Origin of the sequence: Bacillus sp. ISL-45 (assembly GCF_018613195.1) — a bacterium.
GTDB lineage: Bacteria > Bacillota > Bacilli > Bacillales > Cytobacillaceae > Mesobacillus.
In genome coordinates this window covers 317,950-374,396 of record NZ_JAGGQQ010000005.1, presented here as the reverse complement: position 1 = coordinate 374,396, position 56,447 = coordinate 317,950, and the positions used below count along the sequence as shown (strand labels likewise).

Annotated in this window: 62 protein-coding genes, 1 tRNA gene, 3 pseudogenes and 1 riboswitch (2 of these 67 only partly in view); of the genes and pseudogenes, 14 read left to right on the top strand and 52 right to left on the bottom strand. The window is 43.1% G+C overall.

Annotated features, from left to right (window positions below; genetic code table 11):
* From xseA to accB, 6 genes are all read right to left on the bottom strand, one after another.
* Positions 1-757: the 5' portion of an exodeoxyribonuclease VII large subunit gene (xseA, locus tag J7E35_RS07350; protein ID WP_214778421.1), read on the bottom strand. Its footprint begins 602 nt before the window's first position; only the first 757 of its 1,359 coding nucleotides appear in the window; it begins with the start codon at positions 755-757; its stop codon lies beyond the left edge, outside the window.
* Positions 758-1,228: 471 nt separating this feature from the next.
* Positions 1,229-2,101: a bifunctional methylenetetrahydrofolate dehydrogenase/methenyltetrahydrofolate cyclohydrolase FolD gene (folD, locus tag J7E35_RS07345; RefSeq protein WP_214778419.1), complete on the bottom strand. Its 873-nt coding sequence runs from the start codon at positions 2,099-2,101 to the stop codon at positions 1,229-1,231.
* A gap of 53 nt (positions 2,102-2,154) precedes the next feature.
* Positions 2,155-2,547 carry a transcription antitermination factor NusB gene (nusB, locus tag J7E35_RS07340; RefSeq protein WP_214778417.1) on the bottom strand — a complete coding sequence of 131 codons (393 nt, stop codon included), beginning with the start codon at positions 2,545-2,547 and terminating at the stop codon, positions 2,155-2,157.
* 637 nt (positions 2,548-3,184) lie between these two features.
* Complete coding sequence (locus J7E35_RS07335; protein WP_192470733.1) at positions 3,185-3,595, bottom strand: Asp23/Gls24 family envelope stress response protein; 411 nt, start codon at positions 3,593-3,595, stop codon at positions 3,185-3,187.
* 15 nt (positions 3,596-3,610) lie between these two features.
* Positions 3,611-4,966, bottom strand: a complete 1,356-nt coding sequence (gene accC, locus J7E35_RS07330) for an acetyl-CoA carboxylase biotin carboxylase subunit (RefSeq protein ID WP_214778415.1) — start codon at positions 4,964-4,966, stop codon at positions 3,611-3,613.
* Positions 4,967-4,978: 12 nt separating this feature from the next.
* Positions 4,979-5,491, bottom strand: coding sequence for an acetyl-CoA carboxylase biotin carboxyl carrier protein (gene accB / locus J7E35_RS07325; protein WP_214778413.1), 513 nt, complete (start codon positions 5,489-5,491; stop codon positions 4,979-4,981).
* Between the two features lie 189 nt (positions 5,492-5,680).
* Here accB and J7E35_RS07320 point away from each other — a divergent pair, with 189 nt between their 5' ends.
* Positions 5,681-7,180, top strand: coding sequence for a methyl-accepting chemotaxis protein (locus tag J7E35_RS07320; protein ID WP_483297652.1), 1,500 nt, complete (start codon positions 5,681-5,683; stop codon positions 7,178-7,180).
* Between the two features lie 36 nt (positions 7,181-7,216).
* Here J7E35_RS07320 and J7E35_RS07315 read toward each other — a convergent pair whose 3' ends face one another.
* The 8 genes from J7E35_RS07315 to spoIIIAA all read right to left on the bottom strand — a co-directional run bounded on the left by J7E35_RS07315 (position 7,217) and on the right by spoIIIAA (position 12,585).
* Complete coding sequence (locus J7E35_RS07315; protein ID WP_214778409.1) at positions 7,217-7,762, bottom strand: SpoIIIAH-like family protein; 546 nt, start codon at positions 7,760-7,762, stop codon at positions 7,217-7,219.
* Positions 7,763-7,765: 3 nt separating this feature from the next.
* Positions 7,766-8,425, bottom strand: a complete 660-nt coding sequence (spoIIIAG, locus tag J7E35_RS07310) for a stage III sporulation protein AG (protein ID WP_214778407.1) — start codon at positions 8,423-8,425, stop codon at positions 7,766-7,768.
* Positions 8,415-9,044, bottom strand: coding sequence for a stage III sporulation protein AF (gene spoIIIAF, locus J7E35_RS07305; protein WP_214778405.1), 630 nt, complete (start codon positions 9,042-9,044; stop codon positions 8,415-8,417). Before spoIIIAF ends, spoIIIAG begins: the two co-directional genes overlap by 11 nt.
* A gap of 11 nt (positions 9,045-9,055) precedes the next feature.
* A complete protein-coding gene (spoIIIAE, locus tag J7E35_RS07300) occupies positions 9,056-10,255 on the bottom strand; it encodes a stage III sporulation protein AE (RefSeq protein WP_214778403.1) in 1,200 nt (399 codons plus the stop codon).
* A gap of 260 nt (positions 10,256-10,515) precedes the next feature.
* A complete protein-coding gene (gene spoIIIAD / locus J7E35_RS07295; RefSeq protein WP_173401223.1) occupies positions 10,516-10,905 on the bottom strand; it encodes a stage III sporulation protein AD in 390 nt (129 codons plus the stop codon).
* Between the two features lie 14 nt (positions 10,906-10,919).
* Positions 10,920-11,126: a stage III sporulation protein AC gene (gene spoIIIAC / locus J7E35_RS07290; RefSeq protein ID WP_009794945.1), complete on the bottom strand. Its 207-nt coding sequence runs from the start codon at positions 11,124-11,126 to the stop codon at positions 10,920-10,922.
* Between the two features lie 19 nt (positions 11,127-11,145).
* Complete coding sequence (gene spoIIIAB / locus J7E35_RS07285; protein WP_214778401.1) at positions 11,146-11,661, bottom strand: stage III sporulation protein SpoIIIAB; 516 nt, start codon at positions 11,659-11,661, stop codon at positions 11,146-11,148.
* Positions 11,662-12,585 carry a stage III sporulation protein AA gene (gene spoIIIAA, locus J7E35_RS07280; protein ID WP_214778399.1) on the bottom strand — a complete coding sequence of 308 codons (924 nt, stop codon included), beginning with the start codon at positions 12,583-12,585 and terminating at the stop codon, positions 11,662-11,664. It abuts the gene before it with no gap.
* A 211-nt stretch (positions 12,586-12,796) separates the two neighbouring features.
* On the opposite strand from spoIIIAA, the gene J7E35_RS07275 reads away from it, so the two are divergent.
* From J7E35_RS07275 to J7E35_RS07265, 3 genes are all read left to right on the top strand, one after another.
* Positions 12,797-12,949, top strand: a complete 153-nt coding sequence (locus tag J7E35_RS07275) for a hypothetical protein (RefSeq protein WP_214778397.1) — start codon at positions 12,797-12,799, stop codon at positions 12,947-12,949.
* A 115-nt stretch (positions 12,950-13,064) separates the two neighbouring features.
* Positions 13,065-13,733, top strand: coding sequence for an SIMPL domain-containing protein (locus J7E35_RS07270; protein WP_214778395.1), 669 nt, complete (start codon positions 13,065-13,067; stop codon positions 13,731-13,733).
* 160 nt (positions 13,734-13,893) lie between these two features.
* A complete protein-coding gene (locus tag J7E35_RS07265; RefSeq protein ID WP_214778393.1) occupies positions 13,894-14,259 on the top strand; it encodes a rhodanese-like domain-containing protein in 366 nt (121 codons plus the stop codon).
* 296 nt (positions 14,260-14,555) lie between these two features.
* Here J7E35_RS07265 and efp read toward each other — a convergent pair whose 3' ends face one another.
* From efp to J7E35_RS07245, 4 genes are all read right to left on the bottom strand, one after another.
* Entirely contained in the window at positions 14,556-15,113 is a 558-nt protein-coding gene (efp, locus tag J7E35_RS07260) for an elongation factor P (RefSeq protein WP_214778391.1), read from the bottom strand.
* 21 nt (positions 15,114-15,134) lie between these two features.
* Positions 15,135-16,196: a M24 family metallopeptidase gene (locus tag J7E35_RS07255; protein ID WP_214778389.1), complete on the bottom strand. Its 1,062-nt coding sequence runs from the start codon at positions 16,194-16,196 to the stop codon at positions 15,135-15,137.
* A 4-nt stretch (positions 16,197-16,200) separates the two neighbouring features.
* On the bottom strand, positions 16,201-16,647 hold the full coding sequence (gene aroQ, locus J7E35_RS07250) for a type II 3-dehydroquinate dehydratase (protein WP_214778387.1): 447 nt from the start codon (positions 16,645-16,647) through the stop codon (positions 16,201-16,203).
* Positions 16,648-16,725: 78 nt separating this feature from the next.
* Positions 16,726-17,241 carry a YqhR family membrane protein gene (locus J7E35_RS07245; RefSeq protein WP_214778385.1) on the bottom strand — a complete coding sequence of 172 codons (516 nt, stop codon included), beginning with the start codon at positions 17,239-17,241 and terminating at the stop codon, positions 16,726-16,728.
* Positions 17,242-17,536: 295 nt separating this feature from the next.
* On the opposite strand from J7E35_RS07245, the gene J7E35_RS07240 reads away from it, so the two are divergent.
* Entirely contained in the window at positions 17,537-17,905 is a 369-nt protein-coding gene (locus tag J7E35_RS07240; RefSeq protein WP_251040807.1) for an SA1362 family protein, read from the top strand.
* Positions 17,906-17,949: 44 nt separating this feature from the next.
* On the opposite strand, the gene J7E35_RS07235 is transcribed toward J7E35_RS07240, so the two are convergent.
* The 7 genes and pseudogenes from J7E35_RS07235 to J7E35_RS07205 form a co-directional block, all read right to left on the bottom strand.
* Positions 17,950-18,834 (bottom strand): patatin-like phospholipase family protein, encoded by an 885-nt coding sequence (locus J7E35_RS07235; protein ID WP_214778383.1) that lies wholly within the window; start codon positions 18,832-18,834, stop codon positions 17,950-17,952.
* Between the two features lie 91 nt (positions 18,835-18,925).
* Positions 18,926-19,954, bottom strand: a complete 1,029-nt coding sequence (splB, locus tag J7E35_RS07230) for a spore photoproduct lyase (RefSeq protein ID WP_214778381.1) — start codon at positions 19,952-19,954, stop codon at positions 18,926-18,928.
* Positions 19,955-20,271: 317 nt separating this feature from the next.
* A pseudogene (locus tag J7E35_RS07225) lies at positions 20,272-21,390 on the bottom strand (vitamin B12-dependent ribonucleotide reductase); the annotation flags it as partial.
* Between the two features lie 252 nt (positions 21,391-21,642).
* A pseudogene (locus J7E35_RS07220) lies at positions 21,643-22,260 on the bottom strand (vitamin B12-dependent ribonucleotide reductase); the annotation flags it as partial.
* A gap of 275 nt (positions 22,261-22,535) precedes the next feature.
* Positions 22,536-23,318 (bottom strand): HNH endonuclease, encoded by a 783-nt coding sequence (locus J7E35_RS07215; RefSeq protein WP_214778374.1) that lies wholly within the window; start codon positions 23,316-23,318, stop codon positions 22,536-22,538.
* A 75-nt stretch (positions 23,319-23,393) separates the two neighbouring features.
* Positions 23,394-24,212, bottom strand: a pseudogene (locus J7E35_RS07210) (ribonucleotide reductase N-terminal alpha domain-containing protein); the annotation flags it as partial.
* 355 nt (positions 24,213-24,567) lie between these two features.
* On the bottom strand, positions 24,568-25,404 hold the full coding sequence (locus tag J7E35_RS07205; protein WP_214778372.1) for a lipoate--protein ligase family protein: 837 nt from the start codon (positions 25,402-25,404) through the stop codon (positions 24,568-24,570).
* Between the two features lie 237 nt (positions 25,405-25,641).
* Between J7E35_RS07205 and J7E35_RS07200 the strand changes: the two genes are divergently transcribed.
* Positions 25,642-25,962: a rhodanese-like domain-containing protein gene (locus J7E35_RS07200; protein ID WP_214778715.1), complete on the top strand. Its 321-nt coding sequence runs from the start codon at positions 25,642-25,644 to the stop codon at positions 25,960-25,962.
* 461 nt (positions 25,963-26,423) lie between these two features.
* Here J7E35_RS07200 and gcvPB read toward each other — a convergent pair whose 3' ends face one another.
* Genes gcvPB through gcvT form a run of 3 tightly spaced genes read right to left on the bottom strand, consistent with a single transcriptional unit; the run spans position 26,424 to position 30,355 of the window.
* Positions 26,424-27,887: an aminomethyl-transferring glycine dehydrogenase subunit GcvPB gene (gene gcvPB / locus J7E35_RS07195; protein WP_214778370.1), complete on the bottom strand. Its 1,464-nt coding sequence runs from the start codon at positions 27,885-27,887 to the stop codon at positions 26,424-26,426.
* Positions 27,880-29,226 (bottom strand): aminomethyl-transferring glycine dehydrogenase subunit GcvPA, encoded by a 1,347-nt coding sequence (gcvPA, locus tag J7E35_RS07190; RefSeq protein ID WP_214778368.1) that lies wholly within the window; start codon positions 29,224-29,226, stop codon positions 27,880-27,882. The genes gcvPB and gcvPA overlap by 8 nt, the downstream gene beginning before the upstream one ends.
* A 22-nt stretch (positions 29,227-29,248) precedes the next feature.
* Positions 29,249-30,355, bottom strand: a complete 1,107-nt coding sequence (gene gcvT, locus J7E35_RS07185) for a glycine cleavage system aminomethyltransferase GcvT (protein ID WP_214778365.1) — start codon at positions 30,353-30,355, stop codon at positions 29,249-29,251.
* A 195-nt stretch (positions 30,356-30,550) separates the two neighbouring features.
* Positions 30,551-30,639: riboswitch (glycine riboswitch) on the bottom strand.
* A gap of 175 nt (positions 30,640-30,814) precedes the next feature.
* Here gcvT and J7E35_RS07180 point away from each other — a divergent pair.
* Positions 30,815-32,503, top strand: a complete 1,689-nt coding sequence (locus J7E35_RS07180) for a DEAD/DEAH box helicase (protein WP_214778363.1) — start codon at positions 30,815-30,817, stop codon at positions 32,501-32,503.
* Positions 32,481-33,269, top strand: coding sequence for a YqhG family protein (locus J7E35_RS07175; RefSeq protein ID WP_214778361.1), 789 nt, complete (start codon positions 32,481-32,483; stop codon positions 33,267-33,269). The genes J7E35_RS07180 and J7E35_RS07175 overlap by 23 nt, the downstream gene beginning before the upstream one ends.
* A 48-nt stretch (positions 33,270-33,317) precedes the next feature.
* Here the strand turns inward: J7E35_RS07175 and J7E35_RS07170 are convergent, their stop codons facing one another.
* The 9 genes from J7E35_RS07170 to comGA all read right to left on the bottom strand — a co-directional run bounded on the left by J7E35_RS07170 (position 33,318) and on the right by comGA (position 38,052).
* Positions 33,318-33,500: a YqzE family protein gene (locus J7E35_RS07170; RefSeq protein WP_214778360.1), complete on the bottom strand. Its 183-nt coding sequence runs from the start codon at positions 33,498-33,500 to the stop codon at positions 33,318-33,320.
* A gap of 41 nt (positions 33,501-33,541) precedes the next feature.
* The gene (locus tag J7E35_RS07165; protein ID WP_214778357.1) at positions 33,542-34,042 is read right to left on the bottom strand and encodes a shikimate kinase; all 501 of its coding nucleotides are present in this window, start codon (positions 34,040-34,042) and stop codon (positions 33,542-33,544) included.
* A gap of 16 nt (positions 34,043-34,058) precedes the next feature.
* Positions 34,059-34,361, bottom strand: coding sequence for a competence type IV pilus minor pilin ComGG (gene comGG / locus J7E35_RS07160; protein ID WP_214778355.1), 303 nt, complete (start codon positions 34,359-34,361; stop codon positions 34,059-34,061).
* A 68-nt stretch (positions 34,362-34,429) separates the two neighbouring features.
* The gene (comGF, locus tag J7E35_RS07155) at positions 34,430-34,891 is read right to left on the bottom strand and encodes a competence type IV pilus minor pilin ComGF (RefSeq protein WP_214778353.1); all 462 of its coding nucleotides are present in this window, start codon (positions 34,889-34,891) and stop codon (positions 34,430-34,432) included.
* The gene (locus J7E35_RS07150; RefSeq protein ID WP_214778351.1) at positions 34,857-35,177 is read right to left on the bottom strand and encodes a hypothetical protein; all 321 of its coding nucleotides are present in this window, start codon (positions 35,175-35,177) and stop codon (positions 34,857-34,859) included. The genes comGF and J7E35_RS07150 overlap by 35 nt, the downstream gene beginning before the upstream one ends.
* Positions 35,161-35,601 (bottom strand): competence type IV pilus minor pilin ComGD, encoded by a 441-nt coding sequence (comGD, locus tag J7E35_RS07145; RefSeq protein WP_214778349.1) that lies wholly within the window; start codon positions 35,599-35,601, stop codon positions 35,161-35,163. The genes J7E35_RS07150 and comGD overlap by 17 nt, the downstream gene beginning before the upstream one ends.
* Positions 35,598-35,921, bottom strand: a complete 324-nt coding sequence (comGC, locus tag J7E35_RS07140) for a competence type IV pilus major pilin ComGC (RefSeq protein WP_214778347.1) — start codon at positions 35,919-35,921, stop codon at positions 35,598-35,600. The genes comGD and comGC overlap by 4 nt, the downstream gene beginning before the upstream one ends.
* 36 nt (positions 35,922-35,957) lie before the next feature.
* A complete protein-coding gene (gene comGB / locus J7E35_RS07135) occupies positions 35,958-36,989 on the bottom strand; it encodes a competence type IV pilus assembly protein ComGB (protein WP_214778345.1) in 1,032 nt (343 codons plus the stop codon).
* Positions 36,976-38,052, bottom strand: coding sequence for a competence type IV pilus ATPase ComGA (gene comGA, locus J7E35_RS07130; RefSeq protein WP_214778343.1), 1,077 nt, complete (start codon positions 38,050-38,052; stop codon positions 36,976-36,978). The genes comGB and comGA overlap by 14 nt, the downstream gene beginning before the upstream one ends.
* Before the next feature lie 134 nt (positions 38,053-38,186).
* On the opposite strand from comGA, the gene J7E35_RS07125 reads away from it, so the two are divergent.
* Positions 38,187-38,258, top strand: a tRNA-Gln gene (locus J7E35_RS07125).
* 114 nt (positions 38,259-38,372) lie between these two features.
* Here the strand turns inward: J7E35_RS07125 and J7E35_RS07120 are convergent.
* Positions 38,373-38,726, bottom strand: a complete 354-nt coding sequence (locus J7E35_RS07120; RefSeq protein ID WP_214778341.1) for a Spx/MgsR family RNA polymerase-binding regulatory protein — start codon at positions 38,724-38,726, stop codon at positions 38,373-38,375.
* A 193-nt stretch (positions 38,727-38,919) separates the two neighbouring features.
* On the opposite strand from J7E35_RS07120, the gene J7E35_RS07115 reads away from it, so the two are divergent.
* Together J7E35_RS07115 and J7E35_RS07110 are read left to right on the top strand one after the other, a co-directional pair.
* Positions 38,920-39,621, top strand: coding sequence for a helix-turn-helix transcriptional regulator (locus J7E35_RS07115; RefSeq protein WP_214778339.1), 702 nt, complete (start codon positions 38,920-38,922; stop codon positions 39,619-39,621).
* 79 nt (positions 39,622-39,700) lie between these two features.
* Complete coding sequence (locus J7E35_RS07110; RefSeq protein ID WP_023627332.1) at positions 39,701-39,946, top strand: DUF2626 domain-containing protein; 246 nt, start codon at positions 39,701-39,703, stop codon at positions 39,944-39,946.
* Between the two features lie 351 nt (positions 39,947-40,297).
* Here the strand turns inward: J7E35_RS07110 and J7E35_RS07105 are convergent, their stop codons facing one another.
* Entirely contained in the window at positions 40,298-41,389 is a 1,092-nt protein-coding gene (locus J7E35_RS07105; RefSeq protein WP_214778337.1) for a class I SAM-dependent methyltransferase, read from the bottom strand.
* Between the two features lie 171 nt (positions 41,390-41,560).
* Positions 41,561-42,196 carry an MBL fold metallo-hydrolase gene (locus J7E35_RS07100; RefSeq protein WP_214778335.1) on the bottom strand — a complete coding sequence of 212 codons (636 nt, stop codon included), beginning with the start codon at positions 42,194-42,196 and terminating at the stop codon, positions 41,561-41,563.
* 187 nt (positions 42,197-42,383) lie between these two features.
* On the opposite strand from J7E35_RS07100, the gene J7E35_RS07095 reads away from it, so the two are divergent.
* Both J7E35_RS07095 and J7E35_RS07090 read left to right on the top strand, forming a co-directional pair.
* Positions 42,384-42,863 carry a hypothetical protein gene (locus J7E35_RS07095; RefSeq protein ID WP_214778333.1) on the top strand — a complete coding sequence of 160 codons (480 nt, stop codon included), beginning with the start codon at positions 42,384-42,386 and terminating at the stop codon, positions 42,861-42,863.
* A gap of 112 nt (positions 42,864-42,975) precedes the next feature.
* Entirely contained in the window at positions 42,976-43,149 is a 174-nt protein-coding gene (locus J7E35_RS07090) for a DUF2759 domain-containing protein (protein WP_192470898.1), read from the top strand.
* Between the two features lie 49 nt (positions 43,150-43,198).
* On the opposite strand, the gene J7E35_RS07085 is transcribed toward J7E35_RS07090, so the two are convergent.
* From J7E35_RS07085 to J7E35_RS07060, 6 genes are all read right to left on the bottom strand, one after another.
* Positions 43,199-43,510, bottom strand: a complete 312-nt coding sequence (locus J7E35_RS07085) for an MTH1187 family thiamine-binding protein (protein WP_214778331.1) — start codon at positions 43,508-43,510, stop codon at positions 43,199-43,201.
* Positions 43,511-43,681: 171 nt separating this feature from the next.
* Complete coding sequence (locus J7E35_RS07080; RefSeq protein WP_214778329.1) at positions 43,682-44,833, bottom strand: YqgU-like beta propeller domain-containing protein; 1,152 nt, start codon at positions 44,831-44,833, stop codon at positions 43,682-43,684.
* A gap of 244 nt (positions 44,834-45,077) precedes the next feature.
* Complete coding sequence (locus J7E35_RS07075) at positions 45,078-46,967, bottom strand: LTA synthase family protein (protein WP_214778327.1); 1,890 nt, start codon at positions 46,965-46,967, stop codon at positions 45,078-45,080.
* Positions 46,968-47,239: 272 nt separating this feature from the next.
* On the bottom strand, positions 47,240-48,217 hold the full coding sequence (locus J7E35_RS07070) for an ROK family glucokinase (RefSeq protein ID WP_214778325.1): 978 nt from the start codon (positions 48,215-48,217) through the stop codon (positions 47,240-47,242).
* Between the two features lie 16 nt (positions 48,218-48,233).
* Positions 48,234-48,440: a YqgQ family protein gene (locus J7E35_RS07065; RefSeq protein ID WP_214778319.1), complete on the bottom strand. Its 207-nt coding sequence runs from the start codon at positions 48,438-48,440 to the stop codon at positions 48,234-48,236.
* Between the two features lie 1,008 nt (positions 48,441-49,448).
* Positions 49,449-50,909: a spore germination protein gene (locus J7E35_RS07060; protein ID WP_214778317.1), complete on the bottom strand. Its 1,461-nt coding sequence runs from the start codon at positions 50,907-50,909 to the stop codon at positions 49,449-49,451.
* Between the two features lie 274 nt (positions 50,910-51,183).
* Between J7E35_RS07060 and J7E35_RS07055 the strand changes: the two genes are divergently transcribed.
* The gene (locus tag J7E35_RS07055) at positions 51,184-52,065 is read left to right on the top strand and encodes a hypothetical protein (RefSeq protein ID WP_214778314.1); all 882 of its coding nucleotides are present in this window, start codon (positions 51,184-51,186) and stop codon (positions 52,063-52,065) included.
* Here J7E35_RS07055 and J7E35_RS07050 read toward each other — a convergent pair.
* The 6 genes from J7E35_RS07050 to J7E35_RS07030 form a co-directional block, all read right to left on the bottom strand.
* Complete coding sequence (locus J7E35_RS07050; RefSeq protein ID WP_251040805.1) at positions 52,037-53,563, bottom strand: rhomboid family intramembrane serine protease; 1,527 nt, start codon at positions 53,561-53,563, stop codon at positions 52,037-52,039. The two genes, J7E35_RS07055 and J7E35_RS07050, sit on opposite strands and share 29 nt — an antisense overlap.
* Positions 53,564-53,681: 118 nt before the next feature.
* Positions 53,682-53,816, bottom strand: a complete 135-nt coding sequence (locus J7E35_RS23460) for a hypothetical protein (RefSeq protein ID WP_285290767.1) — start codon at positions 53,814-53,816, stop codon at positions 53,682-53,684.
* Between the two features lie 89 nt (positions 53,817-53,905).
* Positions 53,906-54,103: a hypothetical protein gene (locus tag J7E35_RS07045; protein WP_214778312.1), complete on the bottom strand. Its 198-nt coding sequence runs from the start codon at positions 54,101-54,103 to the stop codon at positions 53,906-53,908.
* 152 nt (positions 54,104-54,255) lie between these two features.
* Positions 54,256-55,206 carry an L-lactate dehydrogenase gene (locus tag J7E35_RS07040; protein WP_214778311.1) on the bottom strand — a complete coding sequence of 317 codons (951 nt, stop codon included), beginning with the start codon at positions 55,204-55,206 and terminating at the stop codon, positions 54,256-54,258.
* 207 nt (positions 55,207-55,413) lie between these two features.
* Positions 55,414-56,202 (bottom strand): DUF92 domain-containing protein, encoded by a 789-nt coding sequence (locus tag J7E35_RS07035; protein WP_214778309.1) that lies wholly within the window; start codon positions 56,200-56,202, stop codon positions 55,414-55,416.
* Positions 56,192-56,447, bottom strand: partial view of a 5-formyltetrahydrofolate cyclo-ligase gene (locus J7E35_RS07030; RefSeq protein ID WP_214778307.1) — the final stretch only. 314 nt of this gene lie beyond the right edge of the window; the window shows 256 of its 570 coding nt (coding positions 315-570); its start codon lies off the right edge, out of view; its stop codon occupies positions 56,192-56,194. Before J7E35_RS07030 ends, J7E35_RS07035 begins: the two co-directional genes overlap by 11 nt.

The window sequence follows — 56,447 nt, the reverse complement described above, 5'->3', positions numbered from 1 at the left end:
GAGCTCTCATATCTGCTACGAAATCAGCGATGGTGAAGTCTGTTTCATGGCCCACTGCCGAAATAATTGGGATTTTCGAGGCAAAAATCGCTCTTGCAACGGTTTCCTCATTGAAGTTCCAGAGTTCCTCAATCGATCCGCCTCCGCGTCCAATGATCAGAACATCAATGTCTGCCCTTTCATTCGCCTTCTCGATTGCCCTCACGATGGAAGGTCCTCCCTGGTCTCCCTGTACCAGGGCAGGGAAAATAAGCACCTTAGTAATGGGGTATCTTCTCTTGATTGTCGTTAATATATCGCGGATTGCTGCCCCCGTTGGCGAAGTAACAATGCCGACAGCTTTTGGATATTTCGGAATAGGCTGCTTGTATTTCGGTGAAAAAAGGCCTTCCTGTTCAAGCTTCTTCTTCAGCTGCTCATAAGCGACAAATAAGTCACCCACTCCATCGGTTTTCATTTCTTTAATGTAAACCTGGTACTGGCCACTGCCTTCGTAAACTGAGATATCTCCTCTGACCAGGACTTTCATGCCATTTTCAGGCTTGAATTTCATGGATCGGGCAGCACCAGCGAACATGACAGCAAGGATTCTGGCTTTCTCATCCTTGAGAGTAAAATACATATGGCCGCTCGAATGCCTTTTGAAGTTGGAGATTTCTCCTTTAATATAAACGCCCTGAAGATGCGGGTCTGCATCGAATTTTCGCTTTATGTATTTGGTTAACGCGTTGACGGTTAGATAACGCTGATTATCCATTCACAAACTCCTTTTGCGGGACTATTAATTAGAAAAGTGTAAGCGCCTTGGGCAGACCCGACAAGCACTGCCCGCCTAAAACGCCACATCGTGTGCTGGCGGGTCTGCACGTCCTGTGCCTCAGAGGGCCTGTCAGTGAAGCCGTTCTTTGACTTCATTGGCAGGACCGAAATCGAAAAATATAGCCGACTGCCCAACTCCGACAAGCGCTGGAGGGTCTGTCAGTGAAGTCGTTCTTTGACTACATTGGCAGGACCGAAGCGTCTCAAGGAGTTAGGAGCCGCAGTTAGACAAGTGACTCGAGGGGCTAGGCGCTGAAGCTAGACACTAATCTTAGTTCTAAAAGTCCATGCTATCTTGAAAATCAAAAAAACTGCCCATATCCATTATAAATTTAGAATCCCGATTCGTCACTTAACATAAGTGGATTTTCAGTTTCTAACTTATAACAGATATGGACAGAATCACGCCTTATAAATTTGAGTTTTGAAGTCTATTCATATGGTTCTTTGCAGACTTCAGAGTGTTGTACATCAACATGGCGATGGTCATTGGGCCAACCCCGCCAGGCACAGGAGTAATATACCCTGCTTTTTCTTTGACTTCATCATAGGCTACATCACCGCAGAGCTTGCCCATGTCATTGCGGTTCATGCCAACATCGATGACCACAGCGCCTGGCTTGATATGGTCAGCTGTGATCAAGTCCGCTTTTCCGACTGCGGCTACGATTACATCTGCCTGTTTCGTATGTTCCTTTAAGTCTTTTGTCCTCGAGTGACAATATGTAACGGTTGCATTTTCGTTCAAGAAAAGCTGGCCTGCTGGTTTTCCGACAATATTGCTCCTGCCAACCACGACCACATGCTTGCCGGAAAGATCCATCTCTATCTCCTTCATCATGACCATTACACCATACGGCGTGCAAGGTAAAAAAGCATCCTGCCCAGTCATCATCCTGCCGATATTGATTGGATGGAAGCCATCAACGTCTTTTTCAGGAGAAATAGCTTCAATCAGGTTCTTTTCACTAATATGCTTTGGAAGCGGAAGCTGCACTAAAATCCCGTGAATATCTTCATCCTTGTTGAGTTCGTCTATTTTTGCCAGTAGCTCTTGCTCAGTAATGGAGACAGGATACTCAATCAGGACATTATGCATACCAAGTTCTCTTGCCGTTTTTTGCTTACTGTTGACATACGTTCTCGATGCCTGGTTATCACCGACAAGAATCACTGCCAGGCCTGGAGTTACTCCCTGTTTTTTCAGCTCCTGGACCTGGTCGGCGATTTCTAGTTTTTTCTTTTTGGCAATTTCTTTTCCATCAATAATAATAGCAGCCATACTTACTCCCCCTATTTGATCAGGGAAGGTCCAACCTGCCTGCTTCCAATGGTTTAGGAAATGTTCTGCTTTACTTTAGACAGAACACCATTAATAAATCGGCTTGATTGGTCATCCCCATATAATTTAGCAATTTCGATCGCTTCATCAAGAACGACATTCATCGGTACCTCTCCGTTGCAATACTTCAATTCGTAAACGGCCAGACGAAGAAGATTCCGGTCAACAGCTGCTAGTCGGTCGAGGGACCACTTTTCCAGGTACACCTTGATCTCCTCATCAATTTCCTGCTGGTGCTGGACAGTGCCGTTTACAAGCTTGTTCAGATACTCGTCTCCGGCTTCTTCTTCAAGCACATGCTCAATCGCGTCTGAAACTTCCACCTTGCTTATATCAATCTGGAATAAGGCTTGTAATGCCTTTTCTCGTGCTGTTCTTCTTTTCATTGAATTCCTTAGCTCCTTTATGGCTTGTCTGATTCTAACAAAATAATAGCATATCATATCTATTTACGCATGATTTCCTATTATTTTTCACTTTTTAGAAAAAAGTTAATCAAAACAAAAGAAAATATCTCTTATAAGCTAAGAAATCTTGTAATTGTTGGTTCTTCAAGTGATTCGGACAACTTTTCCTCCTCGACACGAAATCTTGTCCGAACCTGGGTCTACTTCGGACAGCTTATCCTCATCCACACGAAGTTTTGACCGAACTTGGGTCTACTTCGGACAACTTTTCCTCTTCCTCACCAAGTTTTGTCCGAACTTGGGTCTACTTCGGACAACTTTTCCTCTTCCACACGAAGTTTTGTCCGAACTTGAGTCTACTTCGGACAACTTTTCCTCTTCCTCACCAAGTTTTGTCCGAACTTGGGCCTACTTAAGACAACTTTTCCTCCCCGACACGCGATTTTGTCCGAACTTGGATCTACTTCGGACAACTTTTCCTCTTCCTCACCAAGTTTTGTCCGAACTTGGATCTACTTCGGACAACTTTTCCTCTTCATCACGAAGTTCTGTCCGAACAATTCCTGAACTACAAAAAAAACCAAAGGCATGCATACTTATGCCTTTGGTTTGATGGTTAAACTTCTTGTTCGATTTCTGGTTCTACTTTTTGGTTTTCAAACTGGACGCCGACAACGTGGATATTGACTTCTGTTGCATCAAGTGCTGTCATGTTCAATAATGCCTGGCGGATATTGTCCTGGATTTTTTGCGCAACCACAGGAATCGATACACCAAACTTCATGACACAATACACGTCAACCTTGATTCCTTCTTCTGCAAGCTCGACTTTGACACCTTTGCCGTGGTTCTTCTTGCCAAGTCTTTCGACTACTCCAGCTGCAAAGCTGCCGCGCATTTGCGTGACACCTTCTACTTCGGATGCAGCGATGCTGGCAATGACTTCAATTACTTCAGGTGCGATTTCAACTTTCCCCAGACCATTCTCATCATGGCTCATTTCAAGTAAATGTTGCTGTTCACTCATGGCTAGACCCTCCTATTATTCTTCTGACATTACATCATACATTTCCAGGAATTTCGTATTGAACTGCCCTTCCACGAATTTTTCATGGTTCAGCAGCTTAAGGTGGAACGGGATGGTGGTGTGGATTCCTTCAACCACAAACTCACCAAGCGCTCTCTTCATACGGTCAATCGCTTCTTCCCGGCTGCTTCCATAAGTAATGACCTTCGCGATCATTGAATCATAGTAAGGCGGGATTGTATAACCAGGATATGCCGCTGAATCTATTCTAACACCAAAACCGCCAGGAGGGAGATACATTTTGATTTTGCCTGCCGATGGCATGAAATTTTTCGCTGGATTTTCTGCGTTGATCCGGCATTCGATCGCCCAGCCGTTGAACTGGACATCTTCTTGCTTAAGGCTAAGCCTTTCGCCGGACGCAATCTTGATCTGTTCCTTGATCAAATCAACGCCGGTAACCATTTCAGTTACAGGATGTTCAACCTGGATGCGGGTATTCATCTCCATGAAATAAAATTTGCGATTGCGGTAGTCATATATAAATTCTACCGTGCCGGCACCGGTATAATCAACTGCCTTCGCAGCCTTTACCGCAGCTTCGCCCATTTCAGCCCTGATTTCCCCGTCAAGCGCTGGAGAAGGTGTTTCCTCAAGCAGCTTTTGCAGGCGCCTCTGGATCGAGCAATCACGCTCCCCCAGGTGGATGGTGTGGCCGTAACTGTCAGCAAGCACCTGAATTTCAACATGGCGGAAATCTTCAATATATTTTTCAATATAAACGCCCGGGTTGCCGAACGCTGTCATCGCTTCCTGCTGCGTGATGTTGATTCCTTTGACCAGCTCCTGCTCGGTCCTGGCCACTCGGATTCCTTTACCGCCTCCGCCAGCCGTTGCCTTGATGATGACAGGGTAACCGATGTCATTCGCCAGACTGACAGCATCTTCCGTGCTTTCAACGATTCCCTGTGAACCCGGTACAATCGGTACATTGGCCTGCTTCATCGTTTCCCTGGCAACATCCTTCGTCCCCATCTTCTGGATGGCTTCAGGGGATGGACCGACAAACGTGATATTGCACTCCCTGCAAAGCTCAGCAAAATCGGCATTTTCGGCGAGGAAGCCGTAACCTGGATGGATGGCGTCACATCCGGTCAGCTTGGCCACGCTGATAATGTTGGTGAAATTCAAATAGCTGTCCTTTGAAGCCTTTGGTCCGATGCAATATGCCTCATCAGCAAGCTGAACATGCAGTGATTCCTTGTCAGCTTCTGAATAAACAGCAACGGATTCAACACCCATTTCCCTGCAGGCACGGATGACCCGGACTGCTATTTCTCCTCTGTTGGCTATCAGTAATTTTTTTATCATCAATATCGCTCCTTATTCGGGCTTAACCAGGAATAAAGGCTGGCCGTATTCTACAAGCTGTCCATCTTTAACAAGTACTTCAACGATTTCCCCGTTGACTTCCGCTTCGATTTCGTTGAAGAGCTTCATTGCTTCTACGATACATACAATCGAATCTTTGCTTACCTTCGAGCCTGTCTTGACATATGCATCTGCTTCAGGCGAAGAAGATTGATAGAAGGTCCCGACCATCGGAGAGACGATTTTATGTAAGTTGGATGTGTCCTGTACTTCCTCCTGCTTCACTTCCTGGATCGCTGCTGCCTCTGCCTTTGGCTCGGTTCTTGGAGCTTCCTGTACAACTGGTGCAGTCTGTGGAGCTTGTGTTGGAGCCGATGCTGCCGGCTGCACGTGCTCAACTACAGATTTAACTCCTCCATGCTTCTTCATTTTGATTTTTGATCCTTCATATTCATATGAAAATTCGTCAATGCTTGATTGATCTACTAGTTTGATTAACTCTCTGATTTCTTGTACTTTTAACATCTTTGGGCACCCCTTGTCCATTTCAATTATTAAGACTAGATACTAATACTATACGATAATACCATGTAAAACTTCAACATGTAACAATGTTTCTTGTCTTCCTTCTCCATTTTAATATTTTCTGAAAAAAAAGTGAATTCATACGAAAGGAATCCTAAAATTTCTAGCGAATATTACATTAGCTTGAATATGAGGAGAATACATTACATGAAAAATATTGAAGACATTAAAAAAGAGGATTTGGAAAGGAAAAATTCCCTGATCGTCAAAGCCACTCTTGTATCTGTCATTTTAGCAGCAGTAGTTGATATTGCCATGCAAAAGGAACTTGCCGTAATCCTTTCAATCATCGTCGGCGGGGGTGCAGGCGTTGCAGCTGTCGCATTGCTCCACTATACCAAAAGGTTAACAACTTTCATTCCTTACCTTTCCGTTATCATTGTATCTGCCGTTCTGCTCTTGATTATGGAAACTAGCGTTTCGCCAACTGCCTATACCCTTCTTTATTTTATCCTTGCTGCTGCAGCAATCTACATGGACAGGAAACTGCTATACATGGCATCCGTCCTTGGATTCATGCTTATTTCACTGTTCACATGGCTGCATCATGATGTACTGCCACTGGAAACTAAAAACTATGTAACGATCTATCTATTGTACATGCTGGTCACAGTCATGCTTGGTTTCCAGTTTTCTATTGCCAAAAAACTGGCTCAGACAATTGAGTCAGCAAAGCAGGAAACAGATGATCTCTTAATCAAGGATTTAGAGACAAGGAAAGTCATTGAAAGTAATACAAGGAACATTGCAAAGCTGATTGATGAGGTGAAATTCAAGAGTAAGGAAAATTATCAATCTTCGAAGGAAATGACCCAGTCTGTGGCAGAGATAGCTGCAGGGATCAATATTCAGTCAGATTCAGTCGTGGACATTACTCAATCTCTTGAAAAGACAAATCAGGTCATCACCAGGACATCGTCCCTTGTCGAAAAGCTGCACCAGGACGCAATGGCCGCCGAAAACGTCTCAGATAAAGGCGATGAGCTGATGTCCAGTCTAATATCAGAATTGACAGCTTCCTATGAAAATATGCAGAATGTCAATTCACATATCTTATCTCTTTCCGCGCTGATCAAAGAAACAGCCAGGTTTGCATCAGATATCCAGGGAATTGCTTCCCAGACCAATTTGCTGGCATTGAACGCATCCATCGAGGCAGCACGTGCCGGAGACAGCGGCAAGGGGTTCGCCGTCGTTGCGGAAGAAGTAAGAAAGCTTGCTGACATCACCAGTCATACAGCGACACAGATTGCCGAAAACTTAACCAGCGTTATGAGTGACACTTCCAAAACAAAAGAAGGAGTCAACCTGACAGCTGAAAAACTTACAGAAAACCTCGAATTAGCATCAGAAACAATGGAAGCATTCGAAACGATCCACCATACTTTCAAAGTTTTAAAGAGTGACATATCAGAGCAGGATGCATTAACAAGGACGATCCTGGAATCGTCAATGGCAATCGAAAGTTCCATTACCGGCTTCAGCTCCGTCATCCAGCAGGCGCGCGCTGCATTGGAGGAAATATCATCAGCGGCAATTTCGCAGAGTGAACATCATGAGCAATTGTTTAAATCTGTTGAGGAAGCGCATCAATCTTTAAATAACTTAATCACACTTCAGCAAAAATAAAGGGAAGGCCACCGCCTTCCCTTTTGTACTTCCCTCTTATTTTACAGGCTCAAATTGTACTGCTACATGCTGCAGTGAGCCAAGTTCTGTACGGACCATCTGGATGATTTCGTTTGCGGCTGATGCTGAATGTTCCTTAGCTTTTACTGTGATTCTGACGTTCTCTCCGTCCGCACGGACAAGGGCGTCTTCATAGCCCATTGACTTGATCAATGTTTCAAGAGTGAATTCCTTTTGAGTTACTTCATCAAGCTCGTTCATCTTTTCAATTGCATCGCTGCGGTCTTGAGCAGGCAGGTCTGTAGATGCTACAATCGCCTGAAGGTCTTCCTTCATTTTAGTGCGCTGTTCTTCCAGCTTCATGCGAAGTGCCTCGAACTTTTCATCGCTTGCAATGCCGGAGATAACTGTCTTGCCATCTGTGGATTCAGTTGCTGCCGTCTCTTTTCCATCAGCCTTCTGCTCTTCGACACCTGCCAGATCAGCCTTTTGCTGTTCAGGTGAAGTGATATAGTAAACCGATAGTACCACTACAAGACTTAACATCGTTAACAACCACACTGTTTGCTTTTTCAATAACATCCATTATTCCCCCTTAGATTTTTTAGGCATGACTGCCACCCGATGGTTTGGTACATCCAAAGCCCTGGTGACGGCCTCGATAATCCATTTTTTCACTTGTATATTTTCGGCTCCCTTTGCTACCACGAGGACACCCCTGATTTCTGGCTTCTTTGTCTCAAGAACGATAGGAACCTCTTTTTCACCGTTACGGATGATGACCAGCTGCTCATCCTGTGAAGCATCCTGGACCTTGCGTTTGCCGCCTTCACGATCGGTTTCATCCGTTGTTTGTGACTGGATGACCGTGTTCTTCTCAAGAACCTTCTTATCAGTAGCATCCACGTTTACAAAAACGGTGACATCGCCGACGCCATTGATGCCTTCCAGCATCTCGGTCAATTGTTCTTCATAAGCCTCTTCATATTCGGAAATGACGTCATTCCCTGCTGTTTTCTTTTGCCCGAACACGGCAGCATCCTCTTGAGTCTCTGCCTCCTTAGTGGCTGTAACCGCCATATCAGGATTTTGGTCTCCTAGGATATTGCCTATGAGCATGATCGCTGCCCCGAACAGGACGACAATCATTAAGTATTGGTATTTGCCAGATTTCTTCTCTGGCGGCCCGTCTTTGCTGCTTATTTGTTTCTTAAGCCAGCTAAGCGGACCCTTCTCATTGTCCATGCTCGTCACTCCCCCCTTCTATCATGATTTGAATTGACTTTTCAGGAACATTCCATTTCTCTGACAGAAGAGAAGATATTTGATCTGTATTCTGAGAGGTTTGTTTTGATGGAAGGGGTGCGTTCGTATCAATTTCTACTTCTCTTACTACTGCCACAGTCTCTCCCTCATCTTCGGCTTTTTTCAGATGCACGATGACATACTCCAGGTTTTCAGGGAAAGGCCGCTGATCCTGATCATTTACTCCAAGCTCGATATTAGCGATCTCCATTCCTTGCTGCTCCATCAACTCCTCCTCTGCGGCTGTTTTCAGTTGGACAGCCATTGTTTCTAAAATATATGCATGCTGGGATGCTTGTATTTCTTTTTTCTGAAATTCTATTGAATTTTTTATCTTTTCGTCCTCAAAACTATTGAATTGGCCCATTGATGCGATCGCTGTTTCAAAATCCGAAGTAAATAGTTTCATGACGGGAGACAAGATGATGGCGATCAAAATTAAACCTGTGACGATCTTCGTATATTTCTGGAAGTTCGAATTAGGCAGGAGCATATCAAGGACAGTAGCCAGGAGTATGAAGATAATAATATTGGTTATCCATTCTTTTAGAAAATCCATTTCTTCCCCCCTCACCTCACCATCATCGTTAGATTTCCAGCGGCAATAATGACCGTGATTGTCAGGAAAAACATCAAGGAAACAATCCCAAGCGCAGCAAAAACATAGATAATACTTTTGCTGATGATATCGAGACAATTTATGACCGGTCCCCCACCAAGCGGCTGGAGAATCGCTGCGGCAAATTTATAGATAAATGCAACCATCAGGATTTTTACTGCCGGAAAGGCTGCGATGATCAGCAGAATAGCGACCCCTGCAATACCGACCGTGTTCTTAAGCAGCATGGAGGCGCTTATGACCGTGTCCGTCGCATCGGTGAATACCCGGCCGATTACCGGGACAAAGTTGCCAGTGATGAATTTAGCCGTCTTGACGGTAACTCCATCCGTCACAGCTGAGGATGCCCCCTGAACCGAAATGACACCAAGGAATACGGTCAGCAAAATCCCAAGCAGGCCGACGCTCCAGTTACGGAGCATGCTGGCCAGCTGCGTGACCTTGTAATGCTCTGACAATATGCTGACAATACTCAGAAGTGTGGAAAGGAATAAGAGCGGAAGCACGACATATTGAATGAACATTCCGCTAGTGTTCATCATGAAGATGATGACAGGATGGAAAAAAGCTGCCGATATCAGGCCGCCGGATGTTGCCATCAGTGCAAGGAGCAGCGGAATCAAGGCAAGAATGAATTGAATCATTGTTCCAATTGCATCATTTGTGTAATCAACGACTACATGAAAGCTATTGAGCGCAATAATAACGAGAACCATGAACACAATGGAATAGGCTACCTTGCTGATGGTGCTTTTTTCAAAAGAATTTTGCAGGGCCTGAAGAAACATGCTAAAAACGGTTAGCAAAATCAAGGAACCCAGTAATTTCCCATTGACGATAAACTCGTGGAAAGCAAAATTCAGAATCCCTTTAAACCATTCCTTCAATGAAAACTTTTTTTCCCCGCTGATGAAATCATATAAACTGCCTTTCTGGCTTTCGGGTAAATAGCCATCATATTTATTGATAATATCCTCCCAGAAACCTTTGAGTTCATCGATATTCAAGTCCTCAAGCTGGGCTGCGGCGATTTGATCCGGATTGATCATTGTGTTAGTTTTCTCTTCGTCACCAACAGCTTGTACAACCGGTATGAAAAAAAATAACTGGATTAATAAAATGCCAAGTATGAACTGCAAACGCTGCTTCAACTATAGTCACCTCTTCCAAGAAAAGCGTAGGCGCCTCGATCAGCCCCGGCAGGCATAAGACGTGCGGCAAGGAGGCAGTTCCCAGCCAGGCAGCTGCCCCGTATCCTTCCCTGCAGCCTTGCGACGCGGCGTAAGCCGTGGGAGCAAATAGCTTCACAGAATGTACTTACACGCCGGCTTATGACCCGAGGGGCCAGGCGCTGGAGCTGGACAATTCTCAAATATTTAGTTTGACTCTTGCTTTAAGTAAAAGGCCGCGATCAGCCCGGAATCAAGCGAATGATTGTTTCGATCATGACAGTGAGAATCGGAATGGCCATGGCGAGAATAAGAATTTTCCCGCCTAATTCAATTTTTGAAGCAATAGCCCCCTGACCTGCATCTTTTGTGATTTGGGCTGCGAATTCAGCAATATAGGCGATTCCGATGATTTTCAGTATCGTTTCTACATAGACGAGATTTACCTTGGCATTAGCTGCCAGCTTCTGGATCATTGAAATGATCTGATAAATTTGGTCAACCAAAAATAAGAAGATGGCTGAACCTGTGAACACGATCAGCAAGAAAGCAAAGTTCGGCTTTTGTTCCTTGACAATAAGGGCCAGGAAAGTGGCGATCAGTGCTACCCCTGTTATTTGAAGGATCTCAATGGCAAAGCCCTCCCCTACCCTTGAAATAGGAATACTGATTTAATTTTTTGAAAGAGGTCGTCGACAATGGAGGCCACCATGAAAAGGATGTATATGAACCCAAATAAGGTTACCCACTGTGCATATTCCTTCTTTCCCACCTGATCGAGAATGGTGTGTAGAAATGCAACGACGATGCCTACCCCTGCGATTTTAAAAATAATATCCACTTCAAGACCCATCTTGTCCTCCTCCTAAACGCTACATCAGTAAGATGATTAATAATAAGCCTGATAAAAAGCCGATACTTTTCATCATTTTTTCGTATTTCATTTGTTTTTCGCAGGCATCTGCTTCTTCTCTTTCCAGATGGGAGATTGTCAGCAGGATCTGTTTTTGCTGGGAATGACGGTCATGCCTGCCGAGCGTCTCACCAAATTGTTTCATGATCTCGAACTCTCCCTGTTTGAAGGCGGTCATCTTCCAGACCTCTTTGAGGCTGTCTTCCCACGCGGCTTTTACGGTTGTATCAGACTCTGTCAACTTTTTGGAAAAAGCCTCGAAAAACCAGGATAAAGGCTTGGACATCTGGGCAGCGAGCTTTCTTGAGGCATCATGGAGCGGTGTGTGGCCGTACATGATTTCAGCCTCCAATGATTGCAGGGCAGACTTCAGGAGCCGAAGCTGCCTCGGCCGCTCACTAAGATGTCTTGAGGCTTCGAAACCTGTCCAAGTCGTGGCCAGAATAATCAATATAGCACCGATTATTTTGATCATTTATGTCACTCTCACTTTTTGGCGAACTTCTTTGCCATTTGCTTCCCTTATTGAGGTGATGGTTCCAGGGCCAGAACTTCTTCCAAGCTCCACAAATCTATCAAAAATCCCCATCTCCAAAATTGGTTTCAAAGTTGGCCTTTTTTGAATATCTTCCAGCGAATCTCCATGTGTAGTCATGATTAATTTAATGCCTGCGTTAACTGCTTCAAGAATCGCTTCCCCGTCTTCTTTTCGGCCTATTTCATCTACAACCAGGACATCCGGGCTCATCGAGCGGATCATCATCATCATCCCCTCGGCCTTCGGGCAAGAATCCAGGATATCTACTCTAGGTCCAAATGTAAGCTGTGGGACCCCCTTCACGCATCCTGCTATTTCTGACCTCTCATCCACAATGCCTGCTTTAAGAGGGGGGAGTTTTTTTTCAGGAACCCCGCTGGATATCATCCTTGCTATATCCCTGAGCAAAGTGGTTTTTCCAGTCTGTGGCGGACCAATGATGATCGTATGTTTCCAGCCATTCTCGTAAATATATGGAAGCAACGGTTCGGCAATCCCGATTTTTTCCCTTGCAATCCGGAAATTAAAGGAAGATATGTCCCTGATCGCTTTTACAAAGCCGTTTTCCAGGATCACCTTTCCTGCAAGTCCAACTCGATGGCCTCCGGCAATGGTGATATAGCCACGCTTTAATTCTTCCTCCAACGTATACATTGAAAAATGCCCAAGCTTGTTCAATAGCTGGACAGCATCCTCAGGCGGAATGATATACGACAGGAATTGAGGCTTCCCTCTTACCGTTATTTCAAGCGGCCTGTTAATCCGTATCCGCACTTCTTCCATCCCATCTTGATCATTAGGAGGCACTGCATCCAGCAATTCGGCAATTCGTTTCGGCAAAAAAGATAAGATATCCTCCATCATTAATCCTCCTGACAATACGCTTACTTAATATGTATGCCTGCTTGGACACTTTATGACCGGCAGATTCGCGAATGGCTGAGAGGTGGATTTTAATTTTGTGTTTGCTTAAGGATGATTCTAGGATTTCGAATGTTAGGAACTGTATCGACCGAGAGGAAATAATATCGCTTTTAATCGAAAAGAATAGTATTGAAAGGAGTTGATAAAGATGAATGAGGATCACCAGAAGTTCCAGAAAGTACAGAGAGCCGACCGGGCTTCTTATCTAGGAGGAGGAAGAAGTCCTAAGGAATCGCCGACTAATGATACAAAGTACAACAATAAGAATAACACTGACAAAGCACCAGGAGCTGGCGAGTAAAATCTTTTATCCTTTATCCTTTAGTCCATTCTTTGCTTTTTCCTATGACCGTTATTTGTTCTTCAAGACCAACATAATTATAGGTAATAGAAAAAGCAGTGTGGAGGGATAATGGATGGTTAATGGATTGTATACAGGCTACCGTGACAATGGTATCGGGAATGGAAAGAAAATTACCGTTAGTGGAGAAGGTTCTGTGTTCGCTGCGCCAAACCAGGCGACAGCAACGGTTGGCGTGCGCACCGAAAATCAGAACCTGCAGAGGGCACAGGCTGAAAATGCGGAAAAATCTAATGCCATGTTAGCAGCCTTACGTAACCTTGGGATTGCAAAGGACGATATTAAAACGGCAGATTTCCGGATTGATCCAATTTATACCTATGAAGACGGCAAGCAGTTATTCCAGGGATATCGTGTTACACACCTGTACAATATCACGATCAGGAATATTGCCCAGGCAGGATTGATCATCGACACCGCTGTTGAAAATGGTGCAAACGAAATCATGAACATACAATTTTCAGTTGCAGAGCCTCAGGAGTTGTACAATAGGGCACTTTCAATGGCAGTGGTCGATTCATACAACAAAGCTCAAACAGTAGCCCGGACTTTAGGCCTCCAAACCTCCATTTCGCCCCTAACGATTACCGAAGAAACCCAGAAAGGTTCGCCCGGCCCATTCCTGGTTGCGTCTTTAGATACAAGCAGCGGGAGCGGGACTCCGATAGAACCGGGGAAACTGGAAATCAAGGCGACTGTCACAGGAACATATATAAGCTCCTAAATTTTCAAAAGGCAGGCTGATAGCCTGGCTTTTTTCTGATATAAAGAAAAAGAGTGGTAGTGTACCGATTATGTAAGCTTCTCCTGACACAATTTGTCTATATCCACTTGAATACTTTTAAGTTAAAATACCTATATACGTATTTTAAGGAGAGATCATCATGAAGAAAATATTTTCGGCATTTATGTTTATATTGTTGATTACCGGCTGTTCTGGAGGCGGTTCTTATACTGATGTTTCAGTCGATGAAGCAAAAGAATTGATAGATAGTGGAGAAGTTCAGGTTTTGGATGTACGTACTCCTGATGAGTTCGCAGCAGGACATATTCCCGGAGCCAAGTTAGTTCCCCTGCAGGTCATAGAGAGCATGCTTTCCGAGCTTGATCAAGACCAAAAATATTTGGTGGTCTGCCGCAGCGGCAACCGCTCCACTCAGGCAAGCGGAATCCTCGTGGAAAATGGATTCAAGAATATTTACAATATGACCGGCGGAATGAATGAGTGGAAATATGAGATAGAGCAATAAGAAAAGCGCAGGCACATTGTCTTTTCCAACAAGTGTTGCATAATTTAAGCATCTCGTGAGAAACGTGATGCTTTTTGCATAAGGCTCTTTTCTCAAACTTTGTTGCTATTTATTACAAAATAGGATTGAATTACCTAAGTTTCTTCACAAAATTAATGCTTATTATTAGAAAAGAGCTTGCAAACTAAGCACCGAGTTACAAAATGACTTTTATCACGTTAAAATCGGCTTTAGGATTTTAACAACAATCTTTACGAAAACATAAAAAAAACCTGCTTTTCAGCAGGTTTTTTTTATTAAGCACGTGATACATAAGATGCATCTGTTGTGTTGATAACAAGTCTGTCACCCTGGTTTATGAAGAAAGGAACCTGAACTGTAAGACCAGTTTCCAATGTCGCAGACTTAGTACCGCCAGAAGAAGTGTCACCTTTAATGCCAGGTTCTGTTTCTGTTACTTCCAATTCAACAGTGTTTGGAAGCTCGACACCAAGAGTTTCATGGCCGAATTGCATGATGTATACTTCCATGTTTTCCTTAAGGAATTTCAACTCATATTCAATAGAAGTGCCTGGCAATTCTATTTGCTCGTAAGACTCATTGTCCATGAATACGTGTTGGTCGCCGCTTGCATATAGGTATTGCATTTTTCGGTTCTCGATTTGGGCTTTTGCTACTTTCTCACCGGCGCGGAACGTTTTTTCCTGAATCGCTCCAGTACGAAGGTTGCGAAGCTTTGAGCGAACAAACGCAGCTCCTTTTCCTGGCTTAACGTGTTGGAAATCAAGTACACGCCAGATGCCATTGTCCACTTCAATTGTCAAACCTGTACGGAAATCATTAACTGAAATCATTATTTGTCCTCCTAATGTGTCCTATAATATGATGAGTTCCTTAGTAGAATGTGTCAGTGACTCATTATGGTCATTTGTTATAACAGTATCGTCCTCTATTCTTACACCGCCAAGTCCAGCTATGTAGATCCCTGGCTCAACAGTCACAACCATACCAGTTTCAAGAACGGTATCGGAACGGAAAGACAGACCTGGTCCTTCGTGTACTTCGAGTCCGATTCCATGGCCTGTAGAGTGGCCAAAATACTCTCCGTACCCTTTTTCAGTAATAAAGTTCCGGGTAAGAGCATCAGCTTCCCTGCCTGTCATGCCCGGCTTAATGCCTGCCATTCCGCGAAGCTGGGCTTCTAAGACGATATCATAGATTTCCCTAAGCTTGTCTGAAGGGCTGCCTACGGCTAATGTGCGGGTAATATCCGATACATACCCATTATAATAGGCACCATAATCAAGGGTTACGAAATCTCCTGTTTCGATCACCTTGTCACTTGCTACTCCGTGCGGAAGTGCTGAACGATAGCCTGAAGCTACAATAATATCGAATGAAGAGGATGTTGCTCCCTGTTTTCTCATAAAGAATTCCAGTTCATTGGATACTTCCAGCTCTGTCCTGCCCGGACGGATAAACTCAAGTATATGTGTAAACGCAGCATCTGCGATGGCTGCTGCTTCCTTTAATATCTTAATCTCTGAATCAGTCTTAATCAAGCGTAACTTTTCAATTTCGCCTGATACAGGCACTAATTCTGCTTCCACGCCTTTATCAAAGGTTTTATAAGCAGAATATGTAACATGATTTTCTTCAAATCCAAGCTTTTTGATCCCCAAATTTTTAGCCTGCTCTGCAACCTCGTCCTGAATCAGCCCTTTATGCAGGACAACTTCATAGCCTTCACATTGTTTCGCAGCCTGCTCAGTGTACCTGAAGTCCGTAATGAATAATGCTTTTTCGGCACTGATCAGCACCATGCCTGCAGAACCAGTGAACCCAGTCATATATCTGCGGTTGTAATCACTGGTGACCAGCATTCCATCGATTCCGAGTCTTTGAAAGCTCTCACGTAATTTTTGAATTTTCTCCATAAACCTATTCCTCCCCTTTTGCACCTCTTTTGAATGCTTCAAGCGCCAATTCATAGCCAAGAAAGCCTAGACCGGCAATCTGCCCAGCAGATACTGGAGCAATCACCGACTTGTGCCTGAATTCCTCTCTTTGATAAACATTTGAAATATGTACTTCGATAACGGGACAATCAATTCCTGCAATCGCATCCCTGATACCATAACTATAATGCGTGAAAGCCCCGGGGTTAAAAATAATGCCATCTATATCAGTGTCTTCTGCCTCATGGAGTTTGTCAATCAGTTCTCCTTCATGATTCGATTGAAAGCAAATAACCTCAACCTGGCTTTTTGCTCCCAGCTGGATCATCCGTTCTTCCAGATCCTTCAAAGTTCTGGCACCGTATATCCCTGGTTCTCTTTTTCCCAAACGATTCAAATTTGGACCGTTGAGCATAAGTATTTTTTTCATGGCAGGCTCCCGTAAAAAAAGAATGTTCAATAAGAACATTCTATCATAATTGATTTCCTTAAAACTACCTTGAGAGCCTTAAGAGGTAACTTCCTCCTGATTTTTCTCACTGTTGCGATTTTCATTTTCCTCATATGATATTGAATAACCAACAAACACACCATACAGAACATAAAAGCAAATCGATGTAATTAACGTATTCCTTGACAGGTCCCAGAATGGTTTAATTCCAGGAAACAGCGGATTGAGAACATAAAAAACAAGGAAGAACAGCACCAGGCCAAATGCTGCACCAGCCCAAATGGATTTTAGCTTTCTCATTGCTGCATAGTATACAAGTGCTGCGCCAGTTGAAAAAAGACCAATCGCAATAATGGATATTACTGTACCCAGCCATTGCTCCTTCCAATCTCCCAAAGCCCATGGCTCAAGGATGACATTTGGACGGATTTCTGTAAAGTTGAAAATATAAGCTAAATAGGCAAGCGAACTCCAAAAAATCCCTCCAAATAACCCGGTGATTATGCTCATCGTGATGAAAGACATTGGTTTTTCCCTTTGATTTTGTTCAAGGTTTTCATGATTTTCTGCCATTAGTTGCACCTCCACCGTTAGTATGTCCCGGACGGACCAATCAATTGCACTTCAGGAAAAATTGTTCAGGAAGGAACCTTCATATAGAGGTTTGTGCTAATTTTTAGTAAAATGAAACTAACAGAACAAGTGGACCGAATAATCATGAAAATGCAAATCGCTCGTTTAAAGCACTTTTAAAAAGGAAAAAGTAGCAGGAGAAGAGTATAAAATCGGAGAATTTGTATAAAGTAATCGTTGGCAAGTTTAAAAGCGGGAAAAATTGCTCATGATGCTAGTAGGGAGGTGGCTTTCATTGAATCGTGCTTCTAAGTATATTGTTTCAGGACTGATCGTTCTTGCAATCTTTGGTTTTGCCTTTCAGTTATTTACCGATCCTTTAAGTATCCTTATCATGCTTGCAACAATCGCCCTGGTTGGTGCCTTGATTTATTTCCTCGTGACCCGCTTGACAAGTTCAAGCTCAGGACGGCAACACCAGCTTGCATTTCAAAAAGCAGCAAAGCGGTCTAAAAAACGGTTCCAGACAAAAGACACTAATGTCTCCTCTAAACGTTCAAAAATAAGGTCGCTCGCATCCGCGCGCAACAAAAAGAAGGATGCGTCACATTTAACGGTCATAGACGGTAAAAAGGGCAGGAAAAAAAATCGGGCTTCGTTCTAAGCTCGATTTTTGTGTTTTATTAAGGCTCTTTTCGTAGCTATTCATTAATAACACCAGGATTTAAAAAACTTCTCCGCGCTCTTTTGGCCCAGATCGATCAATTCATGTTTCTTTTCATTCGAAAGCTGGAATTCAGTAGTCAAGTTGCCTTCTGTAGGAATGAAAATGATATTTTTTTCATGTTTCCTCGAGATATACCGGGAGTCATGGGCATCCTTCATCGTTTCAAACAAAGCTTCGAACATTTGAAGTGCGTTCTTGATTTTGTTGGTGGGCTGCTGGATCAAATTCTGGCTGAGCTTGATACCAAGTACAGGCCGGACTTTTTTCACATTATCCTTATCAAATAACCACATCGGGAAATTGCTTAACACTCCCCCATCCACTACAATATTAGATCCGACCCTGTCACGCAGCTTCACTGGTTCGAAGAAGAATGGGAGACTGCAGCTCATCCTGATTGCTTTTGCTACAGGAAAAGTCATTGGATCAACACCATACATCGGAAGATCATCTGGCAGGATTAACAGTCTTCCGTTGGTGAGGTCTGACGCAATGATCCTTAATGAATCCGGGGCGAGGTCACCAAAAGTGCGCAGACCCCTGGCAGCAAGCTTTTCACCTATCCAGCGCTCCAATTCGTCCCCTTTATAGAGTCCCAGCCGCCAGTATACAAAAAGCCATTTCGTCAAGGCTGATGGGATGATCGTTTTCCTAGAGTCGAGAAATTTTTTCAGGTCTAGATCATCCAAGATACCGGCCATTTCAGCGCTGGTATATCCAGCTGCAAGCAAGCCAGCAATCAATGAACCCGCACTGGTCCCTGCGACCCGCTTAAAACGGAACCCCCGCTCCTCAATTGCCGCACAGGCACCTACCAATGCTAATCCTTTAATTCCTCCGCCGGAAAAAACGCCGTCAATATACATATGAGCCACTCCCGTCGATGTAATCCCACCTTTACATCTTTAAGCGCTTCATTTGTAAATTAGTACGGCGTACAAGTTAAAAAATTTGTATTTATGTGAAATATTGAATCTCTGCTTCTGGAAAAAACGAATGGATATATCCCCGAATCGTTTCTTCAAGATCCTTCGCTTCATCCTTCTGGTAGACGTACTTACCAATGCCGTAACGTCCCCATTTATATTTTCGTTTTTCTTCATCCATCTCAAGCTTGGATTTAGGATATCTTTTTTGGATCACATTTTTAGCCGGCTTTGTAAAACGGTGCTGGATGAGCTCAAAGCTTAAGCCTGTCAGGTCGATTCCTTCAAGGGAATTGCTGAGTCTCTCAAATAATTCGTGATAGCCCTCTCTCCAGCCTTCATGGATATAAATTGGCGCAACGATGAAGCCAAGCGGGTATCCGGCTTTTGCCACCTTTCTGGCTGCCTCCAGTCTTTCATCAAAGGATGATGTTCCAGGTTCAAAGTTTTTTATCACATAGCGGGCATTGACGCTGAAACGGAACCTTGTTTTGCCATTATGCTTTGCATCGAGAAGGTGATCGACATGATGGTACTTTGTTACAAACCTTAATTGCCCATATTCCGACTCTCCGAAAAATTCGATTGTTTTCTTTAATGCGTGGGTTAAATGGTCAATCCCGACGATATCCGATGTACAGGCAGCTTCAAACCTGGTGATTTCCGGTTTTCTTTCGTCCATGTACTTTTGCGCCTGATCGAAAATTTCATCGAGATTTACATACGTGCGAATATACGGCTTGCTTCCAAGCGTCGTCTGCAAATAACAGTAATGGCAATGGCCCATGCATCCGGTAGCAAGCGGGATGGCATATTCGGCAGACGGCTTGGAGGTATCGAATTTCAACGTTTTCCTGATACCGACAACGAGAGTTGATTTAGCATTGCGGTACTGCTGGAGTTCATTATCACCGGGGATGCCGCGCACCTGGTTATGCGAAGTGGTCTCCCGGATTTCAAGATCCATCTTCTCGAACTTTTCCTTCAGTTCACGTCCAAGCGGGTATTCTAGAGCCCTGGGTTCAATGTATACAAGCTGTGGTACAAAAGCTTTCATCATTCAATTCCTCATTTCATTCCATTTGTCAGTATAGTTAGTATGGGCAGAAATAAAAAAAGAGGATGGAAAAAATATTTCCATCCTGTACTGTAAATGTACCTATACATTTATTTGGGTTAGAGGAGAGATGGCTCTGTTGATTTCCGTTCCAGTCGCTTCGCTTTCCGCGGGGCTGGCAGTGAGCCTCCTCATCACCGTTGGCGCCTGCGGGATCTCGCCTGTCCAGCTGATCCCGCAGGAGTCTACGCGACTTCCACTCCAATCAACAGGTCTTCAACATGAATCCATTTTATCTACGCAAGGACCCATCCTAATTTTTATAGTCCACACTTTAACTGTGCGTTACAGTTTGTGCATGTGTTGCAGCCGCCGATTTCTTTTACTTCACCTTTGCGGCAGACAGGACATGTATTGCCGACTTCAGAGCCAATCGTTACGTTGGTAGAACGTAATTCATTAATCGTGTCGACAAGTACCACATGCTGCTTTTGCTTTTCTTTCTTGTCGATTTCCTCTTCCATCGTGTTTTCTTCGGCTTTGAGCGTCAGTACCTGTGAATCTCGGGAGCCGTCTACATAAACGGTACCGCCCTTCGCTCCGCCTTTATACAAGCGCTCATATACCTTTTCAACCTGCTCTACACTGTAGCCCTTCGGCGCGTTGACCGTCTTGCTGATCGAGCTGTCAATCCAGCGCTGGATGACACATTGAACATCAGCGTGTGCTTCAGGCGCCAATTCCATCGCTGAGACGAACCAATTCGGCAGGTTCTCTGGATCAGCATCCGGATTGCGATCAAGATATTCCTGAACGATGTCCGCTTTCACTTCAATAAACTTGCCAAGACGGCCGCTTCGGAAGTAGGAGAAGCTGAAGTAAGGCTCAAGTCCTGTTGACACGCCAACCATGGTACCAGTTGATCCCGTCGGAGCAACAGTCAGCAAGTGTGAGTTGCGAATTCCGTTTTCAAGGATTGACTCGCGAATATCTTCAGGCATTTTTTTCATGAAACCAGTGTTCGTGAATGCCTGGCGAAGTCTGTTAGTTTCTTCTTCAGTACCGCCTTGAAGGAATGGGAAGCTTCCTTTTTCCTTTCCAAGTTCAACAGATGCACGGTAAGCCGAAGTCGCAATTGTTTCAAATACTTTGTCAACAAGCTGGTTTCCTTCTTCTGAACCATATTCTGTTTCACAGTAGATCAGAAGGTCATGAAGTCCCATGACACCAAGACCGACACGGCGTTCACCTAAAGCTTGTCTTTTATTATCTTCAAGGAAGTAAGGAGTCGCATCGATGACATTGTCCTGCATACGCACGCCAACTTCTACAGTACGCTTCAATTTTTCAAAGTTAACTGTCTTTGTATCCTTGTCCGCCATTTCCGCAAGGTTAACAGCAGCGAGGTTGCAGACAGAATTTGGTGCGAGAGGCTGTTCCATTTTGTTATCCTAAAGGCTTTTTATCCCTTAGTTCTAACGGTTCGTTTCCCGTTAGTTCAGCATATCTTTTCAATGCTTTGTGGCATTGTTGCGGCCTCGTGGATGGATTATATTCTGCTCTCACAGGTTCACCATCTATGCGTTGCCCCTGACCTGGTTTTTAACCAAGGCCTTCGGTTCGGATTCCCATCGCAGGGTTCCCGCTTCATTCCGCAATTTTTAACGTGAGGCAAACTAAGCTGCTCTACCACACGGGTTTGTCGCTACTACCTTCTGTCCATATGCCTGTGCGTTCGTCATATCATTGGCATTGTCGATGAAGAAAATGCCTGGTTCTGCTGAGTATGTCGCACAGATATTAATCAAGTTCCATAATTCTTTTGCTTTGATTTTTCTATAGGTGCGCACTTTGTATCCGAGCTCTTCCCACTCGCGGACGTCACCGATTTTATGCCATTCTTCGTTGTAAACCTTCATTGTCTCAGCATCATAGCTTTCAACATCAGGGAAACGAAGTTCATAATCTGAATCATTTTCAACTGCGTCCATGAAATCCTTTGTCAGAGTGACTGAAATATTTGCACCGGTAAGGAATTCTGAGTTATGGACGGTATAGGTTCCGCCTGTTGCAAGCTTTTCTTCAGCCGCTTTGATGATATCTGCGCTGAATCCGCCGTAACCTGGGATGCTCTTATAGTTAACGATTCCCTGGTACATTGCTTCTTCCTGCAAAGTCAGCGGTGTGAATTTCAACTTTTCCTTCGCCAGTTTCTTGATTGAGTCATCGTTGGTGCTTTCAATCAGGAAGCGAAGGATTCTTGGGTTTTGCATTTTGGAAATGATGAATTCTACAATGTCAGGATGCCACGTACCTACCGTTCCTTTCGGAATATTTCGCTGCTTTGCAGCCGGACTAGACTATATCATCACCCTCAGCATGGTCTGTTAGGGGTCGGGCGCTTGTGAGAGTTTATTGTTGGGACTCACTCTCTAGTCGTTGAACCTTCGCCATTACCTTTGCCCAATGACGCTTGGCTGCAGATTGTCCAATGCAAGCAATTTTTAGGCCCTCACGCTCACCGTTTCCAGTCACGTTGTGGCTTGCCTGCCTCTAAGGAGTTCCCTGCAATTCACCCGATTTTCTAATCGTTCATTTTCTGAACGACGCGGACTAATGCATCTATAAAGTTACTTTCTTTACCATAAGTTTTTTCATGACAGTTTCTACAGAGTGTGATTCCATTGTTTAAAAGAAATTGTTTTTCAGGGAAAGGCTTTTTGGGATAAATATGGTGAGCAGCAATATCTCTTGAACTCGAGTTACAACCAGGCATCTTGCACCTAAAGTTATCCCGAGTATATACTTTTTTACGCCATTCCTTATAGAGTGCAGAATCAGTTATATCAATTGTTTCCACTCTATTTTCTTTCAGGTAATTCTTATAACATGTATAAGTACAAAAGCTTTTACCTGAACTAGATAATCCTGAGCGTACCCTTTCAGTAGTTTGTCCACACTGAAAGCATTCAAAGTATACACGTTTCTTTATCCTAGTCGACTTTATTTTCTCTATGGAGGCTGGGGTATGTTTCGTTCCTCTCCTCGGAGCACCTTTATCAATTTCATCATGGCCCCTTAGCTCCCATCCAAAGAAAAGAATTCGATCTAAAATTGTTGTATAACTTACCCCTAGTTCATTAGCAAGTACAGTATATCCCTTTCTTTTAACAATGTATTCCTCATAGAGCCAATCACGATTATCGTATATCTCATTGCCTAGTTTGATTGGCTTTTTTCTAATACCAAATCTTCTAAGCTTTGATTTAATTGTCGTAATTGGCAGCCCTGTTTCTTCAGCTATCTCTTTTAAACTCATTTTGTCGTGAATATACTTTTGATAAAGAAATTCTCTGGTCAGATTCATGAAACGCCCTCCTTATAACGAACGTTTGTTCTCATGTTAATCTTACCAATTTTAACTTAGAATGTCATTTAGTTAATCCGCCAGCATGATCATCTGTGCACCACGTCTTGACCCGCCCTGCTCTACTAAATGCGTCAGCTTGGCAATGTCATCAAGCCATGAGACCGAACCGGATGATTTTCCGTTTACGCCCTTGGCAAGTGTGTTGCGCGGTCTTAGTGTCGAACCGTTCGTTCCTACTCCGCCGCCGCGGCTCATGATTTCCATTACCTGTTTGCGGTGCTCAGAAATTCCTTCGCGTGAATCTTGTACGAATGGCATAACATAGCAGTTGAAGTAGGTTACATCTGTTTCCGCGCCTGCTCCGTAAAGAACACGGCCTGCCGGGATGAAATTCATCGAGACTAACTCTTGGTAGAACTTCTCGAACCACTCCTGGCGCTTTTCTTCTGTTTTTTCAACGGCTGCAAGCCCTGTGGCATTCCGTTTCGCGATTTGCTCGTAAAATACTTCCAGCGGCTTTTCAATAACGTCCAGTGAACGTTTGATCACCCCGGTCGAAGCTTCTTCAGGATCATCAAGCACCCCGCGGAATTCTTCGTCTACAAGCACTTTGGCTGTTTTGTTCTCCCAATCAATATCTAGTATGAATCCAAGTCCACGAGCAGGAAACTTTGGATCCTCTTTGATTGTGAGAACGACGAAATCACCATTTGATAGGGTAATTTTTTCAGTGTCTTTAAAAGTATAGCGGTCCAGCATGACTAATCGGGAAACGCCTTTGTGTGTAAGTTTCATGTCAGATGTAATCGGGTGAACCTGCGGGAACAGCTTAATATCCTTGTTCAGGCTTTCTACATCCAGGCTCATTTTTTGTCCAATAGTTACAGACATTTCTACAACTCCTTCTAAGGTTTTAAATCTTTTCTCTAATGTATTACTAGAAGTATGTAATTCTAGCTGCATTTTTGAATTACCCTTACGTTATCATAACGAAACATCAAAAATCAATATATAGTGTATTTTAAATTTTCGACAACACTATATATGGTGTTTAGGTCAAGTAATAAAGATTTTGTCAAACATGAAAACTATTAAAAAATCGAGTTATTTAGAGAGAACGATAGAATATCTCCAGTAAATGATAAAAAACAACAAATTTCGAGGGTTGCACTTTTTCTAATTATCAAAAGCCTAGAAAATACTGGATAAAAACAAAAAAAGCGGGTCATCCGCTTTTTAAATTTTTTTATCTTTTAAAATTCCACTCATCAGATTCGTACTTATTTCTGGCCAGCTCATTTACATAACTCAGCTCTTCATCACTTAAAGTGTATGGCTCCAAAATAATTCCCAGGCCATCCTCAAAACCTTCCTTGAATGCTTTTTTCGCTTCTTCTAGATTTATTTTACGGCTGCTGATCTCATTGATCGCTACTGCCTTAGTCTTGAAGGCTCGCTGCATTCTTTCTTTGACTCTGTCATTCGGATACTTGAATAAGCTGAAAAGTTTATCCTCATCCAAATCGAGCAAAATGGAACCATGCTGAAGGATGACCCCTTTTTGCCGGGTCTGGGCGCTGCCGGCCACTTTACGTCCTTCAACAACAAGCTCATACCAGCTTGGTGCATCGAAACAAACTGCAGACCGAGGGTTTTTTAACGCTTCTTTATCAGCAGAAGTTTTCGGTACAGCAAAATAAGCTTCTAGACCTAACTTCTGGAAACCCTGTAATATGCCTTCAGATATTACCCTATAAGCTTCTGTTACTGTCTTTGGCATTTCTGGGTGTTCTTCAGTAACGATTACGCTGTATGTAAGTTCATGTTCATGCAGAACGCCCCGGCCGCCAGTAGGTCTCCTTACAAAACCAAGACCGTGCTGCTTCACAGCCTCCATATCAATTTCTCTTTCAATCTTTTGGAAATAGCCAACTGAAAGTGTCGCCGGGTTCCATCCATAAAAACGGACCACTGGAGGAATTTTTCCTGCACCATGCCAATCAAGCAAGGCTTCATCAAGTGCCATATTGAAGGAAGGTGAACAGTCTCCTGAATCAATAAATCCCCATACCTCTTTATTCATACAAATTTAACCCCATTTTAAAAATAGTTTAAAGCTAAGATTTTTTTAGTCTAACAAAATAAATTTCAAAAGCAAAGCAAGTTGATTTAAAGAAATTTACTAATTTCCTTTGCTCTCTGACATGAAGGCTTATATAATTATAAGTGGCTCAGCTAAGCTTGAAAGGAGAAATATGTTTTGGATACACTTATCTTTTTAATCGTCCTGACAGTTGCGGTAATTCTATACTCTGTGTTTATGTATTTCCGCCAGAAGAAAATCCTAAAGACCCTGTCAGAGGAAGAATTCAAAGCTGGTTATCGTAAAGCGCAATTGATTGATGTCCGTGAACCGAATGAATTCGCCGGTGGACACATTTTAGGCGCCAGAAATATCCCGCTTACCCAACTTAAGACTCGCCTGAAGGAAATCAGGCCGGACAAGCCTGTCTACCTTTATTGCCAGAGCGGTTCCCGCAGCGGACGTGCTGCCCAGCTGCTATACAAAAAAGGCTATAAGGACCTTAATCATCTACAAGGCGGCTTCAAAAAATGGGGCGGCAAAGTTAAAGCTAAATAAGCATTCTTTCCATAAAATTCCCCCTCAGCATGACTGCTGGGGGGTTTAGCTTTTCATTTCATAAAACAGATCGACTGCCTTCTGCCAGAACCAAGCAGAAGTCACACCAGGTTCGGACAAAATTTCGGCTTCTCCTCTTATTTTTGTCCGAAGTCACACCAGGTTCGGACAAAATTTCGGCTTCTCCTCTTATTTTTGTCCGAAGTCACATCAAGTTCAGACAAAATCTCGGCTTCTCCTCTTATTTTTGTCCGAAGTCACACCAGGTTCAGACAAAATCTCGGCTTCTCCTCTCAATTTTGTCCGAAGTCACATCAAGTTCAGACAAAATCTCGGCTTCTCCTCTGAATTTTTCATAATACACACCGGTTTCGGACTCGCAGTATTTTCCGAGGTCATTCCGTGTTCATAACTAAAAAACAAAGTCCTGCCAATAACAAACCGGCAGGACTTCTATCGTTCTATTCAGCTTTCTGGTAGCGCAGGATTGGCTTCCTTGCAGCTGTTGTTTCATCCATACGGCCTACTACTGTGGAGTGCGGCGCTTCCTGGACGATTTCTGGATTCTCTTCTGCTTCTCGAGCAATTTGGATCATGGCGTCGATAAAAGCATCGAGTGTTTCCTTCGATTCTGTTTCTGTCGGCTCGATCATGATCGCTTCTTCTACATTCAATGGGAAGTAGATGGTTGGCGGATGATAACCGAAATCAAGCAGGCGTTTTGCGATGTCCAATGTGCGGACGCCAAGCTTCTTCTGACGCTTGCCGCTTAGGACGAATTCGTGCTTGCAATGTCTGTTGAAAGGCAGGTCATAGTACTCTGCAAGTCTTCTCATCATATAGTTCGCGTTTAGCACAGCATACTCCGTAACAGCTTTCAAACCATCTGGACCCATTGTGCGGATATACGTATAAGCACGGACATTGATGCCGAAGTTGCCGTAGAAAGGCTTAACCCTTCCGATTGACTGCGGACGGTCATAATCAAACTTATAAACGCCATCCTGCTTTGTCACGATTGGCTTTGGCAGGAATGGAATCAGATCAGCTTTTACACCGACTGGGCCTGAACCAGGTCCGCCGCCGCCGTGAGGGCCTGTGAATGTCTTATGAAGGTTCAAGTGAACAACATCGAAGCCCATATCTCCAGGGCGTGCCTTGGACATAACAGCATTCAAGTTCGCTCCATCATAGTAAAGCTTTCCGCCTGCACCGTGGACAATCTCAGCCATCTCGAGAATGTTTTCTTCGAATAAGCCAAGTGTGTTCGGGTTCGTCAGCATCAGTGCCGCTGTATCTTCCCCGACAACCTTCTTAAGGTCTTCTAAATCAACCAGACCGTTTTCATCTGACTTTACAGTGATCGTTTCAAAACCAGCTACTGTTGCTGAAGCTGGATTGGTTCCGTGCGCCGAGTCAGGAACAATAACTTTCGTACGGTTGAGATCGCCGTTTGCTTCATGATAAGCACGGATCATCATCAAGCCCGTCCATTCACCGTGTGCACCGGCTGCCGGCTGAAGGGTAACTTCATCCATACCAGTGATTTCAATCAGGTGTTCCTGCAGATCGTACATCAATTCAAGAGCACCCTGGACAGAGCTTTCATCCTGCAATGGATGCAAATGGGCAAAGCCGTTGAATCGCGCCACATTTTCATTCATCTTAGGATTGTATTTCATCGTACATGATCCAAGCGGATAGAACCCGGAATCTACACCGTGGTTGCGCTTCGACAATGCTGTGTAATGGCGCATGATATCAAGCTCGGAAGCCTCAGGTAGTTCTGGCTCCTCTTCACGGAGGAATCCCTCAGGCAAAAGCTCTGATAAATCGGTTTCCGGAACATCCATCTCCGGAAGGCTGTAGCCGACACGGCCTGGTGTGCTTAATTCAAAAATGAGTGGCTGATCTTCCTTATGCATTGATATCCCCCATTTCCTTTACAAACGTATCGATTTCTTCTTTTGTTCTTAACTCCGTTACAGCAACAAGCATATGGTTTCCAAGGCTGGAATCATCACGCCCTAGGTCATACCCGCCGATGATGCCCTTTTCAAGCAGCTTTTGGTTCACTTCTTTTACCGGTTTATTCAGCTTGACGACGAACTCATTGAAGGTAGGTCCTTCGAATGCGATTTCAAATCCGTTCTCTTTGAAAGCTTTTTTTGCATAATGAGCTTTCTGGATATTGGCAACAGCCATTTCACGAACGCCTTTTTTGCCGAGGGCTGTCATCGCCACTGAGGCAGCAAGTGCATTCAATGCCTGGTTCGAACAAATATTGGATGTCGCTTTATCACGGCGGATATGCTGTTCCCTCGCCTGAAGCGTCAATACGAATCCGCGGCGTCCCTGATCATCCTTCGTCTGGCCGACAAGTCTGCCCGGAACCTTTCTCATGAGCTTTCCAGAAACAGCGAAGTATCCGCAGTGAGGACCGCCGAATGCTGTCGGGATCCCGAATGGCTGGGCGTCTCCGGTAACGATATCAGCTCCGAACTTACCTGGAGGCGTCAATGCACCCAATGAAAGAGGGTTGCTGGATACGACGAACAATGATTTATTTTCATGTACGATTTCTTCGATTTCCTTCATCTGCTCAATGCCGCCGAAGAAGTTTGGATACTGGACAATAACAGCAGCGATTTCTTCACTAGCCATATCCTTAAGTGCTTCAAGGTCAGTGACTCCATCCTTGTGAGGCACTTCCACGACATCGATGTACTGGCCCTTTGCATAGGCCCTGACTACATCCTTGTATTCTGGGTGCACAGCACTTGAAATCAACACTTTCTTTCTTCTCGTATGGCCTGCGCTAAGCATCGCCGCTTCAGCCAACGCTGTGCCGCCGTCATACATTGATGAATTGGCTACTTCCATGCCAGTCAGTTCACAGATCATCGTTTGGAATTCAAAGATTGCCTGAAGTTCACCCTGTGAAATCTCAGGTTGATATGGTGTATAAGCAGTGTAAAACTCTGAACGCGAAAGGACATGGTCAACGATTACGGGAATGTAATGATCGTAGACACCTGCGCCGATAAATGAAGAATACATTTTCAAATCAGCATTTTTCGAAGCCATCTGTGCCAGTTCTTTCATCAGTGCTGTTTCAGACTTGGCTGGTTTAATGTTGTACTCTCCGGCAAAACGGACTTTTTCAGGAATATCGCTGAACAATTCATCGATCGATGAAACGCCGATGCTTTCCAACATTGCGTTTTTATCACTTTCAGTCAGCGGTAAATAGCGATGCTTCATAACTTTTTCCCCTCTCCGGCTTTTACTTTTTATCTCTTTTATAAAAAGGTGTAGCTGAAACGGCAGCTTTTAAGCGCTTGCCGCGGATTTCAACTTCCACTTCATTACCTAACTCAGTTTCTTTTGCATCAATCAGCGCAAGCCCGATATTTTTCTTGAGCGTCGGGGATTGCGTGCCTGTAGTGACTTCACCAATCTGAGTGTCCCCTTTATAAACTGGGTACCCATGGCGCGGGATTCCGCGGTCAATCATCTCGATGCCGACAAGCTTTCTAGGCAGGCCATCTTCTTTTTGCTGCTTGAGTGCTTCTTTTCCAATAAAGTCTGCTTCTTTATTCAGCTTTACAGCGAAGCCAATTCCAGCTTCAAGCGGGCTGATTTCTGATGAAAGTTCCTGGCCGTACAATGCCAGATTCGCTTCAAAACGCAATGTATCCCTGGCACCAAGGCCGCACGGGATGACTCCCTCTTCTTTGCCTGCTTCAAGGATTTCCTTCCAAAGGCTTACAGCATCCCCGGAATCGCAATAGATTTCGAATCCATCTTCACCTGTATATCCTGTCCGCGATACAAGCGCTTTCTTTCCGTTCAGGTTGACTTCTTCGCTGAACTTGAAGAAACCGATTGTGCTCAGGTCATGATCCTTTGCAAGCTTCTGAAGGACTTCCTCAGCAAGCGGGCCCTGTAACGCCAGCTGCGCCATGCCTTCTGACAGGTTCTCGATTTTCACATTGCCTTCAAGATGGTCCTGCATCCAATCAAAATCTTTTTCGATATTGGAAGCATTCACAACAAGCAGGTAAAGCTCATCCTCAAGTTTATAAACCAACAAATCATCAACAGTGCCCCCGGTCTCATAACACATAGCCGTATATTGGGCTCCGCCGTTTTTGAGTTTTGAAACATCATTCGTCATCATCTTTTGTAGATAGTCCAGACTATCGGGGCCTTTAACCTCTATTTCTCCCATGTGAGAAACATCGAATAGACCAGCTTTTGTCCTAACTGCTTCATGCTCTTCCTTAATGCTTGAAAACTGGACAGGCAGCTCCCAGCCCCCAAAATCAACCGTTTTTCCACCGTATTCCTTATATACTTCAAATAGCGGTGTCCGTTTTAATTCAGTCATTATGTATCCCCCTTCGTCCTATAGCTAAAAAATCAGTTTGCGTCGTGTCTGATGAGGCAATTGCGATTGAACCCACAAAAAAGGACAGAGCACCCCCTCTGAATCTGAGAAGGTCTCTGTCCTTTCACCTGAAAGTTTACCTGTAAAGGCTTTCCCCTTTGGTGGCTCCCACTAAAAAAGCGCTCTCCAGAGATGCGTCAAACAAGAGTTCTTTTGCCTGAGAGATTCACAAAGTCTGCTTGCTCCTTCGGCGCTACTAAAGTAGTCTCTCCCCTTGTTGTCATCCGCATTTATATTATTTTCACAATTGGGCATGCTAGACGTTATTACACATGTCTGCAAAACTGACTATTTAAGACTATAAAATGACAAATTTCAAAACATTCAAAAGCTAACTTCATCCTACCATTAGAAAGCTAATTTCGGCAATATATTTATACTTTAAAAGAGGTGGATAAAATGACCGTGCAAATCAACTTTGATTCTTCCTGGCAGGACGAAATGGCTGAGAGAATTGATAACGACGGACCGTGGGGAAATTGGGAGCTGTACAAGCTTGCCGTGGAGATAGAAAAACATACCATCATACCGGAATTTGAGGGTCTTCAGGCACCGGCGCATCTTCCTGAACTTACCCCTCTGCCGCATCAGCTGGAGGTAGCGAAGCAGGTCGTTGAAAACATGAATGGAAAAGCCATACTTGCCGATGAGGTGGGCTTAGGAAAAACGATCGAGGCAGGTTTGATTTTAAAAGAATATATGATCAGGGGCTTGGTCAAAAAAGTATTGATCCTTGTGCCTGCTTCCCTTGTTTCACAGTGGGCCATGGAGCTGAATACAAAATTCCATATCCCCGCCATTGCCCAGAAGAAAAGCTATGTATGGGAGCAATGCGATGTTGTCGTATCTTCAATCGACACAGCGAAACGGGCGCCTCACAGGGATATCATCAACAACTTAAATTATGACCTTATCATAATTGATGAAGCTCACAAGCTAAAAAATAACAAAACAAAAAACTATGAATTTGTCCAAAATCTCAAGAAGAGATTTTGTCTTTTGCTGACAGCCACTCCGATACAAAATCGGATTGAAGAAATTTTCAACCTTGTATCACTTTTGAAACCAGGTCATCTGGGCTCTGAAACGGCTTTTTTTGATAAATATAAAAAGGACGCCAGGTCAGTAAATGATGACGAACACCTTAAAGAGCTGGTCAATAAAGTAATGATTCGCAACAGGCGCTCTGATACTGGCATCGAATGGACGAAGCGCCATGTAGAAACCATCCCTATTCAGTTCTCCGATCAAGAACGGGCACTGTACGATTCAATTCAATCATTAAGAGGTACCGAAAGTGGTCTCAGCTCCAGTCAATTCTCTTTAATGACGCTTCAGCGGGAAGCTTGCAGCAGCAGGGAAGCAGTTTTCTACACTCTCAGAAACATGCTTCAAAGACAGGAGAATCCCTCAGTCGGTTTCCAGAATACAATTGCACAGCTAATTAAACGTGTTGAGGCAGTAACAAAGAATTCCAAGGCTGAAAAAGCGCTTGAATTAATCAAGCAGATTGATGACAAGGTCATCATCTTTACCGAATACAGGGCCACCCAGTTATATCTTCAATGGTTCCTTAAGCAGCATGGCATCACTTCTGTGCCGTTCCGGGGAGGATTCAAACGCGGCAAAAAGGATTGGATGAGGGAACTGTTCCAAAAGAATGTCCAGGTCCTGATCGCAACAGAGGCAGGAGGCGAAGGGATTAACCTGCAATTCTGCAGCCACATCATCAACTTTGACCTGCCCTGGAATCCGATGAGGCTTGAACAGAGAATCGGAAGGATTCACCGCCTCGGCCAGGAGAAGGATGTGAAAATATACAATTTCGCGACAAAAGATACAGTCGAGGAACATGTACTGAAGCTGCTTTACGAAAAGATCAATCTGTTCGAGAAAGTCATCGGTGAACTGGATGATATCCTGACAAAATTGGAGTTTGGCAATATCGAGGACCATTTGACCGATATTTTTGGAAAGTCGGCATCTGAAGGCGAAATTCGGATCAAAATGGAAAACCTGACGTCGATGATCCAGTTCGCAGAGGAAATGAAGGAGGGAAATCAGCGTGCAGCAACAGGAAATCCATAACTTTCTCGAAAAATACTTCACCGCAAATAACTGTGAATTGCTTGAAAATGACAAGGGGTATATGACAGTCCAGCTGACGATCGATCTTGACAAGGAGCTGATGAACCGCCCGTTCTACTGGCATTATCTTGAGAAGACAGGCGGCGTTCCTAATCCCATGAAGCTGACCTTGATCACCAATAAACAGCAGGCGCCAGACGATATGAAAGGTGAGGTCATCCACTTTGGCTCACCACGGCTTCATCAAATCTTTGCATCGACTAAAAACCTCGCCGGTTACATCCGGTTATATCAAAATAATCAATTTCCTGCCCAGACACCGCTTATACCCTGGATAGGGCTGAATATGAAAATATCGTATCAATGTGACAGAAAACGCGATGTTTTCCATTCAATCGGGCTGCAGCTGATCAATGGAAGGATGGAAGAAGACTTTCATGATAAATTATTGAAGCTTCCATTGAGTACAAAAATACCAGACTACGCCTATACACTTTCTCCATTAATCAAGCCAAAAAGCGGCGTTAACAGAATCCAGTCTTTTTTGAATGCAAGGGTTGAACAAGAGGACCATGCCTGGGCAGAAGAGGCAAGAAAACGCTGGCAGAAGGATTTGCAATTGCTCCATCATTTCTATGAGAACGAAGAAGAGGAATCTGATAGCTATAAAACCGAAAAAGCTGCATTACAGGAACAATATGAACCAAAAATAAAAATCGAAATCGTCAACGGCGGATTGTTTTATTTAACAGAAAGTGCTTTATGATTTTGTACAAAAAACAAACCCGGCTCCTGTTAAAGCCGGGTTTTCCTGTTATTTCTTTTTCTTTTTGATACTCGACATCAGCATAAATGGCAGAATGCCAAACCACCTGAACATAAAAGTGGCTTCTGCGTCTTTTTTTGCCTGCTTCATCCTCTGGCGCTCTTCTTTGGGCTGATCAATATATTTTACTACGGTCTGGGTTAGGTATTTTACGTAATCATTTGTTTTCATGGTTACACCATCCTTCGCTCCTTATCAAGTATAACCATGAGTTATTTTTTCATACGCTGGATGATTTCATCGACAATCATTGAAACAGCTTTCCCAGAGGTATCCACTTCGATCGTAGCCGTATCTCGGTATAATGGCAGCCTGCTATGGTATAATGTTTCCGCAGCTTCTCTATTGGCTTTCCTTAATAATGGCCTGGTATCGTCATTTCTGAGCCTATCCATGATGATACGGATTTCAGCATGAAGGAAGACAACATTCGCTTTTTCCTTTAAGAACAACCTGTTCTTTTCTGCTCCAATAATTCCACCTCCAGTAGCGACAACGGCATCTGCTTCCGGCATTGAATACAACACCTCGGTCTCCAGGCGGCGGAATTCCTCTTCACCATCAATGGCAAAGATTTCATTGATCGTCTTTCCGGCCTTATGGACAATTTCCTGATCTGAATCGTACACTGATACTTCCAGTTTATTAGCCAATTCCTGTGAAATGGTTGTCTTTCCCGAACCCATAAACCCAATAAGATAGATAGCGTTCATTTCGTTAATTCACCTGTCACTTCTTTTCCCTCCATCTTACCATTGAGCCGGTATCCTTGTCATATTGGGCTATACCAAGAGTCTTTTCCCCGCTGGTGAGATTAAGGGTGAAGATGACTTCTTCCACTTTTCCTGACACCTCACGTATTTGAAAGGAAACATCTCCTGACCGATATTTCAGTATACCTGAAGCCGGCAAGGATCCCTCGCTCCTCATGGATTCCGTCTGTTTGACCGAACATAGCATATAATACTCCTGCAGCCGTATTGTCTCTGTTTCTTTTGCGAATTTTTTTCCGGCAACATAATTCTCAGTCAATATAAGCAAAGAAAATGACATCAATAGTAAAAAAATCATCGTCAGTGGATAGACAAAACCTTGTTGATTTATGGTTCCACACCCCCAGTTTGGTAAAATTGATGGATCCTGACCTGATAATCCCTTCCTTTTAAATCCCTTGCCTTAATCTCAACTCCATCAGCTATTTTTCCAAAACTGAAGCTTGAAAGGTTTTGTACCAGGATTTCATGTCCCTTGAAATCCACCCTTCTCCGCATGCTGGAATTATACTTCTCATAAAGTATAATTTGCTCATCAACCTTCATAAACAGTCTGTCTGGCTGAACAGTCATTTGCTGTGCTGAACGAATTTCTCTTTTTACCTGGCTGCTGAAGACCTCCCACTCCATTTTCCTCTCTAACGTCTCAGCAACACGCTGGTCAAGGATGATTTTCATACCTAAAGGCAGCATGGAGGCAATCATCAAAAATAGCATTACTGATAAAAGCATCTCAGCCATAGTGAAGCCTCTTTCACTCTGAAGAAGCACATTTTTTTTGATCATCATAATGGACACAAACCTCCCACAAAGAATCTCCCTCATTCTTTGTGACATTAATATAATACAGCTCGCCATTCTGCGTAATATTTTCTCTGCCAGAACTGGTTCCAGTAATTTTCAAGTACATCAGTTCGTCATATAATAAATGGCTGGCTTCCGCATTTCTTTCGGACTCCATTGTCTGGTTGCTGACATGTATGGCAATTGGAAGCAATATCGCAGCACCCATGAAAAACGCGGCCAATGATAGCAGCATCTCACTGAGAAAAAATCCATCATTCCTCCATAACATAAAATCTGCCCTTTCCTATCTGGATCATCATCTTATATTTCCTTGATCCTGCAGTGATATAAATAGAACCAAAGCTATCGATATTCCCATCCGGCTTATATTGGAACATTAAATTCAACGTCCCTCTTTCCACTTTGATGTCAGAAGAGTAATGTCTTTCGGCCAGAAACGGAGCATAATAATCCATTCTGTGGATATGGTAGGAATTATTTTCGGGCACGAAATGGAAAGTAATCGTCTCTTGATGGGACATCGCGTATTGCTGGCTGTACAGAAGGTCGGATTTCAATTGTGAAAAGAAAAGCTCTTTTTCGAGCATGTCTTTTTGGGGTGTAAACAGGAAAGCAGATGTGAGGGAGAGCATCAAGAATGCCGAAAGCACAATCAGCATTTCGACCATCGTAAAACCTCCAGAGTGGTTCATTGGCCGGTCGCAGCGAACTCTTCTTCCGTAAGCACCGCACCTTCAGTAGTAATCACAAGCCCAGTACCGTCTGGACATTTGGCCCCTGTGTTTTTCAGATATTTGCCCGTTTGAAGCTGTTCAAAGTTAGGAATCACCTTGTTGTCAATTTTGTATGCCTGTACCTGTGCCTCGACCATTTTTATATAACCTTCGCAGCCCTTCGTATTAATTTTCGAACTATGTGAAGATATATTAGGGACTGTAATAATCAGAAGAACAGAGATCACCAGCAAAACAATCATCATTTCTATCAAAGTAAAGCCCTTTTGATTTTTCATCATGCATTCTCCTTTAATTTTCCGCATTTAAAAATGCTAAATTCCTTTCATCATTTGAAACATAGGCAATAATATGGCTAGGTACAATGAAACGACAAGGAGGCCAATAAAGCTGTACAAAATCGGCTGCACTGCTTTCATTGCACTTTCTGTTTTTTCTTCGAGTTCTTTCAGGCAATGCCTGCTGTAAAAATAAAGTTCCTGATCCAGCTTGCCGTTCTTCTGCCCATGCCTGATGATCTTCGGCAGCTCTGCTTCAAAAAACAAATACTCTCCAGCTGCCTTGTCAAAATCCTGGCCAGCAGCCAACTTTGAAATCATATCCTTCCCCAATTCCCTTGAAAAAGGTTCATGCATGTTTTGCTCAAACACCTTCAATGCAGCTAGAACTGAAAGGCCGCCAGAAAACAAATAACTTAACTGTACTGAGAAATAGTGTGAGTAAAGAAGCCTGACAAATTTGCCGGCAACCGGAAGCTTCACAAGCATCATTATTTGTTTTAGAGGATGGATGTTCTTAAAGCTGATGAAGTAGTATAAAACGAGAAGTGTAATGGTACCAAGAAGGCCATATAGCAAGTATGGAAGAATAGAGGCTGCCGCCCCGATGGTTTGCATGAATATATTCGGAGCCAGATTCATGTCTAAAAATAGAGAGTTGAATTTCGGAAGCAAAATCTTGTTGACGAAAAATAATAAAATGAATGTAAGCATCAAGAGTAATACTGGATATCCAGCAAGCCTTCTTAATCTCTGGTAGTCCGCGTCCCGCTTTATGACCATGTCGCTGCCCTCAGTCAGGGTGCGGGCCAGCCCGCCATGCTGCTCGGCAAAATAAACATAGCTGACTAAGTCCCTTTTAAAATTCAATTCTTCAAGAATCAGATATAGGGGAAATCCTTCACGCAGCTTTCCTAGGCTTCTTTTAATCTCCGCTTTTCTGTTCTTCTCCAAATAAAAAGTCATCGATTCAATTGCTTCTGAGAGAGAATAACCGCGCGACAGCAATTCTCCCGTCCTTTTGAGAAACCTGGCCTGTTCGGCGACTGGCCACTTACTGTCCATCATTGAGAACCCACCTCTGGTACTCTGACTCCTTGATGTACCCCAGTGCGATTCCTTTCCGGATTGCATCTTTGAGAGTCTTGTATCGATAGTTTTGCTGTTCCCCCTTTGCTTCCTTCAGTACGGCAGATAAATCCTTCCCCGTAAGGATTTCGAAGATATTTCCTCTTTTGCCGCTGCCTGATGAATAGCAAAATGGCGAGCACGTCCCTTCACAATATGGACACGTAAGTTCAACGAGCCTTTGAGCCGTTACTGCAATCAATGTCTGTTCAATCTCAAGCCAATTGATCCCGAATTCAATCAGCCTGTAAATCGCTCCTCTTGCATCCCTTGTATGCATCGTCGTCAGGACGAGATGTCCTGTCAGCGATGCTCTTATCGCCGTTTCAGCAGTTTCTTTATCCCGAATTTCCCCAACCATGATAATATCCGGATCATGCCGTAAAATGGCTTTCAAGCCAGCGGAGTATGAAATTCCAGCGCGTTCATTGACCTGAACCTGCAGTACTGTGTCGCTCGGTTTTTCAATCGGATCTTCAAGGGTAATGACACTGCGATTGACTAAATCCGAGGTTTCAGAAAGCATGGAATAAAGGGTAGTCGTCTTGCCGCTGCCCGTCGGTCCAGTAAAAATGATCAAACCATGTGCGTGCTTTAAAAGGGAAATCAGTTTTTTTGATGTGGATGGAAATAATGAAATTTGGAAAGAAGGAGATTGATTTTGTTCGGGAAGGAGTCGAATGACCATGCTTTCGCTCTGGTAGGCTGGAAGCGTGGAGATCCTTAAGCCAATCTTCATTTCTTGGTATCGATAGGTAAAAGCACCGCTTTGAGGCCGTCTTTTTTCACCAATATCCATCGAAGCTGTGAATTTAAAGTGGGAAATGAGCCGCTCACAATCAGCCTGTTCAAGCGTATAACGGGGGAGTAGCTGATTGCCTAGCCTGAATTTAATCAGTGTGTCTTTCTCGCGAGGAATGATATGAATATCCGACGCGCCGCTTCGTAAAGCATCTTTCAAGACATTTTCCGCTAGCTGTTCAATTGATTTGACAATAATCATGCACCACCTTTTTAGTTATAGAAAAGGAATTCGCCAAACCCTCTTCTCTTCCTGCAAAAAATCGAACTTAAATATGTATAAAAAGTGACAATTCTATTTATAATAACTACCGTAGCGTTAACAAGTTATATCAGTGGGCTATAGCCAAGCGGTAAGGCAACGGACTTTGACTCCGTCATGCGTTGGTTCGAATCCAGCTAGCCCAGCTAACCTAAAAAAACGGAAGCCCTCGCTTCCGTTTTTTATGGTTTTGTGGAAATGGTTTTATTAATCCAGCTCGAGCGCTTGTCAAGCTGACCAAGGCGCTTGCGCTTTTCTTGTTACCTCGCTATTTTTTTCAAGGCATCAGGGTTAAAACCGACAATTAGCTTTTTCCCATCTGTTAAAATCGGCCGTCTAAGCAGCTTCGGTTCCTCAATGACAAGTTTGATTACCTCTGAAAGTGGCAGGTCTTCCATATCCATTCCCAGATTTTTATAGGTTTCTCCTCTTGTGGCAAGCAGTTCATCCAAGCCTTCAGTCGTCAATGATAAAATCTGCATTAATTCTTTTTTCGATGGAGTATCTTTGAACATATGACGTTCATTGAATTTCACGCTGTTAGAGACCAGCCACTTTTTTGTTTTACGGCATGATGTACAGCTAGGATAAGAATAAAACGTCAGCTCTTCCATTTAAGTTACCTCCTGGCGAACATAATTATCTTCTATACATATTGTATAACTTTTGTATAACATTTGTATACTTTTTTGTCATCATTTCGCCATTTAGTTGTGAACATTTTCTAAACATATAGTGTAAACAGTGTAAACCTTATTTTCCCCTGTATTATAATGAAGGCAAATTAGTGGGCTGAGGTGAACTAAGGTGGAGCAAACATTAAAAATTACAAGTGTTTTGTCTGACCCAACGCGTTATTATATTTATCAATACATCACAAAAAGGCATAAGGATGTTACTGTACAGGAAATCTCCGATAATTTTGATATCCATCCAAATGTAGCAAGGCTGCATTTATCAAAACTCGAAGATGTGAACATGCTGATATCCGAGACAAAAAAAACCGGCAAGGGCGGCCGTCCAAGCAGACTGTACCGCCTTTCAGATGAAGTGATCCAGCTGCACTTCCCATTCCGTGATTATCAGCTATTGTCAAAAATCGCAATGACGACAATGATGTCGCTTGGAGAAGCTGGAAAAAAAGCATTGTACATGACAGGAAAACGCTTTGGTGAAGAACTGATGGATCAAGAATTATCCCGCCATCCACAAATGTCAGCTGAAATGACGTTTGAACATAAATTGAATTCAATCAAGAATGCTGCGACTCTTGCTGGTTTTTATCCAGAATTCGAACCTAACAGCGAAAAGACCAGGATTTACTTCCAGATCTTCAATTGTCCTTTTAAGGAAGTAGCAATGGAGCATACCGAAACAGTCTGCAATATGCACTATGAATTCTTGCGCGGAATGTTCGAATCCCTCTTTGGTGAAATCGAGCTGATCGAAAAAGAGAATATGTTCACAGGCTGTGGCTCTTGTTCATATCAGGCTGTTATTGCACAATAATCAATCCTTGTTTACTTTTCACTCCACTTTACTTTATAATATGATAGTGATGGACTTGTAGGGTAAAGGAGGGATATCTTTGGATCGTATGTACAGAGTTTTAGGATTCTGGACGGGAATCTTTGCTGTCATGTTTTTCTTGGGTGACATGTATACGACGTCCTTGATTTTCTTTGGTCAAACTGGATTTTTCTTGCTATTAAGTTACTTGAAACTGTCTGAGCGTATGTACATTTACGTCTTCGGCGCATACTTAACGATTTTCTTTGCTGGATTTACTTACTGGTCAACATTTATGATGCCATTAGGCGGAACTGGACATTGATCAATTGTTACGCTCAAGTAAGAAAAGCGCAAGCGCCTTGGTCAGCCCCGACAAGCGTTGGAGGGCCGACCGGGGAAGTCGCTCTTTGACTTCATCGGGCGGACCGAAAACGAAAAGCGGTGGCGACTGCCCAACTCCGACAAGCGCTGGAGGGCCTGACAGTGAAGTCGTTCTTTGACTTCATTGGCAGGACCGAAGCGACTCGAGGAGTTAGGAGCCGCAGCTAGACAAACGTCTCGAGGGGCTAGGCGCTGGAGCTAGACACTAATCTAAGTGGAAAAATTTATACTTTCTTATGCAGTAAAAAAAGCGATGGTTATCCATCGCTTTTTTTATTTGCTTTCGCAAATACTAAAATAGTTTTTCATCCAGGCTGCCCATACCCTTTGCCTGGAGAATGACATCAAACGACTGGCTGATCCCGCCTGGGAGAATCAGGCTCCGAATTGCACGATTGCGCTTGCTGGCTTCAGAAAAAGGATTGGGATCGTGGTGTTCCGCGAGCTCATCCAATATCCCTGCAGCCATCAGGAACTCATCCTGTCTCATCTTTCGCACGAAGCTCAGGCCGTATTTTTCACCAGTGGATTTAAGCGCATCAAAATGCACATGACTTGTCAGATCCATCTCTCCCGGATGCTGCAAAACATCATGAAACATCTGGTGCTGGTAATATCCCCTCAAGCTGCCGCGCCTGCGCGATGGGTGCATCCACTCTTCCTTCGTATAACCGTAATCTACAGTCATCATGATCCCCTTCGAGAATTGCTCTGCGATCGATTTCAGGAATGGTTCATACGTAAGCGGTACCTCCATCCTTTGCCCTTCAGCCAGTTCAATTCCCTGGTCGTTTAAAAAAGCGGTAATTCGATGATCCATCACCGGAATCATGATCTCTTTTAATTCACCATTATCATGGCCAACAAAAACTTCTTTTATAACACTCTCGCTTTTTTCGACGACATGAACAGGAAAAGCATCAAATAATTCATTAGAGAAAATCAGCCCTTGTTCCATGCCTGTTCCCTCATATGCATCAGCATGAAGGACGTTCACATTTTCCAAGCCGTCCAATTCCGCTGCTTGAAGTTTTCGATGATATGGACTCGCTTCAACAATCCAATAGCTAAGCCGTTCATGACTCAGTTCATTCCAGCCTTGTATAAATGACCGGGCAAAGCGCCCATTCCCAGCTCCTATTTCACAAACAGACGGTGGCAAGCCTAGGGTTCCGGAGTTTTTCGCAAACCATTTCCCGATCAGCTTGCCAAATACATCAGCTACATTGCTCGATGTATAAAAGTCTCCCTTTTTGCCTATTTTCTGGCGTTCTTTTATGTAATATCCTTCCTCCGGATGATAAAGGGCAAGCTCCATATACTCAGCATAAGAAATCATTTTTTCCGGGGAGGCTTCAATATACTCTTTGATTATTCCTTTCATAATAACTCCTTGAAAAAAAGTTTTCACTATTGACATAGTGTTTTCAATATTATATTGTTTTAGTAGTAGCTTAACTATATCCCCTCCCATGATATGAATAGAACATCCCCCAGGAAAGCCCTTCTCTTTGAGAAGGGCTTTCCTAGTTTCCTTAATCATTCTGCTCCCTTTTTAAAATCCATTTAAAAAAGGATTGGAATCCATTTCTGAACCAATGGAGGTTGTTGGTCCGTGTCCGGGAAGCACCTCTGTTTGTTCCGGCAATACAAGGAGCTTATCATGTATGCTTCTGATTAATTGATTATGGTTGCCACCTGGCAAATCCGTCCTTCCGATGCTTCCATTAAACAATGCATCTCCTGCCAGTACAAATTCCGCGTCTGGAAAATAAATCGATATACTTCCTGGAGAATGTCCAGGGGTTTCAAACACTTCGAATTTAAAGCTGCCAATTGACATGACACCTTCATCTTTTATCAAGTGGTCAGCAGGACGCGCTTTGATCGGTTCATTTAGCATGAAATGCCTGGAACCATTCAAGGCAGGGTCCGACAGCCAATCCTTTTCTTTTTCATGGATATATACCTTGATTCCGTATTTATCCCTAATTCTATCCACCGCGCCAATATGATCGAAATGAGCGTGTGTCAGCACAATTGCTTCCGGTTTTAGCTCAAGCTGTTCAATCACTGTTGCCAGCTTTTTCGGATTGTCACCTGGATCGACAATCAGGCAAGATTGTTTTTCATCATATACAATATAGCAATTTGTTTGTAAAGGACCTAGGGGAATCTGTTTCCATTTCATCAAAAATAGCCTCCAGCTTCTAGTGGTATTATTCATATATTTATTTTACACTATTGTCAGGCAAGTTTTCAGGATTTGCGAATGAAAAGCTTATGAGCCTTGGTGAACTTAAGGCAAGGGCTTAAGTCGAATTACGGGATTCTGAACATATATGTGTTCTTCAATAAAAAACGGAGGAGGTTGTAAAGTGCAAATTTTCATTGGAATTGAGGCCAACTCAATACTTTCCGAACTGACTGAATTTGAACAATTTCTTCAATCAGCCGTCCCTCCGCATCTTGTCCATGGACATATTTATATTTACGGGCAGCAAAAAATGGCAGATGCAGCTTCAGAATTACTGTCAGAAGCCGACCTCCTTGAAGAAACACATCAACTGATAAAAGTGAAAGGAACAGCTGGTGCCGATTTTTACGATTATGGATTCTCTGCAGGACCTGATACTTATTTGTACTCTAATGATCTGTCAGCCTTCAGGTTTACAGCAGGCGGTAACACCCAGATTGAAATGGCTCTTATTCAGTTGGAAGAACATCTTGTTTATACGTCCGCAGAAGGGATTTATTTTACGATAGACCATTATACTGACCTTGTGATGGGTATAGTAAAGGCATATAAGGTGAAAGTTGAGTTTTTAGACCTCGACAAATGGTGTAAAAAAATATAAAATATAAAACGAGTGTATGCTTGTCATTACATAACAGGCTGCCGCCTAAATTTCAATCAACTAATTCAACAAACAGGCTTAATGTCTGCCTAATTATGAAGGGGGCTTTATCATGGGATTGGCAATTATCTTCGCTTTAGTCACACTGCTTGCCGGTTATGCAACTTTCTCGGCGCTTAAAAACAAAAACATTCTTGGAATCGTCTTTGGTGGAGGAACTTTCTTAGTTATTGGCTGGTTCACAGTCATGACGGTCCTTAACTCTGGATTCCCTACAGCGCACTAATTTGAGACACGGAAAAAGACCACCCATGGGTGGTCTTTTTCATTCACTTCTATTTCAATAATTCATTTACCCTGTCTACCTTATCCTGCATCCTTCTTTTCACATCACGCCTGTCGTCAATCCGGATATTTGTGGCTACTCTCTGGATCCCGGCATTGAAAGGTGCTTCGTGGATTGCCTGGATCACCTCAAACAAAACGGGCAGTTCTCCTTCAATCAAAGTGTTCATTGGCGTAAGTTGATATTGGATTTCGCCCCGTTCCTCATACTGCTTAAGAATTTTTTGGATATCTGCTACATAAGAACTCACGCTTGGCGTCTGAGTTCCGATTGGTATAACTGTTACATCGACGATTGCCATTAAAATCTCTCCTTGCAAAATCAATTAGTAAGGCTCATTTCGTTAGCTTCATTGCTAGCTCAACCCGCTACAAAGGCAATTATTATTAAAAAGTTCCTTGAAAAGAAACCCGGTACCTTTAATAAAGCGACAACTGGAGCATGTGCTACATAGCAAAAACAAAAACAGCCATTAGTAAACGAGGTTAAAAATCTCGTTTGTCTTGATATTCAAGACTTTTTCGAGCTGGAAACCATAAAGGCACATCTCCCCGGAAGGTGAGCAGGAAAGTGGTTCATTGGCCAACTCGTTAAACACAACTTCCTCTTTTTTGGTATCTATATGATAACGCATCAAGTTAAATCCACCCTCATAAAGGTCAGCATCTCCCTGACTGTCTGCTCTCAAATAGATAAAATCCTTCCCATTTCCCATTAAATCATAAAAAGGAACGACCCATCCAGAAAAAGAGGTTAACAGCGGCGCTGTAAATTCTGCGACCGGTTTGCCTCCATCCCTGATGAATGTATACAATCCCTCTTCCGCATCATTCACTTTGACAGTCATTAAATACGGCCCAAAGGAATCGAACTGGTATACATCTTCATGCAAGGTTACAATCTTATTTTCCTTAAGAGATAACGAATTTAATGGTGCCGTAAGAGACATCCCTTCTTCTTCCCATTCCTGATAGACAAGAACATCCTCGGATATCCATCTGACAAAGGGCTCGGGAAGTTCGACGTCTTTGAGCTTATTGTTCCTTAAATCAAGCAAATAACTGCTGAAATCCCAATCTGCCGTAAAAGAAGAGATCATTAATAAATTTTCATCGAATGGGTTCCACTCAAAAGTTATATCATATGATTGAATGCTGGTAGAATACATCTCTTCACCTGACAAATCAATAATAGTCAGGAGTCCTTCTTCTGATGCACCGCTATGGATCAGCACCTTGGTTCTTTCTGGACTTGGTACCGCGTTAATGATTGGCTGCGCACTTGTATATAGCAATGTTGCCTTTCCAGATCCAAGATTGTAGGAATATAATAAGGAAGTACTTTCTCCTTTATTTGTAATATAGAGGATTTCAGAATCACTAAGCCAGCCTGCTGATTTATAGAATTCCTCCTGCTCGCCAATACGAATCGGAATCACATCCACTCCCAAAAACGAAGGAGCAGGGAGTTCCTTCATCCTTTTCAAACTATGACCAGCTCTTTCATGCAATGAACCTTCAAGTTGCTGAGAGCAGCCAGAAAATATTGATGCAGAAGTGATGATGATCATCATCACCCAAATAACATAAGGTGTATGATATGTACTTACCTTATTGCTCTTCACCTCTACACCCCCATTTTTAACCATGTATATATCTGTACGTTAGAAACCTGTAAATGTTTCAATGAATTATGAAAAATCAGCAAAAACAATCATTATACATTACCCTCTTTTTTTAAAAGCCAAAAACCAGCTATTATGCACTATGTAATATCTCATTGATTCAGGCAAATTACTACTCTTATTTTATAACTTCCATAATAAAAATCCTGCACCCATAATATTAAGGTGCAGGTTTTACAGAATTTCACTTATTGGATTTAGGGGAACCATTTTCTTTGTTTGCATCTTGCTCGTCATAAAATCTCAGCAAGTCTCCATAAATGATTTTATCGGAGAACTCAAGCTCGTTCTTTGCTTGTTCAAAGAAAGGCTCACAAGCTGCTTTGTCAGTCGGCTCGCCAGTTGTCTTATCGTAGCAAGTTTCTCTTGTGAATACATAATCCTTTGTGATGAAGCTGCCATCTCGCAAAACAGCGAAATCACGTCGATTCTTCGAGAATAGATCGGACCCAAAATCGATGTTATTTTTAGTGTCGATTCCCAGCAGGTGAAGGATGGTCGGCTTTAGGTCAATCTGTCCGCCAACCGTAGTCATTGTCTTGCCCTCATGGCCAGGAATGTGGACGATCAGCGGCACTTGCTGCAGCTGAGTGCTTTCAAAAGGCGTAATTTCCTTGCCTAGATATTCACCCATCGCCTTATTATGATTCTCCGAGATCCCATAATGGTCACCATATAAAATGATGATGGAGTCTTCGTAAAGTCCCTCATCTTTCAAATCTTGTATAAACAGCTTAAGAGCCTCATCCTGATAACGAACAGTTGGGAAATAATTATTGACTGTCTTATCATTTGACGTATATGGTTCGATAAGGCGGTCTTCCTCATTCAGTTCGAATGGGAAATGGTTCGTCAATGTAATGAACTTAGAATAGAATGGCTTCGGCATAGCCTTCAAGTGGTCAACGGATTGTTGGAAGAACTCAATATCTTTCATGCCCCAGCCTACTGAATTTTCTTCTTCCACTTCATAATCAGGCAGCGAATAGAAGCGCTCGTATCCCAGTGATTGGTACATGATATCACGGTTCCAGAAGCTCTTGTTATTCGCATGCAGAGAAGCAGTGAAATATCCGTTTTCATTCAAAATTTCTGGTGTTGCTGTATATTCATTTCCGGAGTGCGTAAAGAATACTGCACCTCTGCTTAATGGATACAGTGAATTCTCAACCAGGAATTCAGAATCTGAAGTCTTTCCCTGACCGGTCTGATGATAGAAATTGTTGAAGTAATAACTTTCTTTTATGAAATCGTTCAGGAAAGGTGTAATTTCTTCTCCATTTACAGTCTGGTCTATGACAAAATCCTGTGTGGATTCCATGGAGATAAGTATCACATTTTTCCCTTTTGCAGCACCAAACATCTCATCGTCCGGGGGTAAATAATTTGCACGAACATAGTTGTCGATGTCAGCGAGCTCACTGCCATCAGCCATTGCTCTCTGTGCGGATGACTTCGATTGAAGGAAAGCATCATATAAGTGGTAATTGTATGTTCCGATATTTTTTACCAGCATTTCTCTGTCGAAAGTTCTCGTTAACAGCTGCGGACGCTCAGTTTCAGCCATTCCAAGATTAAAGAATGCAATCGCGATCGCCACAAGGAAGAAAGCTCTGCGGTCCACTTTGGAGTACTCGCGGAATACTATTATATTTGGCTTGATTTTTAATAAAATGGCCAACACGAGCAAATCAGCAAAATAAAACAAGTCACTTATATTGATTAATTCGGTGACACTGCTGCCCAAATCACTCATATTACTCGTCTGGAAAAGCACAGGAATCGTCAGGAAGTCATTGAAGAAACGGTAAAATACTACATTAGCGAACAAGACTGCGGAAACTATGAAACTTGTTATCAAAATGTAGCGTTTCTGGGCCTTTTCCTTCATGAACATGCTGATTCCCAGGATGACCATCAAGAAGCTTAAGGGATTCATGAGCAGAATGATTTCCTGTCTCCAGTTTTCAATTTTTATATCAAAGCTAGTTTTATAGGCAATATAAGTCTTTAGCCAAAGCAGGATTGTCGCAATCGCAACAATAGATGCTTTAGTCCAGGTATTTTTCTTCATTTGCTTGTTACCTCCCTGTCAAAAATAACAGATATGGGAATTTTTAGGTTATTTTTTCCACTTGCTCAAGAATCAAAGATAATCTTAATACTTTTTTTTCTAAAAAGCAAACAAAATCAAAGTAAAAAACCATAGACCAATTACTGTGATTTTCCACTATTTTAGACGAAATAAACCTATAAAAGTTTCAGGAATGTCCAAATTCCGAAAATTGAAACTTTATACACATAAAAAAACAGGGAGTATTCTCACAGAAAACTCCCTGTTACCAGTTATTCTTGCCCAATTTTGTTCTTGACCAGCCATGCTGCGCCAATCACACCTGCATCATTTCCCAATGTGGCGATACTGATTTCAGTTGATTGTGCTACTCGAGGAAAAGAGTTGCGCAAAAATTGTTCTTTTATTGGATTGAGAAGGATATCACCAGCTTTTGAAACTCCGCCCCCTAGCACGATTTTTTCCGGATTCAGGGTATTGGCGATATTTGCAAGTGCAATACCTAAATGCAAAGCCACTGAGTCAATGACCTTCAGCGCCAATGAATCGTTTCTTTTGGCAGAATCGAAAACATCTTTAGCTGTAACATAGCCTGTCTCCTTATAAACTGCTGCCAGTTCTCCATTTGAAGCTTCTTTGTTCAAGGCTTCAGTGGCAATCCTGACAATTCCAGTTGCGGATGCAATTGTTTCAAGGCACCCTGTTTTACCGCAGTTACACGGCGCTCCACCTTCAGCCAATGAAGTGATATGGCCTATTTCACCAGCCGCACCGCTTACCCCGTGAACGATATCACCATTCGTGATCACACCGCCGCCTACCCCTGTCCCCAGGGTGACACATACAAGATCCTTGGCGCCATTTCCTGCACCTTTCCACATTTCCCCCAGTGCCGCACAGTTAGCATCGTTATCGATTACGGCCGGAAGCGAGGTTTCGACTTCAAGCAAGTCTTTCAAAGGATAAGGTTCTTTCCATCCAAGGTTCACTGCTTCAAAAATCACACCAGTCGCAAGATCCACTGGACCAGGAGCACCCATGCCGATTCCGATGATTTCACTCTTTGAATGACCTAATTCCTCGAGTTTCGCATCAATCGCCTTAGCAATATTAACGGTAATATTCTTCCCTCCGTCTGAGACATCTGTTGGGATCTCCCATTTATGCATAATTTCACCGTACATGCTTATGACAGCAAGTTTGGTTGTTGTACCTCCTAAATCTACACCTACAAGCCATTTCTCAGCCATTTTCTGTCACCTTTTCTCATTTGCGTTTTTTTTCTGTTTCCATCCGGATTTCCTGGCGTAAAAGCAAAATCGCAGTCTGGTAGTCTTTTGTCTCAATCAATTGGGAATTATAAAGTTCTTTCAGTTCGGCGGTCATGAGTTCTAAATCCGCCACTCTGTCACCTATGTAAATAATTGTCCCGAATTTTTTCAGGAACTGCTGGATGTCATAAATCGTTTTCAATGTAATCCCCTCAATGTTTGTGAAAATTAGAGCATGTTTCCATTACTTAAGTATAAAGGATACTCAATGCCTCCTCAAGTATGCTGGAGAAGATTTTATGACAAATACGAAAGCGTTTTATGCGTTTGTTAAGATTTTCGAAATCATGCTTAATATGATTAGCACCGAATGTACCTTATGTGTTTGGATTACCCTTCATAAGGGTACGATTCTCGCTTAATTGTACCCTTATAGACTGTAATTGCCCTTCATAAGGATACGATTCTTGCCTAATTGTACCCTAATAGACTGCGTTTGCCCTTCATAAGGGTACGTTTCTCGCTTAATTATACCTTTATAGACTGCGTTTGCCCTTCATAAGGGTACGATTCCCACCTAATTGTACCCTTATGACTGCGTTTGCCCTTCATAAGGGTACGATTCTCGCTTAATTGTACCCTTATCGAATGCGCTGCACCTTCATAAGGGTACGATTCCCACATAATTGTACCCTTATAGACTGCGTTTGCCCTTCATAAGGGTACGTTTCTCGCCTAATTATACCTTTATAGACTGCGTTTGCCCTTCATAAGGGTACGATTCTCGCTTAATTGTACCCTTATAGACTGCGTTTGCCCTTCATAAGGGTACGTTTCTCGCCTAATTATACCTTTATAGACTGCGTTTGCCCTTCATAAGGGTACGATTCTCGCCTAATTGTACCCTTATAGACTGCGTTTGCCCTTCATAAGGGTACGTTTCTCGCTTAATTGTACCCTTATAGACTGCGTTTGCCCTTCATAAGGGTACGTTTCTCGCTTAATTGTACCCTTATAGACTGCGTTTGCCCTTCATAAGGGTACGTTTCTCGCTTAATTGTACCCTTATCAAATGCGCTGCACCTTCATAAGGGTACGATTCCCTCCAAATATAGCTCTTTTTTTCGATAAATAAAACACCTGACAATGCTGTCAGGTGTTCAGATTGTATACAAACTCTATTGAAATGTACAAGTGCTGCTCTTCTATCTTACCGATCTGGATCCTGCGGTTTCAATATCCGCGGCCTTCTATTCTTTAGTGGAATGGGTGACCGGACGAGGACGTCGCGGAACGCCCTCGGGTTGAAAGGAATGAACGGCCACAAGTAAGGTACACCGAAGGATTTCATTCTTGCGAGCAAGATGATGAACAGCACGATCCCAATCAGGAATCCGTATAGTTGGAATGCTGCAGTCAATATAAGCAGGAATATCCTTACAAGCCTGTTTGCCAGGCTCATTTCATAACTTGGAGTTGCGAAGGTTCCAATTGCCGCGATTGCAAGGTAAAGGATGACTTCATTTGTAAGAAGGCCAACTTCGACCGCCACTTGCCCAATCATCAAGGCAGCGACAAGGCCAAGCGCCGTTGCCAGGGAGGTCGGTGTATGAATCGCGGCCATCCTGAGTATATCGATTCCAATTTCAATTAGGAAAAACTGTAAAAACAAAGGAATTTGACCAGGATCATTCGGGCCAATAAAGGCCATCTTTTCAGGCAGCAAATCGGGTTTGACTGCGAACAGATACCATAAAGGAAGCAAAAACAAAGATGCCCAAACAGCCATAAACCGTACCATTCTCAGATATGCACCGACAAGCGGTTTATTTCGGTACTCCTCGGCATGCTGCAAATGATGCCAAAAGGTTGTCGGAGTAATCAGGACACTGGGTGATCCATCAACAATGATGCAGACATGCCCTTCATACAAATGGGTTGCCGCAGTATCTGGCCGCTCTGTATACCTCACTGTGGGAAATGGATTCCAATGCTGTCCCGAGATAAACTCCTCGATTGTTTTCTCCCCCATCGGCAATCCGTCCGTATCAATCTTACTGATGGAGTCCTTTACTTTCTTGACCATTTCGGGATCAGCAATATCTTCTATGTAACAGACCACTATATCGGTTTGCGACCTCCTGCCTACCTGCTGATACTCCATTCTTAAAGTGCGGTCACGGATTCTCCTTCTTGTAAGCGCAGTATTGAAGACCAATGTCTCCACGAACCCGTCTCTCGAACCTCTTACTACCCTTTCTGTATCTGGTTCCTGCGGTCCTCGGACAGGATAGGTTCTTGCATCGATCAGGATGATTTCCGCGACTCCATCTACCGCTAGTGCCGTTGGGCCGGCCAACACCATATCCGCTACCTTATCAAGATCGTCAGTCGTTTCTACCTCTACATAAGGTATGTACGTCTTGACCAGCTTCTTGAGGGTTTCCACGTCCAATGCTCCTGGCTCAAGCTTCGCCAGTAATTGCATGATATAGAGCAGGATATCATCTTTTACAAATCCATCAACTAGAAACAATGCCATTTCTCTGCCAGCGTACTCGACGTCCAGCTGGATGACATCAAAACTTTTGCCAATTCCGAGTTCTTCTCTTAAAAACTTAATATTTTCTTTTAGGTTCTCATGTACGGGATGCGTTACTTTTTCTGCCATATTAACCAAACACCTTTCATTATGGCTCTTTTATAAACTTTGTTGTTATATCCAAAGAGCTTATCGCAGAGCTTGATCAGGAACGAATTGAAAAGAGAACTTAGCAATTATTGCGTGAGCAGTCAGTCAAATAAAAGCTGCCCAGTATTTTCCTGTCCACTTCTTTCACCATCTTAGACAAATAAAGAGAAAATCATACTTAATTGCATGTGTTCAGGACAAGTATCATATAGTGGTTATACCGACTCCTGACAATATTGAAAAGGGTGAGCTGATGAAAAAGTTTTTATTTTTGGGTATTAGTGCACTGGCTTTAGCAGTCTCTGCTTTGATGATCCAGCTTCAGAATATTAACAGTACGGAGGAGACCATCACTTTCTTCCCATTGAATGATGCAGTAAAGTATAAAAGCGCAAGCACGTCGTTAACGTTACAAAAAGATAAAAAGAATAATAAACATGTAGTTGATTGGAAGGTACAGTCAACTTTGGACCAGGATGCATACTTGAGACAGGATATGGGGCTCTTGTTTGTAAATGGTCTATTGAAAGGAAAGTTTGCCAAGTGGGAGCAGGAGACAGCGGATTTAGAGCAGCAAGATTTCATTTCACACGGGGAAAGCGCAAAATATGACGCCATCACTTTTCATTATTCGGAACTTCATGGTGACGGGGATAGAATCACAAGCTCGCAGAGGATGTCTGATGATATGCTATATGTAATTGATTCTCCTTTCAGCCCACTTCAGTCCTTTTCGGTCGCTAAAATCAAACAGGAGAAAGAATGGAAGAAAGTTCTTGACCAGAGCGTAAGTAACACTCTTACTAAAAGCTTAAGCAAGGCAGAAAAAAAGTATAAGTTCAAAGCAGTGAATTATATAACTGTACCGCTCGATACAATCAGACAGTACGAAGACCAGCCTTTAAAAGGTTTTACACAAAAGGAAACTGCCAATATTCTCGGGAAGCTCTGGGAAGGATTATATAAAAATTATTACCTGGGCATAAAAAAAAGCGATGGCACTGTCGTTGATCCGTTTGACAGTACCATGCCTATGATTCTGGTTTCAAGAGATAAAAGCCATCTGCTGGTTGTGACACAAACTGCTACTGGTGAGAGCATCGTACTTAAGCAGCTTCTTCAAGGTAGCGATTGATCTGCTCAAGTGTAGTACGGTAACTTTCCTGCCCTGGATTTAACTCTACCGCTTTTTCAGCATAAATTTTGGCTTCCTTCAGGCTTTTTTCATCGAAATAAATCAGGGCCAAATTATAATAGGCTTCGTGGAAATCAGGAGCCATTTCAATCACCTGAAGAAGATTGCTTTTGGCATTCTCAAGCCTGGCCAGCTTGATTTCGGTATAGGAAAGCATAAATAAGGATTCGGCCGAAAGTGTTTCCAGCTGGCGATAATCTGTAAGCAGCTCATTGGCCTGCTCATACTCTTCCTCTTTTATATGCTGTTGTGCAAGAACCAATATTGATCTTTCATCTACTAAATTAGCTTTGCCGCTGAAACCATACTGCAATGATAAAAAAATGGCCGCAACGGAAATAACCAGGAATGCTCCTTGAAGCATGGGGCGTTTCTTCTTGGGAAGGTGGAAAATACCTGCCGAGGCAAACCCTCCAACAAGCCCTCCTATATGGCCTGCATTATCGATTCCGGGAATGGTAAAGCCAAAAGCAAGGTTGATGCCAAGGACTACAAGAATATTCAGTCCCAATGTCCTCCAAAAAAGCCTTGGCTTCGCGACACCAAAATAAAGTAAAGCGCCAAAGCAGCCAAAAATCGCACCGCTCGCTCCTGCAGAAAGATTCGGGCTGAAGATGAAGCTGGCCAGCACACCGCTGAAGCCAGAAAAGGTATATATAAACAAAAACCTCAAATTGCCGTAAAGCCGTTCAACCATCGTTCCTAAATAGTATAAAGCGAGGGTATTCATGAACAAGTGGAGCAATCCAATGTGGATGATAATCGGTGTGAAAAAGCGCCACCACTCTCCCTCAAGTATCAGCGGGTTGAACTTCGCACCGAATTTTATCAATGTTGATGTATCTGTGCTTCCTCCTGCTGCCTCAAGAACCAAGAACATCAACACCTGCACAATAATAAATAGGTAGGTAAAAAAGGGCTTTCCATAATTAAATACGGATTGCTCTTCTTTAGCTCGGCCAACTGCACTGGAGAGGGCATTTTTTTTAGTGGACTCTACATCATTAACAGAAAATTCCTCTGCCAGCTCAATCCCTATAGCACCATCAAACCGGTTTTCTATTTTGCTTATTGCTTCAGACGCATTTGCTCGTTCTACTACTATGGAATCGACCGTTACCTTTCCATTTTCCGAAAGGACCGGTTCGGCGATCCTGAACTCATAATCATCTACTGGGGGATACGCACTAAAGTAAAGATTAAGAATCTTCAAGTTTCCTTTAGCCAGTTTCCTGCGGATTCTGTCACCATTCTCCGCAGTCATTCCGATATCGCGAAGCAGCCAGTTGCTCCAATCAAGATTATATTGCAGCAGGCGAACAACCTGCGAATGCTTGTTTTCTGTTTTTTCCAGCCACAGCTCTCCATGTTCCTGCGATAGCTGGAGGATACGATACTCCTTCTTCACAATCAGGAATTCCGCGACCTTCCAAAACAAATACTCTTCCAAAAAAGCCAACTTCTCCCCTACTTTCCTGCTCCGGTCCCAGCCGTTAATATGAATTTTATCTTTCCTCTATATAATGATTATAAACTAAAGCTTCATCACCAAGATATTAATAGCCCTCCGAAACAGAAAAAGACCCGACAAGGTCTTTTACTGAGGCTCTTTTCGTAAACGTTGCAGCTTTCTCAACAAGAGTAAAAAAACCGGCACCTGGGTTTTTACAAGTATGACCGTAAATTTCCATTAGAAATATCCTCGAAATGAGCCCGATACCTTTATTAATTCGAATACTTGTATAGGTTCGAAAAGCAACAATCAATGCGATAACAGCCTTTACTGAAACTCTGAAGGTCCTGAGAATAATGAATCCATCATTTTGCTTCTAATACCAGGCATGCCCATGATTGAACCCACAGCCACCCGGCGTAAAAACCTGTTGCCAAGTAGCATATTCATGAGCCGGTACCTATTCTCAAAAACAAAATATCCTGCCAGTCCAAGCATGAAGATAGAGACCATTTTCCTTACCATATAAATCCCTCCCTTTTTATTTTGGCAATATATCCAACTATTTATCCACCCGTCTTTAAAATACTGCATCAAAAGATGTATATATAATAGAAGAAAGCGGTTACATAACAGTGAATAAAATAATGGGCTGCAGTAATCAGCAGCCCATTTTTCTATCCTTTTATGACAGGCTCCATGACTTTCCTTAACACTTCTACAGAATGGGCAAATTTCTTTTGTTCATCTTCATCCAGGGACAGTTCGACAATTTCCCGGATGCCGTTGCGATTGACGATAGCTGGAACTCCGATATAGATATCTTCATGGCCATATTCACCGCTTAGGTGTGCTGAAACTGTCAAAATCGAGTTTTCATCCTGGAGAATCGCTTTAGTCAACCGGACAAGACCCATGGCAATTCCATAATAGGTAGCACCTTTACGCTGGATGATATGATAGGCAGCATCACGTACATTCGTAAAAATTTCCTCGAGGTCATCGTGCTTATAATGCTCCTGGTCTTTCATCATTTTGGCGATCGGCTTACCGCCTATGTCAGCATGACTCCATACAGGCAATTCCGTATCACCATGTTCACCTATGATATAGGCATGGACGTTCCGGGTATCTACTTTGAAATAGTCTCCTAGCAAGAAGCGGAATCTTGCGGTATCCAGTATTGTCCCTGAACCTATTACGCGTTCTTTTGGCAGGCCGGAGTATTTCCATACAGCATATGTGAGGATATCGACAGGGTTAGTTGCGACAAGAAAAATCCCGTCAAAACCGCTGGCCATGATTTCATCGACAATGCTTTTAAAAATTCTAGAGTTCTTTTCCACAAGATCGAGCCTTGTTTCTCCTGGTTTTTGATTGGCTCCTGCACATAGCACAACCAAATCTGCATCTTTGCAATCAGCATACGAACCAAACCAGATTTTCGTCTGGGAAGGAGCAAACGCCATACCATGGTTTAAATCCATTGCGTCCCCTTCTGACTTTTCCTTGTTAAGGTCAACAAGCACTAACTCTTCAGTTACTCCCTGATTGACCATCGCAAATGCGTAACTTGAACCAACGAAGCCTGTTCCAACCAGGACAACACGGTTTACATGATTTTTCATCTAGATACCACCTTGTTTAATTTACTCGTTAATTAGATTGTACTTTTTCTTTGCAGCTGAATATAGGGCTAATAATCTTAGTAAACGTTATCATTATAAACATTTTGTTACATTTCAATTCTATAAGTTTAGCCTTGATTGGAGCTTCTATGTCTGGATCACTTCATAACCAATAAACCAGAAGAACGAACAAAGTTTCTGATTGTTTTAAAGGATGTTATATAATGCCATTCCCATAATAGCCACAGTAAGACCTGAGATAAAATTAACAGCGTCGTTGTTTATTCTGCTAAAGCCTGATATCTGTTTAGTTGGAATGGAGCAATGGGTCAATTTTTCAGTAGGCAAATGACAGCGGACACATTGGAATCCTGCCTGAAGGTAGGCACCAAGCAATGTATCCAGCAACGACCCTGCCAATCCGAAAATAAATACCAGGATTACCCAGACAGGTTCCACACTCAACATGTAACCAGCGATTAAAGCGATTACCAGGGAACCAGCTGCAGATGCTAATGTTCCATATCCTGAAACTGCACCCGAGGTTCCACTTGGCACCCTTTTAAAGGATTTGATCGATACTGGCTGCTGTTTGCTTAACACGCCCAGTTCTGAAGCCCATGTATCTGCATTGGCACTGGCGATGGAGATTGCAAGTACCATGAGCCAAACCGGGTCGGGTGCAATAAAGTTTGCAAGACCCGCTAATGCTGCAGTTCCCCCATTGGCAGCTACCTGGGCCCAATCCCTTGCCGACCCTTTCTCATGCAATTCACCCAGGTGTTCCTTTCGTTTGCTTTTATACCTTGACAGCAAGCTCGAGGTAATAAAGAAAGCCCCCATCAATAGAAGTCCCCTTAAACCGAAACCGGCCCATATGAACAATCCGGTAAAAAAAGCGGCAAAAGCTCCCGATGGTTTCAAAAATTTAAAATATCCTGAAGCTGCCGAGAATATTGCGATAAATCCAATTACCAAGAGCTGGTCAGTCTCCAATGATGATAACTCCCTCGCTGGTGATGATTTTTTTCACAGCGATATCATGGCTTTCAACGGGAACTTGAGAAAGAATCTGGTCTTTAAACGCCAGAGAAACCGTTTTTCCCCGATAGTTTGCCAGAAAACGGTCATAGTATCCTCCACCGAACCCAAGCCTATAGCCGTTCTTTGAAAAAGCGAGTCCTGGGACGACCACTAAGTCTATCTCATCAGAGTCTACTGGATTCGTTTCGGAAACAATC

Bases quoted from the DNA above. Each gene is read 5' to 3' on its own strand.
- folD (WP_214778419.1), bottom strand. From the start codon at position 2,101: ATGGCTGCTATTATTATTGATGGAAAAGAAATTGCCAAAAAGAAAAAA.
- nusB (WP_214778417.1), bottom strand. From the start codon at position 2,547: ATGAAAAGAAGAACAGCACGAGAAAAGGCATTACAAGCCTTATTCCAG.
- J7E35_RS07335 (WP_192470733.1), bottom strand. From the start codon at position 3,595: ATGAGTGAACAGCAACATTTACTTGAAATGAGCCATGATGAGAATGGT.
- accC (WP_214778415.1), bottom strand. From the start codon at position 4,966: ATGATAAAAAAATTACTGATAGCCAACAGAGGAGAAATAGCAGTCCGG.
- accB (WP_214778413.1), bottom strand. From the start codon at position 5,491: ATGTTAAAAGTACAAGAAATCAGAGAGTTAATCAAACTAGTAGATCAA.
- J7E35_RS07320 (WP_483297652.1), top strand. From the start codon at position 5,681: ATGAGGAGAATACATTACATGAAAAATATTGAAGACATTAAAAAAGAG.
- J7E35_RS07315 (WP_214778409.1), bottom strand. From the start codon at position 7,762: ATGTTATTGAAAAAGCAAACAGTGTGGTTGTTAACGATGTTAAGTCTT.
- spoIIIAG (WP_214778407.1), bottom strand. From the start codon at position 8,425: ATGGACAATGAGAAGGGTCCGCTTAGCTGGCTTAAGAAACAAATAAGC.
- spoIIIAF (WP_214778405.1), bottom strand. From the start codon at position 9,044: ATGGATTTTCTAAAAGAATGGATAACCAATATTATTATCTTCATACTC.
- spoIIIAC (WP_009794945.1), bottom strand. From the start codon at position 11,126: ATGGGTCTTGAAGTGGATATTATTTTTAAAATCGCAGGGGTAGGCATC.
- spoIIIAB (WP_214778401.1), bottom strand. From the start codon at position 11,661: ATGATCAAAATAATCGGTGCTATATTGATTATTCTGGCCACGACTTGG.
- spoIIIAA (WP_214778399.1), bottom strand. From the start codon at position 12,585: ATGGAGGATATCTTATCTTTTTTGCCGAAACGAATTGCCGAATTGCTG.
- J7E35_RS07275 (WP_214778397.1), top strand. From the start codon at position 12,797: ATGAATGAGGATCACCAGAAGTTCCAGAAAGTACAGAGAGCCGACCGG.
- J7E35_RS07270 (WP_214778395.1), top strand. From the start codon at position 13,065: ATGGTTAATGGATTGTATACAGGCTACCGTGACAATGGTATCGGGAAT.
- J7E35_RS07265 (WP_214778393.1), top strand. From the start codon at position 13,894: ATGAAGAAAATATTTTCGGCATTTATGTTTATATTGTTGATTACCGGC.
- efp (WP_214778391.1), bottom strand. From the start codon at position 15,113: ATGATTTCAGTTAATGATTTCCGTACAGGTTTGACAATTGAAGTGGAC.
- J7E35_RS07255 (WP_214778389.1), bottom strand. From the start codon at position 16,196: ATGGAGAAAATTCAAAAATTACGTGAGAGCTTTCAAAGACTCGGAATC.
- aroQ (WP_214778387.1), bottom strand. From the start codon at position 16,647: ATGAAAAAAATACTTATGCTCAACGGTCCAAATTTGAATCGTTTGGGA.
- J7E35_RS07245 (WP_214778385.1), bottom strand. From the start codon at position 17,241: ATGGCAGAAAATCATGAAAACCTTGAACAAAATCAAAGGGAAAAACCA.
- J7E35_RS07235 (WP_214778383.1), bottom strand. From the start codon at position 18,834: ATGTATATTGACGGCGTTTTTTCCGGCGGAGGAATTAAAGGATTAGCA.
- splB (WP_214778381.1), bottom strand. From the start codon at position 19,954: ATGATGAAAGCTTTTGTACCACAGCTTGTATACATTGAACCCAGGGCT.
- J7E35_RS07215 (WP_214778374.1), bottom strand. From the start codon at position 23,318: ATGAATCTGACCAGAGAATTTCTTTATCAAAAGTATATTCACGACAAA.
- J7E35_RS07205 (WP_214778372.1), bottom strand. From the start codon at position 25,404: ATGAATAAAGAGGTATGGGGATTTATTGATTCAGGAGACTGTTCACCT.
- J7E35_RS07200 (WP_214778715.1), top strand. From the start codon at position 25,642: ATGTATTTCCGCCAGAAGAAAATCCTAAAGACCCTGTCAGAGGAAGAA.
- gcvPB (WP_214778370.1), bottom strand. From the start codon at position 27,887: ATGCATAAGGAAGATCAGCCACTCATTTTTGAATTAAGCACACCAGGC.
- gcvPA (WP_214778368.1), bottom strand. From the start codon at position 29,226: ATGAAGCATCGCTATTTACCGCTGACTGAAAGTGATAAAAACGCAATG.
- gcvT (WP_214778365.1), bottom strand. From the start codon at position 30,355: ATGACTGAATTAAAACGGACACCGCTATTTGAAGTATATAAGGAATAC.
- J7E35_RS07180 (WP_214778363.1), top strand. From the start codon at position 30,815: ATGACCGTGCAAATCAACTTTGATTCTTCCTGGCAGGACGAAATGGCT.
- J7E35_RS07170 (WP_214778360.1), bottom strand. From the start codon at position 33,500: ATGAAAACAAATGATTACGTAAAATACCTAACCCAGACCGTAGTAAAA.
- J7E35_RS07165 (WP_214778357.1), bottom strand. From the start codon at position 34,042: ATGAACGCTATCTATCTTATTGGGTTTATGGGTTCGGGAAAGACAACC.
- comGF (WP_214778353.1), bottom strand. From the start codon at position 34,891: ATGATGATCAAAAAAAATGTGCTTCTTCAGAGTGAAAGAGGCTTCACT.
- J7E35_RS07150 (WP_214778351.1), bottom strand. From the start codon at position 35,177: ATGTTATGGAGGAATGATGGATTTTTTCTCAGTGAGATGCTGCTATCA.
- comGD (WP_214778349.1), bottom strand. From the start codon at position 35,601: ATGAACCACTCTGGAGGTTTTACGATGGTCGAAATGCTGATTGTGCTT.
- comGC (WP_214778347.1), bottom strand. From the start codon at position 35,921: ATGAAAAATCAAAAGGGCTTTACTTTGATAGAAATGATGATTGTTTTG.
- comGB (WP_214778345.1), bottom strand. From the start codon at position 36,989: ATGATGGACAGTAAGTGGCCAGTCGCCGAACAGGCCAGGTTTCTCAAA.
- comGA (WP_214778343.1), bottom strand. From the start codon at position 38,052: ATGATTATTGTCAAATCAATTGAACAGCTAGCGGAAAATGTCTTGAAA.
- J7E35_RS07120 (WP_214778341.1), bottom strand. From the start codon at position 38,726: ATGGAAGAGCTGACGTTTTATTCTTATCCTAGCTGTACATCATGCCGT.
- J7E35_RS07105 (WP_214778337.1), bottom strand. From the start codon at position 41,389: ATGAAAGGAATAATCAAAGAGTATATTGAAGCCTCCCCGGAAAAAATG.
- J7E35_RS07100 (WP_214778335.1), bottom strand. From the start codon at position 42,196: ATGAAATGGAAACAGATTCCCCTAGGTCCTTTACAAACAAATTGCTAT.
- J7E35_RS07090 (WP_192470898.1), top strand. From the start codon at position 42,976: ATGGGATTGGCAATTATCTTCGCTTTAGTCACACTGCTTGCCGGTTAT.
- J7E35_RS07085 (WP_214778331.1), bottom strand. From the start codon at position 43,510: ATGGCAATCGTCGATGTAACAGTTATACCAATCGGAACTCAGACGCCA.
- J7E35_RS07075 (WP_214778327.1), bottom strand. From the start codon at position 46,967: ATGAAGAAAAATACCTGGACTAAAGCATCTATTGTTGCGATTGCGACA.
- J7E35_RS07070 (WP_214778325.1), bottom strand. From the start codon at position 48,217: ATGGCTGAGAAATGGCTTGTAGGTGTAGATTTAGGAGGTACAACAACC.
- J7E35_RS07060 (WP_214778317.1), bottom strand. From the start codon at position 50,909: ATGGCAGAAAAAGTAACGCATCCCGTACATGAGAACCTAAAAGAAAAT.
- J7E35_RS07055 (WP_214778314.1), top strand. From the start codon at position 51,184: ATGAAAAAGTTTTTATTTTTGGGTATTAGTGCACTGGCTTTAGCAGTC.
- J7E35_RS23460 (WP_285290767.1), bottom strand. From the start codon at position 53,816: ATGGAAATTTACGGTCATACTTGTAAAAACCCAGGTGCCGGTTTTTTT.
- J7E35_RS07045 (WP_214778312.1), bottom strand. From the start codon at position 54,103: ATGGTAAGGAAAATGGTCTCTATCTTCATGCTTGGACTGGCAGGATAT.
- J7E35_RS07040 (WP_214778311.1), bottom strand. From the start codon at position 55,206: ATGAAAAATCATGTAAACCGTGTTGTCCTGGTTGGAACAGGCTTCGTT.